The organism is Bradyrhizobium campsiandrae (genome assembly GCF_014529705.1).
GTDB classification, from domain to species: domain Bacteria; phylum Pseudomonadota; class Alphaproteobacteria; order Rhizobiales; family Xanthobacteraceae; genus Bradyrhizobium; species Bradyrhizobium campsiandrae.
Map to the genome: position 1 here is coordinate 1 of NZ_JAANIH010000031.1, position 55,625 is coordinate 55,625.

A 55,625-nucleotide genomic window follows, 5' to 3' on the forward strand; every position below is an offset into this window, starting at 1 on the left:
CGAGTCCGGCCGCTATGACGGCGGCTTTCAGAAGTTCTCGCAGGCGCTGGCTGTCGCCGTCGATCTCGCGGCCAAGGCGTTCCAGCGCGACGGCAAGCTGTCGGGCATCTCGACGGGCATGCGCGACCTCGACACCAAGATGGGTGGTCTCCAGCACTCCGACCTGATCATCGTCGCGGGACGCCCGGGCATGGGCAAGACGTCGCTCGCGACCAACATCGCCTACAATGTCGCGCAGGCCTATGTCGGCGAACTCCAGGCCGACGGCACCATGAAGGCTGCCAATGGCGGCGTGATCGGCTTCTTCTCCTGCGAAATGTCGGCCGACCAGCTCGCCACCCGTATCGTCGCCGAACGCACCGGCATCCCCTCCTCCCACATCCGCCGCGGCGGCATCTCGGAGGCGGATTTCGAGAAGATCCGCCAGGTCTCGATCGAGCTGCAATCGCTGCCTTTCTACGTCGACGCGACCGGCGGTCTGTCGATCGCGCAGCTGATGGCGCGCGCGCGCCGGCTCAAGCGCCAGAAGGGCCTCGATCTGCTCGTGATCGACTACATCCAGCTGCTGTCAGGTTCGAGCAAGCGCGCCAGCGACAGCCGCGTGCAGGAAATCACCGAGATCACCACCAGCCTGAAGGCGCTCGCCAAGGAACTCAACGTTCCCGTCATCGCGCTGTCCCAGCTCTCGCGCCAGGTCGAATCCCGCGACGACAAGCGGCCGCAGCTTTCCGACCTGCGTGAATCCGGCTCGATCGAGCAGGACGCCGACGTCGTGCTGTTCGTGTATCGCGAGGAATATTACCTCGCCATGAAGGAGCCGCGTCCGGGGACGCCTGAACACGAGAAGTGGCAGCTTGACATGAGTCTTGCGCACGGAAAGGCCGAAGTCATCATCGGCAAGCAGCGTCACGGCCCGACAGGCACCGTCGATCTGGCGTTCGAAGCGTCGGTCACGCGGTTCGGAGACCTCGCGCCTGACAGTCAGTTGCCGGCCCGCAGCGGCAACGATTACTGAGTTCCTTGAACCGGCAGAGTTCCTTGAACCAGTCCTGCCTCTTGCGTAAAACGGCGCCATGACAATGGCGTCCGACCCGAACATGATCCCGCAATCCGGCCTTCTTTCCGTGGAGGCCAATCAGGCTGCCGCGCTCGCCGCCTATGGCGGCATCCTCACCGTCGATCTCGACGCCATCATCGCCAACTGGCGCAAGCTCGAGAAGACGGCGGTGCCGGCCGAGTGCTCGGCGGTGATCAAGGCCGACGCCTATGGCTGCGGCATAGCGCAGGTCGCCCAAGCCCTGAACAAGGCCGGCTGCAAGACCTTCTTCGTCGCCACCATCGAGGAGGCGCGCACCGCTCGCGCGGCGGTGCCTGACGCCACGATCTACGTGCTCGGCGGCTATTTCCAGAACACCGGCGAGCACTACGCCAAGATCAACTGCCGTCCCGTGATCGGCGATCTCAACGAGCTCGCCGAATGGGACGTGTTCTGCCGCCGCACCGGCTGGTCCGGCGGCGCCGCCATCCATATCGACACGGGCATGAACCGGCTCGGGCTGACGCTGTCCGAAGCGCAGGCGATCATCCCACGCATCAATGCCGGCGATCACGGCATCACGCTGGTGATGAGCCATCTGGTCGCGGCCGAGCAGCTCAACAGCCAGATCAACGCCAGGCAGCTCGCCGCCTTCCGCGGCATTGCCAGCGAATTCTCCGGCGTGCCTGCGGCGCTCGCCAACTCCTCCGGAATCTTCCTCGGCGCCCCCTTCCAGTTCGACCTGGTGCGCCCGGGCGCGGCGCTTTACGGCGTCAATCCGACGCCGGAAGCCGACAATCCGATGCAGCCGGTGGTCGACCTCAAAGCGCGCATCGTCCAGACCCGCAATGTCGAGCGCGGCGAGACCGTCGGCTATGGCGGCACCTGGACCGCGCGCCGGCCGACCAAACTGGCGATCATCGCGGTTGGCTATGCCGACGGCTATTTCCGCGCCGCCAGCTCCAATGACGGCACCCGCGGCGCCGAGGTCATCGTCGCCGGCAAGCGCTGCCCGGTGGCGGGCCGCATCTCCATGGACCTGATCGCGATCGACATCACCGATCTGCCGCCGAACGCGGCCCGGCGTGGTCACATGGTGACGCTGCTCGGCGAGGGCATCACCGTCGACGAGCTCGCACATCATTTCGGCACCATCGGTTACGAGGTGCTGACCAGCCTCGGCCACCGTTACGCCCGCGTCTACAAGGGCGGCAATGTGGTCGAGCCGCTGGTGAAGCCGGAGCCCGCGAAGGCAGCCGAACAGCCCTCCTCCCCGCCGCCGATCGAGCAGCAGGCGAGCCCGCCGCCGCTGCCGAGCTGAGCGTCTCGCCCGCTTACTTCTTCCGGCTATCCAGCACGGCCTTGCAGGTCGCGCTCAGCTTGTCGTGCTTGGCCTCCAGACAGGCAATGACCTTGCCGCCGACCGGTGCAACGCCGGCGCAGAATTTGTCGTAGTCCGCCTTGCATGCGCCGTGCTGATTGCCCGATTGTGCCGAAGCCACCCCGGAGAACGCGACGACGAATGCGATAGCGGCAAAGCTCAATTTGGACATTGGATCTCCGGGGACGGAAGGCGGAAGCGTTAGCTCTACATGAAGATTGCGACATTCAACATCAACAACATCAACCGCCGCCTGCCCAATCTGCTCGCGTGGATGCGCGCGGCCAAACCCGATGTCGTCGCGCTTCAGGAATTGAAGGCAAGTGATGGCGAATTTCCGGCGGCAGCGATCGAAAAGGCCGGCTACGGCGCGGTCTGGCGGGGACAAAAGACGTGGAACGGCGTCGCCATCCTCGCCCGCGGCGCCGAGCCGGTGCTGACCCGCGACCGGTTGCCCGGACGTCCCGACGACCACGAGGCGCGCTACATCGAGGCCGCCGTGCGCGGCGTCATCGTCACCAGCATCTATCTGCCGAACGGCAATCCGCAGCCGGGGCCGAAATTCGACTACAAGCTCGACTGGTTCGCGCGGCTGAAACGCCACGCGAAGACTTTCCTCAAGCAGGATCTGCCGGTCGTCCTTGCCGGCGACTACAATGTCGCGCCCACCGAGATCGACATCTATCCGACGCGCTCATGGGACAAGGATGCGCTGATCCAGCCGAAGAGCCGCGCGGCGTTCGCCTCGCTCGTCGAACAGGGCTGGTGCGATGCGATCCGCGAACTCCACCGCGAGAAACGCATCTACACATTCTGGGACTACAAGCGGAATCGCTGGCCGCGCGATGCGGGTCTGCGGCTCGATCACCTGCTGCTCAGCCCCGCCCTCGTCTCGCGCCTGGCAAAAGCCGGCGTCGACAAGAAGGTGCGCGGCGAGGACGGTGCGAGCGATCATGCGCCGGCGTGGGTGGTGCTCAAATAACGACGACGTGCATCACCGCCCGTAATAGTCCTGCACCGTGTCCCATGCCGCCTTCTGCAGCAGTTGCACCGTCTGCGGGTCAATTCCCATCGTGTAGGAATTGCCGACCGGCGAGCGTCCCGTCAGCGCGGCGAACGTCACGCAGGATGCGAGGTAGGTACCCGCCGGACTCGGGTGCCGCTTGTCCGGCGCATAAAGGTTGAGCTCCGGCTGAAGCTTGCGGACGCGTGCGAAGGCGAGGCCCGCGGGAATGACCAGCGCATCATTGGCATTGCCGGCGGTCGTATAGCCTCGGCCAGCCCTTCCGTCATCTCCGGCTTGTCGAGATAGGCCCAGGACATGAACAGCACCGGCCGCATGCCGTGGGCGCGGACGATCTCGCTGTCCTTCCTGGCGAAGGTGCTGAAGGCGTCCTTCAATTGCGGATGGATCGGACACTGGCTGCAATCCATCATCACGACCGTATCGAACTGCTTGCCCGGCTTGTTGAAGACGACGACGTTCTGGTCGTCGAAGGAGTAGGCGCCGAGGCCGCCCGGCCGCAGCAGATTGTCCATGTCGTGCCAATCGAGGCCGGAGCCGCCGATGGTCGCCATGGTGTTGCGATAGGCCGCCTTGTTCGCTGCATCCGCAGCCCGCTGCATGTAGGAGAGATGCCCGGGCATGCCATTGTTGTAGTAGAAAAAGCTATTGCCGACGAACAGCGTGGCCTTGGGATAGTCTGGCCCGAGCGAGGTGATCTTCGGCCTGGTCTGCGCTTGTGCATGAGAGCCGGCCGCAACGGCCAGACACATTGCGAGCATCACTCGCGCAAAAAGACGCATCATGGGTTTCCTTCCCTTTTTCTCGGGCCGGAAACAAATCAGCTTTTCAAAATCGCCTCAAGGGGACGGGCGTGCATCAGATATGCAGCCGGCGCCTGCTCACCACAAATTCCTGCCATCGATGACGTTGACGGGAACCGCTTCCAGATCAAAGTCGTCGAACAGGCGCGCATTCACCGCGACCTTCGGATTGTCGAAATCGGGCTTGCCGGTCGACCAGTCCGGCGACTCCGAATAGGTGCCGCAGCCGCAATTCGCGCAATAGTGATGCTTGACGGTACGGCTCCCCCACAAATAGGTCGCGACGTTGTCGGGAGGCGACAACAGCCTGAACTGCGCCGGCGTGTAATAGGCCCATAGCGCGCCGCGCTTGGCGCAGAGCGAGCAGGTGCAGCGGGTCACGTTCGTGGGCGCCTCCGTCACCTCGAATACCGTCTCACCGCAATGGCAGCTTGCCTCGATCGGCATGATCCGCTCCCGTTTTGTCAGGAGGTGGTCATAGCCCGCCCCTGCTGCCAACATGCTGTCAGCAGCGGGATGCCTCGGAAAGACTAGTTCGCCGACAACCGTTTGGCGTTGGCGGCGACGTGCTCACGATAGCGCTGAACCACCGCAGCTGGTGTTGCGCCCGCAAGCAGGCTGGCAAACGCTTCGAAAGCGGCGGCGACCTTCTCGCTGACCATCAGAACGGCCTCCCGTCCGGCGGCCTCGTCGCCATGGCTGAGCTTCTCGCAGCGGAGGCAAACCACCTCGCTCGCTTCGACCGCGAGCATGGCGCCGGCGTACCAGGGAAAACCGTCGTCGGACCCGCTGAGCACCGCGTGGCGGTCGAGAGCGGAGAAGGAATGATGGTCGGGCATCACGGCCTCAAATTCTTTGAGCGAACGCTCCGATCAATACGCTTCAAATTCTAAGGATCCGGCCCGGGAACCGGTCGGATTGGCGCCACCTGCAACACCGGCAGTTAACCAAGCTGCACCACGAGATATTGCGTTCCCTGACAGGCAAAGATGAGCCGCGAGGATGCGAGCATCGTCCGGTAGGATGCGCTCCAGAGCCGGGGCCCATGCTTCAGCGTACCGCGAGGCTTTCTGGATCCCGGTTCTGCGGAGCGTCACGCCTGCCGACGGCGTCCGGGACACGAGAGCGGAGAATCCGGCTACACTGTTTCGATTCCCGGGAGCCCTCCCTTGCCCTTCCTCTTCGTCCTCAGCGTCGGCCTCATCGCAGGCACCCTATCCGGCATCGTCGGCACGGGCTCATCGATCATGCTGATGCCGGTGCTGGTTTACGCCTATGGACCGAAGCAGGCCGTGCCGATCATGGCGATCGCCTCTGTGATGGCGAATTTCTCGCGCATCCTGGCGTGGTGGCGCGAGGTCGACTGGCGGGCTTGCCTCGCCTATTCGGTCACGGGCGTCCCGGCCGCGGTGCTGGGCGCGCGGACGCTGCTCGCCCTGCCCTCGCATGCCGTCGATCTTGCCATCGGCATCTTCCTGATTGCCATGGTGCCGGTGCGGCACTGGCTGGCGCGGCACGATCTCAAGGCCAATCTCTGGCATCTTGCGATCGGTGGCGCGATCATCGGCTATCTCACCGGCATCGTGGTCTCGACCGGACCGCTCAGCGTGCCGCTGTTCCTGTTCTACGGCCTGTCCAGGGGCGCCTTTCTGGCGACCGAGGCGGCCGCCTCGCTGGGGCTTTATTTCGCCAAATCGGTGACGTTCGAACGCTTCGGTGCGCTGACGCAGGAGCTCTTCATCAAGGGCCTGGTCGCGGGCTCATCGCTGATGGTCGGCGCTTTCGTTGCAAAGCGCTTCGTGCTGCACCTGAAGCCGGAGATATTCCGCCTGGTGATGGATGCCATCATGATCGCGGCTGGCTTGTCGATGCTCTGGAACGCGACGCAGCCTTAATCGAGCCACTTCAGAAGGCGAACTCGGGTGCAATCGGCGGGCTGTCGGCCAGCACGCGTTCTCGGTTGCCGCCGGCTGCGGCGAGCTCTCGCAGCACGGCTGCGAGCGGCTGCGGCCTATGGTACAGAAAGCCCTGGCCGAGCCTGACACCCATCTCGCGCATCGCCTGCGCCTGCTCGGCCCGCTCGATCCCTTCCGCGACCAGCGTCAGTCCGAGCGTGCCCGCGAGCGAGGCAATGACGCCGACGATCGCCTTGTCCTCGGCACTTTCAGGGATTTCGCGGATGAACGCCTTGTCGATCTTGACCTTGTCGAGCGGAAAGCGCCTGAGATGAGCGAGCGAGCTGTAGCCCGTGCCGAAATCGTCGAGCGCAATGGTCGCCCCCAAGCGCCGCAACCGGCGCAGCGTATCGGATGCGCTGGCGATGTTGTTGATCAGCGAGCCCTCGGTAATCTCGAGCTCGAGCGATGAGGCCGCAACGCCGAACCGCTCGCAGGTCTCGCGCAGCTCGGATGCGAGCGAATGGTCGGCGAGCTCCGAGGGCGGCAGATTGATCGCGATCCTGATCTGCGGTCTGCCGGCAGCGGCCAGATGCTGCAGCGCCCGGCAGGCGTCGGTCAGCACATAGCGCGTCAGCCGCGCGTTGTTGCCGCTGCGCTCGATCAGCGGCAGGAATTCGACCGGGCTGATCACGCCGTGCTCGGGATGACGCCAGCGAATGAGCGCCTCCAGGCCGGTGACGTCCTGGGTCTCGAGGTCGACCTGGCTCTGATACCAGACCTCGAACTGCCCCTCGGAGAAGGCCGTGGGAATGGTCAGTTCCAGATCCCGCCGGCGGCGATAGTGGCGCTGCAGCGCTTCGTCCAGCACCGCAACGGTGCCCGGCGCCTTGCTCTTGGCGTGGTAGAGCGCGATATCGGCAAGCGCCGGCAGATGGGACAGTTCGGGATCACCGGCGCGGCGCACCGCAAGGCCGATGCTGGCACGCGGCACGACCTGCTTGTCATGCAGCAGGATCGGCGCGGAAATCGCATCGAGCAGTTGCCGCGCGAAGGCCTGCGCGGCCGCTTCATTGCCGACCTCGGGCCTGATAACCACGAACTCGTCGCCGCCGAGCCGCGCGACCCAATCCGCCGGTCCGACCGTGCCGCGAAGCCGCTCGGAGATGTGAACCAGGAATTTGTCGCCGGCATCGTGACCGAAGGTGTCGTTGACGGCCTTGAAATCATCGAGGTCGATGAAGTTGAATGCGATCAGCGCGTCCGGCGAAGCGGCTTCCTTGCTCAAGGTCACCAGCCGCTCGGACAGCGAGCGCCGGTTGGGCAGCCCCGTCAGCGGATCGTGCGAGGCCATGTGACCGAGCCGGTCGAGCGCGCCCGAGGTGGTGTGCTGCATCGCGTTGAAGGCCTGCGCGAGCTGGCCAAATTCGTTCGATGATTTGACGTCGGCCGGATAGGCGCGGCCGTCCTGCTTGCTGCGCTGGATCGCCGACATCATCGCGGCCAGCGGCTTGCCAATGAAATTGTTGGCTGAAATCCGCATCGCGATCACGGTCGCAAGCGTCCCGAGCAGGCCGACGACGAGAAGCAGCCCCAGCCTGCTGCCGGCGTCGACATAGAGCGTCGCGTAGGAATAGGCGATCACGATGCGGCCGGCCTGCACGGCGATGTTGCCGTTGCTGTAGGCGATCGGACGCGAGATTTCGGTGAGAGCCTGCACCGTCGGCCGCGCCACCACCCGGGCGATCACGACGCCCGTATCGTCATAGACGGCGGCGGCCGCGATGGTTTCGTCGTGCATGATCTCGTTGAGCACGCCGGTGACCTGGTCGTAGCGCATCTTCCAGAGCGGCTCGGCGATCAGCTCGGCACGGCTCTCGGCGACGCGGGCGATACGGGCATCGAGCTGCCTGATTTGCGACCAGAAGCTCGAAATCTCGACGCCGGCCGAAGCCAGCAATTGCACCAGCAGCAGCACCGGCACGGTGGCCCAGATCATCGCGCGGACCACCGAACGCGACGCCGCGGGCTTCTTCGAGCCGTTCATCCTGTCCTCGTCCCGCATCATTCGGCGGTGCCGCTTGGTGGCGACAGCGACGAGATCAGCGCGTCGACGGAGAAATCATATTGGCCGCAACGGTCCGGCTTTGCCCTGAACCGCGCAAAGTCGATGCGATCGAAGGCCCGGACCTTGATCAGCCCGGCGACGGAGCCGAGATTGTCGCGCGTGATCGCCGACGTCTTGACCTCGACATGCGGCGAAGCCGACGCAAAGTCGCAACCATCGGCATGGTCGCGCAGCAGCACGACAGACCAGCCGCCGAGCAGGAAATGACCGCCATCGGTCAGCAGCAGGCGCCCGGCCTTGATTTCGCGCAGTGCGTCCTCCGACCAGTTGAGACCGACGACCTGAATAGTCTCGCCCGGCGTGATGCCGGCGGCCTCAACGGCCTTCAGTGCGCCGAGCGCCATCGGGTCGTTTCCAGCCCATATCCCTGCGGGGCGGATGCCCTTGCGCTGCGCCCAGCCGAGATAATTGGCCGCGACCTTCTCCGCTTCCGACTGCGTCCAGTTGGCAAACAGCATCCGGTCCACGACCACGTCGGGCGCGGCCGCGACGGCGAGCTGGAGGCCGGCATTGCGGGCGATCGAAGCCGGGGTGATCTCGTCACCACCGATCCCGAGCAGATGGATCTTGCCGTCTGGGCTTTGCCATTTCTCCTGACGTGCGGCGCCGATCAGCGCATTGGCCATGCGCGCGCCCGCGGTCGTCAGATCGGTCGTGATGTCGCCAAGCCAGCTCTTGAGCTTGGCCCGCGGCGGTCCAAGACGCACGGCGTCTTCGCCAATCAGCGTGTTCGACAGCAGCAGCGTCTTGACGCCTGCCGCCTCTGCCGCTTCCAGGATCGGAACGGCAGCGGACTCCTCGTTCGAGAGAATGAGATAATCGGGCTTGTCGGCACGGGCGACCACGCCGAGGCCAAGCTCCTGCATGGTGCGGTAATTGCGTTCGCTGGTCAGCACCTCGACATGGGCGTTGAGCTTGCGGCCGGCGGCCTGCATGGTCTGCGCGACCATGTCCCAATAGACCTCGCCGGTCTTGCCGGGGTTCACGAAGACGATGTTGAGCGGTTTTGCATCGGCCGCAACGGCGCAGCCGGCCGGAGCGAGAGCGCCCCAGGCGATGCCCATTGCAAGCAATATGCGTAACAGAACCGTCATTCTTTTCGCCCCACCCCGTCTTGGTTCCGAAACTGGACCTGCGTCCGCTAACATTTGGCAAAGCCCGGCGCGGCAGGGCGGCGTAGCGCTAACAAAGGGTGTATCGGCCGCACGGAATTGGGTTAATGGAAGCGCTCACGGACGCCCGCGCAGCCCACCGTTCCGTGCTATCAGCGCATCTGAAACCTCCGACTCACCATACCCATGGCCAAGAACACGCTTTCCTTCGTCTGCCAGAACTGCGGTGCGGCCTATAACCGCTGGCAGGGCAAGTGCGAGTCCTGCGGCGAGTGGAATACGCTGGCCGAGGAAGATACCAGCGGCAGCGTGCCGGTCTCGATCCGCTCCAAGCGCAAGGGGCGAACCTTCGCGCTGGAAAGTCTTGCCGGCAAAAGTCCTGACGCGCCGCGCATGTCGTCAGGCATGACCGAGCTTGACCGCGTCACCGGCGGCGGCTTCGTGCGCGGCTCGGTGCTGCTGGTCGGCGGCGATCCCGGCATCGGCAAGTCGACGCTGCTGACGCAGGCGACCAGCATGATGGCGCGCGCCGGCCACCGCATCGTCTACATCTCCGGCGAAGAGGCCATCGCCCAGGTGCGGCTGCGCGCCGAACGGCTCGGGCTCTCGGATGCGCCTGTGCAGCTCGCGGCCGAAACCTCGGTCGAGGATATCGTCTCGACGCTGTCCGAAGGCACCGTTCCCCGTCTCATCGTGATCGACTCGATCCAGACGATGTGGACCGACACGGTGGAATCGGCGCCCGGCACTGTCACGCAGGTGCGCGCCTCGGCGCAGGCGCTGATTCGTTTTGCCAAGAAAACAGGTGCGGCCATCATCCTGGTCGGCCACGTCACCAAGGACGGCCAGATCGCCGGCCCCCGCGTCGTCGAGCACATGGTCGACGCCGTGATGTCGTTCGAGGGCGAAGGCTCGCAGCAATTCCGCATCCTGCGCGCGGTGAAGAACCGCTTCGGCCCCACCGACGAAATCGGCGTGTTCGAGATGACCGGCCTTGGCCTGCGCGAGGTCACCAACCCGTCGGAGCTGTTCCTGTCCGAGCGCGACCTCGGCACGCCCGGCACTGCCGTCTTCGCGGGGATCGAGGGCACGCGGCCCGTTCTGGTCGAATTGCAGGCGCTGGTCGCGCCGACCTCGCTCGGCACCCCGCGACGGGCCGTGGTCGGCTGGGATCAGAGCCGGCTCTCGATGGTGCTGGCCGTGCTGGAGGCGCATTGCGGGGTCAAGCTGTCTGGCCATGACGTCTACCTGAACGTCGCCGGCGGCCTGCGTATCCATGAACCGGCCGCCGATATTGCTGCAGCGGCCGCGCTGGTGTCCTCCCTGGTTAATGCGCAGTTACCCACCGATGCGGTCTATTTCGGCGAGATTTCGCTTTCCGGCGTCATTCGCCCGGTGGCGCAGACCCCTGCGCGGCTCAAGGAAGCGGCAAAACTCGGTTTCAAGCGTGCCGTGTTGCCCGAATCGGCCCGCGGCGGCGAGGCCAGCGGCGACGCCGGCCTGTCGCTGAACGCGGTCAACAGCCTCACCACCCTGGTCGCCGAAATCGCCGCCAGCGGCTCCCGCCGGGGCGAGTCGAGCGCGCCGGCGGAGAAAAATGCCACACCGGCAAGATTCCGCCGCGGAGAGGGGTAGCCGGAGGTGACGCCACGCGGCCCCGCCGCTATACAGCCGTCACAAAAGCAGCATGGGATTGCGTGGTTACGGCCTTGCCGGAAGCGCCGTCTGCCTCTCTTTTAGGGCGGCGGCCAAGCACCGATTCGGCTACAGCACCTTTGAGAGTACGAGCGGACCAGACCAGCCGATGCCAGTAACACTCCTCGACCTGATCCTGCTCGGTGTGATGCTGATCTCGGGCCTGCTCGCCATGGTTCGCGGCTTCATGCGCGAAATCCTGTCGATCGCGGCCTGGGGCGCGGCGGCAATCGTGACGCTTTACTCCTTCTCGAAGCTGCTGCCGACCGCCAAGACCTATTTCAACAACGACACGGTCGCGAGCGTGGTCGTCGTCGCAGGCGTGTTCGTCGGCACCCTGATCGTGGTCTCCGTGATCACGGTCCGGATCTCCGACATGATCCTGGATTCGCGCATTGGCGCGCTGGACCGCACCCTCGGGTTCCTGTTTGGCCTCGCGCGCGGGCTTTTGATCGTCGTGGTGGCCTTCCTGTTCTTCACCTGGCTGGTGCCGGACAAGCAGCGCCCGGACTGGGTCACGGGGGCCAAATCCCGCGTGGTGCTCCAGGGAACCGGGGATTGGCTGATGGCCCTCTTGCCTGATGACCCCGAGAACACCATCTTGAAGAGATTCAAGAAAAACAAACCAGAAGATGATCAAGCTGACACCGAGCAGCAGCCTCCGGGCAGCGGCGACGGCTACAGCAAACCTGCTCGTGACAGCCTGAAGAAGCTGATCGAGAAACCTGCGGCGCGTTAATTGAGCCAACAGAGAGGCGCGGACGAGATGCGACACCCTGACCAGGACGCCCAACTTGATCTCGATACCGGCCCGGCCGCACTAGAGCTTCAGGACGACCTGGACGGAGACACGGTCCGCGAGGAATGCGGCGTATTCGGCATCTACGGACATCCTGAGGCTGCCGCCATCACGGCGCTCGGCCTTCACGCCCTCCAGCACCGCGGCCAGGAAGCCGCCGGCATCGTCTCTTACGACGGCAGCCGCTTCCACAGTGAACGGCGTCTCGGCCTCGTCGGCGATACTTTTTCCCGCCGCGAGGTGATCGATCGCCTGCCCGGCACCACGGCGGTTGGCCACGTCCGCTACGCCACGACCGGCGCCACCATCCTGCGCAACGTGCAGCCGCTATTCGCTGAGCTCAATGCCGGCGGCCTTGCGGTCGCTCACAACGGCAACCTCTCCAACGGCCTGACGCTGCGCCGGGAGCTCGTCAAGAGCGGCGCTATGATGCAGTCGACCTCCGACACCGAGGTGATCCTGCACCTGGTGGCGCGCTCGAGGCGCAGCCGCTTCATCGAGCGCTACATCGATGCGCTGCGCGAGATCGAAGGCGCCTATGCGCTGGTCTCGCTCACCAACAAGAAGCTGGTCGGCGCGCGCGACCCGCGCGGCATCCGCCCGCTGGTGCTGGGCGAGCTCGACGGCTGCCCGATCCTGACGTCGGAGACCTGCGCGCTCGACATCATCGGCGCACGCTTCGTCCGCGATATCGAGCCCGGCGAGGTCATCGTGTTCGACGAGAACGGCCAGGACATCCACAAGCCGTTCCCGCCGATGGCGCCGCGCCCGTGCATCTTCGAATACATCTACTTCTCGCGGCCGGATTCCATCGTCCACGGCCGCTCGGTCTACGAGGTGCGCAAGGCCTTCGGCGCGCAGCTCGCGCGCGAGAGCCATGTGCCCGTCGACGTCGTGGTGCCGGTGCCTGACTCCGGCGTGCCCGCCGCGGTCGGCTACAGCCAGCATTCGGGCGTGCCGTTCGAGCTCGGCATCATCCGCAACCACTATGTCGGCCGCACCTTCATCCAGCCGACGCAGGCGATACGCGAATCCGGCGTGCGCATGAAGCACTCGGCCAACCGCGCCGCGATCGAAGGCAAGCGCATCATCCTGATCGACGACTCCCTGGTGCGCGGCACCACCTCGAAGAAGATCGTGCGCATGATGCGCGATGCCGGCGCCAAGGAGGTGCACTTCCGCCTCGCCTCGCCGCCGATCCTCTACCCCGATTATTACGGCATCGACCTGCCAGATCGCGGCGGCCTCTTGGCCGCGACGCATTCGCTGGAGGAGATGCGCGAGCTGATCGGCGCGGACTCGCTCGCCTTCCTGTCGATCGACGGCATGTACCGCGCGATGGGCGAGCCCGGCCGCGACCCCGCCAATCCGAAATTTGCGGATCACTGCTTCACCGGCGTCTATCCGACCCACCTCACCGATCAGACCCAGATCGAGCCGCAACCGCGGCAACTGTCGCTGCTGGCGGAGGCGAGCTGACACGAGGACGGGGCCATGCAGACGATCATCGCTATCTTCTGCGGAGTGCTTTTGGTCAGCTTCATTGTCTTCGCCTTCCGACAGGGTATGAAGGTAACACCCACCAAATCGGAAAACGCGTCGAACGACGATCTCAAGCATTTGACCCGCGACGGCTGAAGCTCGAAGGCAAAATTATGTCATGCCGGGCTTGTCCCGGTGACCCATGTCTGTAAAACCCGCCGCGAAGACGTGGATACACGGACATGACAAAGCCCCTCGCCGACCGCATCGCTCTCGTCACCGGCGCCTCGCGCGGCATCGGTTTTGCCACCGCTCTCGCGCTGGCGAAGGCCGGCGCGCATATCGTTGCCACTGCGCGCACGCAAGGCGGGCTGGAAGAGCTCGACGACGAGATCCGGAAGGTCAGCGGCGACGGCGCCACGCTGGTGCCGCTCAACCTCACCGATTCCGACGGCATCGCGCGGCTTGGAGCCGGTTTGCACGAGCGCTACGGCAAGCTCGACATTCTCGTCGGCAATGCCGGCGTGCTCGGCCCCTCCTCGCCGGTCGGCCATATCGAGCTGAAGACCTTCAACGACGTCATGGCCGTCAACGTCTCCGCGAACTTCCAGCTGATCCGCTGCATGGAGCCGCTGCTGAAGCAGTCCGACGCCGGGCGCGCCGTGTTCATCACCTCGGGCGCCGCCAACAAGGCAACCGCCTATGTCAGCCCCTACGCCGCCTCCAAGGCCGCGCTGGAAACACTGGCACGCGCCTGGGCGCAGGAGACCGCGAACTCCGCAATCCGCGTCAATCTGTTCAACCCGGGCCCGATCCGCACCCGCATGCGCGCCACCTTGATGCCGGGCGAGGATCCCGCAACGCTCGATACGCCCGAGCAGGTCGCCGAATTCATCGTGCCACTGTGCGCGCCCGATTGGACCGAGACCGGCAAGTTCTACGACTACAAGACGCGCAGCCTGATGAGCTTCCGCGCGCCGGCCTGATTGACTCACATGCCTCCCCGCGATTGACTGCCCGCGCTCAAGCGGCAGCAAAGCCGCAAGTTAAAAAAGGGAGGTCGCCATGGCGTCATGGCACGGTTGCGCAAGCTTCACACGTGCGCTGGCAAGCGTCTCTCACGTCTTTTCCATCCTGATCGCCGTCACCGCCTTTGTGCTTCCCGGCACGGCGGACGCAGGCAACGTCCCGACCTTCGCGGTCGATCCCGCCTGGCCAAAACCGCTGCCGAACAACTGGATCCTCGGCCAGATCGGCGGCATCACCGTCGACTGGCAAGGACACATCTGGATCATTCATCGTCCGCGCTCGCTCACCGACGACGAGAAAGGTGCAAGCCTCACCCCTCCGCGTTCGAAATGCTGCGTGTCGGCGCCGCCCGTGCTCGAATTCGATGCCGACGGCAATCTGCTGCGATCCTGGGGCGGGCCTGGTCCCGGCTATGAATGGGTCGGCCGCGAGCACGGCATCGAGGTCGACGAGCGCGGCTTCGTCTGGATCGGCGGCAACGCCGACAACGACAACGCGATCCTGAAGTTCACGCTCGACGGCAAGTTCGTGGCCCAGATCGGCAGGATCGCGCCGAGCCTCGGCAGCAACGACACCACGCAGCTCGGCAAGCCCGCGGAGACCGCGATCGACAAGGAGGCGAACGAGATCTACGTCGCCGACGGCTACGGCAACCGCCGCGTCATCGTGTTCGACGCGACCACCCTCGCCTACAAGCGGCACTGGGGCGCCTATGGCAACAAGCCCGAAGACGCCAAGCAGGCGGCCTTTGATCCCAAGGCGCCGGTATCGCAGCAGTTCGGCAATCCCGTCCACTGCGTGAAGATCGCCAATGACGGTCTCGTCTATGTCTGCGACCGCATCAACAATCGCATCCAGGTGTTCCGGAAGGACGGCACCTTCGTGAAGGAGTTCTTCTTCGAGAAGAATACGCTCGGCAACGGCGCCGTCTGGGACATCGCGATCTGGCCCGATCCGAAGCAGACCTATTTGCTCAGCGCCGACGGCGAGAACAACGAGATCAGGGTGATCAGGCGCGAGGACGGCAGCGTGGTCGGCAGCTTCGGCCGCAATGGCCGCAATGCCGGACAATTCCACTGGGTGCATGCCATGGCGGTCGATGCCGCGGGTAACGTCTATACCGCCGAGGTCGACACCGGCAAACGCATCCAGAAATTCAAGCTGACCTCGGACGCGCTGAAATAGCGCCTCAACGCATATTGCCCAAAAGTTAACCGACGGATGACGCAACGACGCGGCGTCTTCAGGCTTTAGGCGCATTGCCGCCGTCCCTCGGACAGGCTACGGAATTTGCCGGACCAAGGCTCCGCAAGAGAGCCGTCCGCCTATTTGACAATGGAGGAGACCTTTTATGACGACGACGTTCGCGCGCCGCTCCGCGGCCCTGCTGGCCTGCGCCGCCGCTTTCGGATTTGCATCATCAGCCTACGCCCAGGACAAGACCGTCACAATCGGCGTGCTCAACGACATGTCCAGCCTCTACGCCGACATCGGCGGCCCGGGCTCCGTGGTGGCGGTCAAGATGGCGGTCGAGGATTCCGGCCTGGCAGCCAAGGGCTGGAAGATCGAGGTCGTCAGCGGCGACCACCAGAACAAGCCTGACGTCGGCGTCAACATCGCGCGGCAGTGGATCGACACCCAGAAGGTCGACATGATCACCGACACGCCGAACTCCGGCGTCGCGCTGGCGGTGAGTAACGTCGCCAAGGAAAAGAACGTCGTCCTACTCAACAATGGCGGCGCCAGCGCCGACCTGACCGGCAAGGCCTGCAACGCCAATACCATCTCCTACACCTATGACACCTACATGCTCGCCACCGGCACCGGCAAGGCGCTGACCAAGGCCGGCGGCGACACCTGGTTCTTCCTGACTGCCGACTACGCCTTCGGTGCGGCGCTCGAGCGCGACACCAGCGCGGTCGTGACCGCGAATGGCGGCAAGGTGCTCGGCGGCGTCAAGCATCCGCTCAACACCTCCGACTTCTCGTCATTCCTGCTCCAGGCGCAGAATTCGAAAGCCAAGATCGTCGGACTTGCCAATGCCGGTGGCGACACCACCAACTCGATCAAGCAGGCCGCCGAGTTCGGCATCGTCGAGGGCGGCCAGAAGCTCGCGGCGCTGCTGCTCTTCATCAACGATGTCCATTCGCTCGGCCTCAAGACCGCGCACGGCCTGACCTTCACCGAATCCTTCTACTGGGACCTCAACGATGCCACGCGCGCCTGGTCGAAGCGCTTCCAGGAGAAGACGGCCAACAAGGCGATGCCGTCGATGACCCAGGCGGGCAACTATGCCGGCGTGATTCATTACCTCAAGGCGCTGGAGGCGCTCGGCGGCAACCCGCATGACGGCGCCAAGGTCGTCGCCAAGATGAAGGAGATCCCGACCGACGATCCGCTGTTCGGCAAAGGCCCGCTCCGCGAGGACGGCCGCCGCATCATCCCGGCCTATCTGTTCGAGGTGAAGAAGCCGGACGAATCGAAGGGACCGTGGGACTATTACAAGCTGATCTCGACCATCTCGGCGGACGATGCGGCCAAGCCGCTCAAGGACAGCGAGTGCCCGCTGGTGAAGAAATAAGGCGGGAGACTCTGCCGTAGGGTGGGCAAAGGCGCAAAAGCGCCGTGCCCACCAATCTCTCCACAAACGTAGAAGTGGTGGGCACGCTTCGCTCTGCCCACCCTACGAAGCTATTTACTCACGACGGCCGCTTGCGCTTGTGGGCGAAGGGGTTGGCCTTCTCGCGTAGGGTAATGCGCACCGGCGTACCCGGCAGCTCGAAGGTCTCGCGCATCGAATTGGTCAGGTAGCGCAGGTATGACTGCGGCACCGCGTCGGCACGCGAGCAGAACAGCACGAAGCTCGGCGGGCGCGCCTTGGTCTGGGTGATGTAGTTCAGCTTGAGCCGGCGGCCTGATACGGCCGGCGGCGGATTGGCCTGGACCGCCTGCTCGAACCAGCGATTGAGCGCTGAGGTGGGCACGCGCCTGTTCCAGACCGCGTAGGAGTCCTGGATCGCCTGCATCAGGCGGTCGATGCCCTCGCCCATCAGGCCGGAGACGGCGACGATGGGCACGCCCTTGAGCTGGGGCAGCCAATGGTCGGCGTCGCGACGCAGACCCGAGATCGCACCGCCCCCCTTGGTCTCCATCAGGTCCCATTTGTTGACCGCGAGCACCACTGCCCGGCCCTCGCGCTCGATCAGATCCGCGATGCGCAGATCCTGCTCCTCGAAGCGGTTCTGCGAATCCATCATCATCACGACGACTTCGGCAAAGCGCACCGCACGCAGCGCATCGGCGACCGAGAGCTTCTCCAGCTTCTCCTCGATGCGCGAGCGCCGGCGCAGGCCTGCGGTGTCGAACACGCGAAACTCGCGGCCCTTCCAGACGATCTCGACCGCGATGGAATCGCGCGTGGTGCCGGCCTCCGGGCTCGTCAGCAGGCGTTCTTCGCCGAGCAGGTGGTTGATCAGCGTCGACTTGCCGGCATTGGGACGGCCGACGATCGCAACCCGGATCGGGCGCGTCGCGGCCTCCTCCTCGGACAACGGCGCGTCGTCCTCGGCCTCATCCTCGCTGGCGGGCTCCGGCATCAGCTTGGCGAGCGCGTCGTAAAGCTCGCCCATGCCCTCGCCATGCTCGGCGGAGATCTGGATGGGATCGCCGAGGCCGAGCGCAAAGGCTTCCATGGCGCCGGCGTCGCCGTGCTTGCCCTCGCTCTTGTTGGCGACCAGCAGCACCGGCTTGTTGGCGCGGCGGGCGAAATCGGCGAAGGCGCGATCGGTCGGCGTGAGCCCGATCCGGGCATCGATCACGAAGAACAGGGCGTCGGCCTGTGCGATCGCGGTCTCGGTCTGCTCCTGCATCCGCGCGGTGAGCGAACCCTTGGCGCCCTCGTCGAGGCCGGCGGTGTCGATGATGGTGAACTGGAGATCGCCGAGCCTCGCCTCGCCCTCGCGGCGGTCGCGGGTGACGCCCGGCAGATCATCGACGAGAGCGAGCTTCTGTCCAACCAGGCGGTTGAACAGCGTCGATTTGCCGACATTGGGCCGGCCGATAATGGCGATCGTAAAGGACATCGGTCATTCGTGCGCCGCGGAGGCTGCGCCTGTCAATTCAGTAAAAAATGTCAGCGTGAGAAGCTGCCGCTCGGCAGCGGCGCCGGGAAAGCTCCCTGCGTCTGCTGTTGCGGGGCGGCCTGCACCGGTTGCGCCGACTGCTGCGCGGGTTGCTGGTCCGGCGGCGGTGCGGTGGTGCGTTTACGGACGATCTTGTGCTTCGGCGGTGGAGCAGCCGATGCTGGGGCCGCCTCGGGCTGGGCCTCGCCATCGACCTCGCCGGCCGGCGCCTCAGCCGGTGCAGCCGCGGTGGAGGCCGGCTGCCTGGCCTTCTTGCCCTTGGCGGACTTGGATGGCTTTGCAGCCTCGGCGGGCGGCGGCTCGGCCGGCAGCGCTGCGACGGCCGGCGCGTTCGGATCCTGTTGCTGCTGGGCGCCCTTGTACATGTCCTTGGGCACGCCCTGCTCAAGTCCCGGCACGCCCTCGGGGAACACGGGCTTGCGGTCGCCCGGCAGCTTCTTCTTGGTGTCGAGGAAGTCGAGCAGATCGCTCGGATCGAATCCGCCGCTGGAACAGCCGCCCAAGAGGCCCGTGAAGGCAATCAGGACGGCGGCTGCGATCAAACGTGGCGTGCGGCGCATGTCGATATCTCGTCTCAGCTCTCAGGACCGTCAGCTGTCGAATTTCAGCTCTTGGCGACGGGCGGCAGCAAGGCCTGGAGCGCTTCGGCGCGCGAGCGCAGGCCCGGCGGCGTCTCGCCGTCCTCGGCGATCGCGTCGAGCCATTTGCGGGCCGCGGTCATGTCGTTGTTGCGCCAGGCCGACAGCGCCAGCACCTCGCGGGCGCTGTGGCGGAAGGTGGATTTGGGTTCGGCGGAGGTCTCCAGCCGCTGCTGGATGTCGGCATAGCTGGCGCTGTCCACCAGCAGGCCGGCGGCGCGGATCTTCGCCAGGTCCTGCCACTCGCCGCCGACGCCGCGATCCGCGGCGATGTCGTCATACAGCTTGGCCGCAGCCTTGGGATCGCGGGCCGACGCCTCGGCCGCGGCACGAACCCGCGCCAGGGTGCGATAGCCGCCGGGGGCCTTGGCGGCGAGATCTGCGAACGCCGTCTCGGCCTCCGCATGCTTGCCCTGCTCCGAGAGCTCGACGGCCTTCTCGAAGGTCGCGCCGGCCTCGGCGGCCTTCTTGGCCTCCAGGTACTGATAGCCGCGCCAGCCGGCCACGGCCGCCACGATCAGCACCATCAGGGCGATGAAGTAGAGCGAATATTTGTCCCACAGCTTCTTGAGCTGTTCGCGACGTACTTCCTCGTCGACTTCGTCAAATAATTCAGACACTTAAGTTAATCCCATGCCCGGCCGGGAGCGCGCGCCAGATCGTGCGCGTCTCAAACCCGTCCCCACGTGGCGGCGGCGATACCCTATCGATATGGCGGTGGCAAGGCAAAGCAAGCTCGATCAAGGCGTTAACGCGACACCCGGGATATCCCGGGGCCTCCCCCGCCCCGTTCAGGCCTCGATCAGCCGCTCCCGCAGCTGCCGCTTCACCACCTTGCCATTGGCGTTGCGGGGCAAAGGCTCGGCGGTCACAGTCATCGTCTCCGGCACCTTGTAGTCGGAGAGCCGCGCGGCGCACCAGGCTCGCAGATCATCGCTGCCGACCGGTCCGCGCGTGACCACGACCGCATGGACGCGCTCTCCCAGCACCGGACATGGCTTTGCGATGATCGCGCTCTCGACCACCGCGGGATGGCCGGCCAGCACCGACTCGACCTCGGCCGAATAAATCTTCAGACCGCCGCGGTTGATCATGTCCTTCTGCCGGTCGAACACGCGAACGAACCCTTCGGCATCGACCGAGCCGAGATCGCCGGAATGCCAGAAGCCGGCGGTGAAGCTCTCGGCCGTCGCCTTCGCATTGTTCCAGTAGCCCTTGATGACGGAGGCGCTTTGGATCCAGAGCTCGCCAATCTCGCCCGGCGGCAGCTCGCGCCCGTCAGGCCCCATCGCGATGATCCGCGCCCCCGGACACGGCAGGCCGACGCTGTCGATATGGCTCGCGGTCAGCTCGCCCGGCATGAGGGTCGACGGCGACGTCGTTTCGGTCGCGCCGTAGCAGTTCGCCAGCTTCAGGCCCGGAATGGTCGCCTTGAGCTTCTCGATGGTTGCGACCGGCATCGGCGCGCCGCCGAAGCCGCCGATGCGCCAGCTCGAAAGATCGTAGCTGTCGAAATCGGGCTGCAGCAGACAGAGATTGTACATCGCCGGCACCATCACGGTGTAGGTGACGCGTTCGCGCGCGGCGAGCTTGAGATAATCGGCGGCCTTGAACTCCGGCATGATGATCAGCGCACCGCCGCAGCGGATCATGGTCGTGATGTTGGCGACGACGCCGGTGACATGCCCGAGCGGGACGGCCGCGATCGAGCGGTCGGCTTGCGTCAATTGCAGGCAGGACACGAACACCATGGAGGAATGCACGATGTTGCAATGGGCCAGCATCGCGCCCTTCGGCTTGCCTGTTGTCCCCGACGTATAGAGGATCATCGCGGTGTCCTCTTCGCCCACGTCGACCGGTGCCGAGGCCGGCGCGTTGTCCGCAAGCACGGCGAAGCGCGACAGGGCCGCATCGCCGTCGACGGCGATGCGATGAACCTCATCAGGGACATCCTGCGCATCGGGCAGCCGCTCGGCGAGCGCCGCTTCGTGGATCAGGATCCTGGCACCGCAATCGCCGAGGACATAGGCAATCTCCGGCTTCTGCTGGCGCGTGCTGAGCAGCACCGTGACGAGCCCCTCATGTGCGGCCGCAAACAGCAACAGGGGAAATTCGATGCGGTTGCCGAGCAGGATCGCGACACGGTCGCCGCGCTGCAGGCCGAGCTTGCGGAAGCCCGATGCAATCCGTGCGGCCTGATCCACCGCCTGCCGCCAGCTCAGCCTAATCTCGCCGCAGACCAGCGCCTCCCCGTCACCGTTGCGCGCAGCAGTCTCGGCGATCATCGCCCAGAGGCTTGCCGGCCGGTCCGCGAAAGCCGGCACCACCCGATCGCCAAAACGCGCCTCGAGGCGCATCGGCGGAATCTGAGATTGCGACCAATCCATGGAAGCGTCCTCGTGTTGTTGCTTTTGTCACCTTCCGCGCATGGGCACGCGGCGAGTGTCTTGCGCCGACTGGCTAGCCACCCATCACGGGAACGCCGATCACGACGGGATGGAATGCAAACGCCAGCGCCAGATAGGCGACGATGCCGACCGCGATTGCGATCAGATCGTTGGTGACGCCGCCCACCGGAATCGGTGGGCCACCGGCATCGGTGCGATGCTTGAGCGAAATGCGGTCATACACGCCCCAGCCCAGGAACGAGCCGAACAGGATGATGGAGCCGAGATCGCCGTTGGCGAGCAGATGCGCCGCCGCCCACAGCTTGACGCCGGCAAGCATCGGATGCTTCAGCGTCGCATAGATGCGCCCGCGCAAATAGGAAGCGACCACCAGGATCACGGCGGGCAGCATCAGCGCGACCGTGATGTGCTTCATCGCCTTCGGCGGATACCAGACGTCGATCCAGCCGGAGCTGCGATAGTGGCCAAAGCCCCAAACGATCAGCGCAAGGCCCGCGAGCGCGACCACGGAATAGAGGATCTTGTAGGTCCCCTCGCCAAGCCGCGCGATCGCCTGCGCGCGCGCATCACGTTTCGTTGTGAAAACATGGGCGGCGAAAAACAGCACCAGCCCCAGGATCATGACCAGCAGACCCACGATATCCTCCCCTTCACCAGCGCCCCCGCCAAACGCCTATCATCGATCGGCCGTCGGTCGCAACTCTCTCACCCTCATGGTGAGGAGCGCGCCCTTGCGCGCGTCTCGAAGGATGAAAGGCCCGGCTATCGCAACAATCGGGCCTTTCATCCTTCGAGACGCGCGTGAAGAACGCGCTCCTCAGGATGAGGGGATAGAGCTACTTTCCGAGTTCGCGATTGTCGACGTAGCGGATCGCGATGGGGCGTCCGGCCAAGGCGCCGCCGAGGCCACTGGTGAATTTCAGCGGCAGGCAGGCCTTCAGCGATGAATTGATGGCGTCGAGATAGGTCGTCCTCGTGTCGGCCGGAACACCCGCCGTCGCATATGTCAGGCGCGGCGGGCCGATCAGGCCGCCGGCCTTGTTGAAGCTGAAGCGCACCGACATCTGCATCCCGGTTCGCGCATTGTCCGATGGCGGCGACCAGCAGGTGCGCAGCGCGGCGAAGAGGTCGCCGATCGTGTCGAGATCGTGATCCGGCTTCTGATACTTGGCCCGATCGGCCTCTGACGGCACGCTCTCGATCGTGAGTTGGAGGTTCTCGCTGTAGGGATAGTCGATCTCGGGAATGCAGGGCCCGTGCTCAAGCGGACTGCAATAGGACGGCGTGCACGGGCGGTTATCAAGCACGCTGCACGGCGAGTGAGAGAACGGGATCGGATTGATCTGGCGCGGTCGCGCGTCGGAGACGACGGTTGATATCGCCAACAGTATGAGAACGAGAATGCCGCGCCACATGCTCTGAGCCCGCGATGTCACGCGAACAAACGTGGCACCGTCCGTGGAAGCGTCAAGCCCGCGGGCGTTCACATGCTCGCGTTCAAGCGGCCCTGCCCTCGCCCTTCTTCTTGACGTCCTTGACGTTGGTGAACTCGATGCCCTCGGCGCGCTCCTTGGTGTAGCCGAGGTAGAATTCGTTCCGGGCGAGATACACGGGGTCGCCATCGACGTCGTCGGCGATGCTCGACGTATTCGCGGCGATGAAGGTGTCGAGCTTCTTGCGGTCCTCCGAGGAAACCCAGCGCGCGAGCTGAAACTCGCTGACCTCGAACTCGACCGGCAGCGAATATTCCGCTTCCAGCCGGGCCTTGAGCACGTCGAGCTGGAGCGCGCCGACCACGCCGACCAGCGCCGGCGCGCCGTCGCGCGGACGGAACACCTGCACCACGCCCTCTTCCGACATCTGCTGCAGCGCTTCCTTCAGCTTCTTCGCCTTCATCGCGTCGGTCAGACGGACGCGGCGGACGATTTCCGGCGCGAAGCTCGGCACGCCGACGAAATTGAAGTCCTCGCCCTCGGTCAGGGTGTCGCCGATGCGCAGCGTACCGTGATTGGGAATGCCGACGACGTCGCCGGCGAAGGCCTCGTCCGCCACCGAGCGGTCCTGGGCGAAGAAGAATTGCGGGCTCGACAGCGGCATGCTCTTGCCGGTGCGCACCAGCTTGGCCTTCATGCCGCGGCTGAGCTTGCCGGAACAAAGCCGCGCAAAGGCGATGCGGTCGCGGTGGTTCGGATCCATGTTGGCCTGGATCTTGAACACGAAGGCGCTCATGCGCGGATCGGTGGCCTCGACCTTGCGCTGGTCGCTGTCCTGCGCGCGCGGCTCCGGTGCGAAATTGCCGAGGCCTTCGAGCAGGTCGCCGACGCCGAAATTACGCAGCGCGCTGCCGAAATAGACCGGCGTCAGATGGCCCTCGCGGAACGCGTCGAGCTCGAACGGCTTTGAGGCCTCGGTGACGAGCTCGAGCTCATCCTTCACGGCTGAGGCGTCGAGATTGGCATTGAGCTTGGCGAGCTCCTCGATCTCGATCTGCTGCGCAGCGCCCGTCTTGGCGCCGCCGCCTTCAAGCAGTCGGACACCGCCGTTGATGACGTCATAGGTGCCGAGGAAGTCGCGGCCGCGGCCGACCGGCCAGGTCATCGGCGTGGTATCGAGCGCCAGCGTCTTTTCGATCTCGTCGAGCAGCTCGAAAACGTCGCGGCTTTCGCGATCCATCTTGTTGATGAAGGTGATGATCGGGATATCCCGAAGACGGCACACTTCAAACAGCTTTCGCGTCCGCGCCTCGATGCCCTTGGCGGCGTCGATCACCATCACGGCGGAATCGACCGCCGTCAGCGTGCGATAGGTATCTTCCGAAAAGTCCTCGTGGCCCGGCGTGTCCAGCAGGTTGAACACGAGCCCTTCGAACTCGAAGGTCATCACCGAGGTCACGACCGAGATGCCGCGCTCGCGCTCGATCTTCATCCAGTCCGAACGGGTGTTGCGCCGTTCGCCCTTGGCCTTGACCTGACCGGCCAGGTTGATGGCGCCGCCGAACAGCAGCAGCTTTTCGGTCAGCGTGGTCTTGCCGGCGTCAGGATGGGAGATGATCGCAAAGGTGCGCCGCCGCGCCACTTCTGCAGCAAGCGGAGAACGGGCCGGCGATTCGGCTGTGGTGGTGGCGATGTCGGACATGGCGGGAGCGTTTGGCAGGGAAAACGGGCCTGATCAAGCCTCATTTGGTGATTGCGGAGCCCTCTGGCCAGCCCCATATCGGCCTGGGGAGGACGGCCTTCCCCACTCATCAGCCTATCAGCCTTGCGGGGACGACCCTGCCTTGAAGGGAGGGTCGTCATGGCCTGGAGCATCCTGTTCGTCGCCGGTCTTCTCGAAATCACCTGGGCGATCGGCCTGAAATATACCGAGGGCTTTACCAGGCTTGTTCCCTCCGTCATCACGCTCGCGGCGATGGCCGGCAGCGTGATCCTGCTCGGGCTGGCTCTGAAGTCCCTGCCCGTCGGAACCGCCTATGCGGTCTGGACCGGGATCGGAGCAGTCGGCACCGCGACACTCGGCATCTACCTGTTCGGCGAGCCCGCCACCGCGCTTCGCCTTGCCAGCATCGGGCTGATCGTAGCCGGCATCGCCGGGCTGAAGCTCGTTACTTGACGAAGATCCGGACCGCCCACCAGGAGAGCGCCGCGACGATGGCCGAGGCCGGGATCGTGATCACCCAGGCATAGACGATCGAGCTCGCCACGTTCCAGCGCACCGCCGAAACGCGGCGGGCCGCACCGACGCCGACGATGGCGCCGGTGATGGTGTGGGTGGTCGAGACGGGAACGCCGAGGAAGGTCGCTATGAACAGGGTCGCAGCGCCACCGGTCTCGGCGCAGAAGCCCTGCATCGGCGTCAGCTTGGTGATACGCAGGCCCATGGTGCGGACGATGCGCCAGCCACCCATCAGCGTGCCCAGCGCCATCGCGGCCTGGCAGGACAGAACCACCCAGAACGGCACTGAGAACTCGCTGCCGAGATGCCCCTGCGAATAGAGCAGCACGGCGATGATGCCCATCGTCTTCTGCGCGTCGTTGCCGCCATGGCCGAGCGAATAGAGCGAAGCGGAGGCGAATTGCAGGACCCGGAAGGCGCGGTCGACCGCGAACGGCGTCGAGCGCACCGAAAGCCACGACACGATCGCGACCAGCATCATCGCGAGCAGGAAGCCGACCAGCGGCGAGAGCACGATCGCCAGCACCGCCTTGGACAATCCGCCCCAGACCGCCGCCGATATTCCGGCCTTGGCCATGCCGCCGCCAACGAGGCCGCCGATCAGCGCGTGCGAGGATGAGGACGGAATTCCGAGCCCCCAGGTCACGAGATTCCAGACGATGGCGCCGACAAGGGCTGCGAAGATCACCTGGGCGTCGACGATCGCGGGATCGATGATGCCGGTGCCGATGGTCTGGGCGACGTGCAGGCCGAACACCATGAAGGCGACGAAATTGAAGAATGCGGCCCAGAACACCGCGAATTGCGGCCGCAGCACCCGGGTCGAAACGATGGTCGCGATCGAATTGGCGGCGTCGTGCAGGCCGTTCAGGAAGTCGAACAGCAGCGCGACGGCGATCAGTCCGACCAGGACGGGAAGACCCAGAGGGCCCAAGACGGCAGCATCCACGGCGCGGCCCTACTCTAAGTTTTGCGCATGATCTCCGCGCAAACGCGTATCGCGTTTGTCGCGAAGGAAAACCGCTGCACACTTTTCCGGATCATGCGCTACACTTGCTCAATGACGATGCTGTTGATCTCGTTCGCGACGTCGTCGAAGCGATCGGCCACTTTTTCAAGGTGATCGTAGATCTCGACGCCGACGATGAAATCCATCGCGTTGCCGTTGCGGTGCTTCAGGAACAGCTCCTTCAGGCCGATGTCGTGAAGATCGTCGACGCGCCCCTCGAGCTTGGTCAATTCCTCCGTGATCGCGGTCAGCATGGCGACGTTCTTGCCGATCTGCTGCATCAAGGGCAGCGCACGCCCGACCAGATTGGCGCAATCGATCAACAGCGCGCCGATTTCGCGCATCGGCGGCTCGAAGGTGCGGACCTCGAACAGCATCACGGCCTTGGCGGTCTGCTGCATCTGGTCGATGGCATCGTCCAGCGAGGTGATGAGGTTCTTGATGTCGCCCCGGTCGAACGGCGTAATGAAGGTTCGCCGCACCGCCGTCAGCACCTCGCGCGTGATGTTATCGGCGTCGTTCTCGAACTGGCTGACGCGCTGGCAATAGACCGGTGTCTCCTCGCCGCCATTGAGCACGCCCTGAAGCGCAATCGCGCCCTGGATCACGGTCTTGGCATGGCGGTCGAACAGGTCGAAGAACCGTTCTTCCTTGGGCAGGAAAGCGCGAAACCAACGCATCATGGGACTGGTCTACCTGAGGGAAATGACCCGGCCCGAACGGGCCGTCACAAAACCGTCATAGACCATTTTCGTTCCGCGCGCGTGTCATCTCACGCCCGCGGAGCCGGATCATCCACCGGATTCGCGCAGAAACTAAATTGCCGCGATATCAATGACTTATAGCGACCGCCGGAAGTAATGCGCGATTTCGCCGATGACGCCGCGGCGGAAGGTGAGCACGCAGATCACGAAGATCGAGCCCTGGATCACCGTCACCCACTGGCCAAAGCCCGCCAGATATTGCTGCATGGCGATAATGACGAAGGCGCCGACCACGGGGCCGAAAATGGTGCCGAGACCGCCGACCAGCGTCATCAGCACGACCTCGCCGGACATCGACCAGTGCACGTCGGTGAGCGAGGCGTTCTGCGCCACGAACACTTTCAGCGCGCCGGCGAAGCCCGCGAGCGTGCCCGACAGGACGAACGCCAGGAACTTGTACTGGTCGGTCCGATAGCCGAGCGAGATGGCGCGAGGCTCGTTCTCGCGGATCGACTTCAGGACCTCGCCGAACGGCGAGTTGATGATGCGATAGATCAGCAGGAAGCCGGCGAGGAAACCGACCAGCACGACGTAATAGAGCACGGTCGGCTTCGACAGATCGAAGACGCCGAACATCCGCCCCTGCGGAATGCCCTGGATGCCGTCCTCGCCATGGGTGAACGGCGCCTGGAGGTAGATGAAATACAGCAGCTGCGACAGCGCCAGCGTGATCATCGAGAAATAGATGCCCTGGCGGCGGATCGAGATGTAGCCGGTGATGAGGGATAGTCCGAACGCGGCCGCGATTCCGACGAGGACGCCCAGCTCCGGCGGCAGCGCCCAGACCTTCAGGGCATGCGCGCTGCAGTAGCCCGCGGTGCCCATGAACATCGCATGGCCGAACGACAACAGGCCGCCATAGCCGATCAGGAGATTGAAGGCACAGGCGAGCAGCGCAAAGCACAGCGCCTGCATCACAAAGAACGGATAGACTCCCGTGAAGGGCACCGCGGCCAGCAACAGCGCCATCACTGCGAAGACGACCATCTCGTCACGCATCGCGCGCGGAGTTACCGGCAGCGTATCGTCCGTCAAGGCTGTCATATCAGGCTGCCCTTCCCGTCAATCCCGTTGGCTTCACCAGGAGCACCAGCACCATCAGCACGAACACGACGGTGTTGGAGGCCTCGGGGTAGAAATACTTGGTCAGGCCCTCGATCACACCGAGCGCGAAGCCGGTGATGATGGAGCCCATGATCGATCCCATGCCGCCGATCACGACCACCGCGAACACGACGATGATGAGATCGGCGCCCATCAGCGGCCGCACCTGGTTGATCGGCGCCGAGAGCACGCCGGCGAGCGCGGCAAGGCCGACGCCCAGGCCATAGGTCAACGTGATCATGCGCGGCACATTGATGCCGAAGGCGCGCACCAGCGTCGGATTTTCAGTAGCGGCGCGCAGGTAGGCGCCGAGCCGCGTCTTCTCGATCAGGAACCAGGTCGCCAGACACACGACCAGCGAGAAGATCACGACCCAGCCACGGTAGACGGGCAGGAACATGAAGCCGAGATTCATGCCGCCCTTGAGCTGGTCCGGAATGGCGTAAGGCAGGCCGGACGAGCCGAAATAGTTCTGGAACACGCCCTGCACGATCAGCGCGATGCCGAAGGTCAGGAGCAGGCCGTAGAGATGGTCGAGCCCGGTCAGCCATTGCAGCATGGTCCGTTCCAGGATCATGCCGAAGATGCCGACGATGATGGGCGCCAGCAGCAGCGCCCACCAGTAATTGATGCCGCCGAGGTTGAGGAGGAAATAGGCGACAAAGGCGCCCATCATGTAGAGCGCGCCATGGGCGAAATTGATGATGTTGAGCATGCCGAAGATCACGGCGAGCCCGAGACTGAGCAGCGCGTAGAACGAGCCGTTGATCAGTCCCACCAGTAGCTGTGCGTAGAGAGCCTGCATCGATCCAGCACCCAGTCCCTTCGGCGTTCCCCTGAAAGTGGCCCGCGGGCTTTGAGGCCTGCGGGCGGCTATTTTACTTCTTCAACAGCGCGCACTTGCTTTCGGAGAGCGGCGTGAAGGCCTGGTCGCCCGGCACCGAGCCGACCAGCTTGTAGAAGTCCCACGGTCCCTTGGACTCGGCGGGTGTCTTCACCTCGAACAGATAGGCGCTGTGGATGGTGCGGCCGTTGGGCTGAATCTCGCCCTTGCCGAACAGTTCGTCTTCCGTCGGCATCGACTTCATCTTCTCGACGACCTTGACGCCGTCATGCGGATTGCCGCCCAGCGCCTCCAGGGCCTTCAGATAGTGGCGCACGCCCGCATAGACGCCCGCCTGCACCATGGTCGGCGGCGCGTTGTTCTTCATCTTCCCGGCAAAGCGCTTGGAAAACGCGCGGGTCTGGTCGTTCATGTCCCAGTAAAACGTCTCGGTGAAGTTGAGGCCCTGCGCGGTCTCGAGGCCGATCGCCTTGACGTCGGTGAGGAACAGCAGCAGCGCGGCGAGCTTCTGGCCGCCCTTGCCGATACCGAACTCGGCCGCCTGCTTGATCGTGTTGGTGGTGTCACCGCCGGCATTGGCAAGGCCGATGATCTTGGCCTTGGAGGCCTGCGCCTGAAGCAGGAACGAGGAGAAGTCCGGCGTGTTGAGCGGATGCTTGACCCCGCCGACCACCTTGCCGCCATTGGCGGTGACGACCGCGGTGGTGTCGCGCTCCAGCGCCGCACCGAAGGCGTAGTCCGCCGTCAGGAAGAACCAGGTGTCGCCACCGGCCTTCACCAGCGCCTGGCCGGTGGTGTGGGCCAGCATGTAGGTGTCGTAGGTCCAGTGCACGGTGTTGGGCGAGCACTGCGCATTGGTGAGATCAGAGGTCGCCGCGCCCGAATTGATGTAGACGCCGTTCTTTTCCTTGACGACGTTGTTGACGGCGAGCGCCACGCCGGAGTTCGGCACGTCGACGATGATGTCGACCTTGTCGACGTCGAACCACTGCCGCGCGATCGCGGTGCCGATATCGGGCTTGTTCTGGTGGTCGCCGGAGATGATGTCGATCTTCCAACCCTTGCCCGCAAGGCCGGAATCCTCAACCGCCATCTGGGCGGCGAGCGTCGAGCCCGGTCCACCGAGATCGGCATAGAGGCCGGACTGATCCGACAATGCACCGATCTTGACGGTCTTGTCCTGCGCGAAGGCGGCGCCAGCGGTGGCCACGGCGAGCGCCGTGCCGAGCAACAAGGATGCAATCGACTTTTTCATGTGACTTCCCTCGTGAATTCGTTCTTCGCCGTTTTCGTTGGCCGTTCTGCCTTGGGCCGGACTAGACGCCGAGATAGGTGTGGAGCTTGTCCATGTTGGCGGCAAGCTCCGCATTGGAAAATCCGTCAATGATCTTGCCGTGCTCGACCACGTAATAACGATCGGCGACGGTGGATGCGAAGCGGAAGTTCTGCTCGACAAGGAGGATCGTGAAGCCTTCCTTCTTCAGCCGCGAAATGGTGTGGCCGATCTGCTGAATAATGACCGGGGCGAGACCTTCGGTCGGCTCGTCCAGCATGAGGAAGCTCGCACCGGTGCGCAGGATGCGCGCGATCGCCAGCATCTGCTGCTCGCCGCCCGACAGCTTGGTGCCCTGGCTGGTCAGCCGTTCCTTCAGATTCGGAAACAGGTCGAAGATCTGATCGAGCGGCAATCCGCCGGGGCGCACCACCGGCGGCAGCAGCAAATTCTCACGCACGTCGAGACTGGAGAAAATTCCGCGTTCCTCGGGGCAGAATGCGATGCCCATGCGCGCAATCTTGTCGGAGGTCGCGCGGATGATCTCCTGATCGTTGAATTTGATCGAGCCGGCACGCTTGCCGATGATGCCCATGATCGACTTCAGCGTGGTCGTCTTGCCGGCGCCGTTGCGCCCCAGCAGCGTGACGACCTCGCCCGCATTCACGTCGAAATTGATCCCGTGCAGGATGTGGGACTCGCCGTACCAGGCCTCGAGGTTGCGGACCTGGAGGATGTTGCCGCCGCTGGTGGCCTTTGCCGGAGCGTCCGCGGTTGCAGTCTCAGCCATGACCCGCTCCCAGATAGGCTTCCTTGACGCGCTCGTCCTTGGTGAGCTCGGAATAATGACCCTGCGCGAGCACCTGCCCGCGCGTCAGCACGGTGATGATGTCGGAGAGATTGGCGACGACGCTTAAGTTATGCTCGACCATCAGAATGGTGTATTTCGCCGAGATGCGCTTGATCAGCGCCGCGATCTTGTCGATGTCCTCGTGCCCCATGCCGGCCATCGGCTCGTCCAGAAGCATCATTTCAGGATCGAGCGCGAGCGTGGTCGCGATTTCCAGCGCGCGCTTGCGCCCATAGGCCATCTCGACCGCAGGCGTATTGGCGAACTCGCTCAGGCCGACATCGTTCAACAACTCACGCGCGCGGTCGTTGAAACGGTTGAGCACGGACTTGGAGCGCCAGAAATCGAAGGAAGAGCCATGCTGGCGCTGGAGCGCGACACGAACGTTCTCCAGCGCGGTGAGATGCGGAAACACCGCCGAGATCTGGAACGAGCGCACCAGCCCCAAGCGCGCCACGTCGGCTGGCGCCATCGCGGTGATGTCCTGTCCCTTGTACAGGATTTTTCCGGCAGACGGTTTGAGGAACTTGGTCAGAAGATTGAAGCACGTCGTCTTGCCGGCACCGTTCGGGCCGATCAACGCGTGGATACTCCCACGGCGAACCTTGAGCGCAACGTCGCGGACGGCGAAGAAGCCCGCAAACTCCTTGGTCAAGCCTTCCGTTTCGAGAATGAACTCATCGGCCAAACAGATTTCCCCCTGCCCGCGCCAATAGCGCGTTGCTCTCGTTGTTGCTTCGGCTTTCCGGAGGTCCTGGAGCCGCCCCGGAACGCCGCCTCCGGGCGCGGAATATGCCGGAGGTGACGGGGGTTAGGCAAGGCGGAAAGCTGAGCAGGTCAGGCCTGTCGACCGGGAGTCTTATGCTCCCTTAGTTGGAGGCTTTGTGATGTCGCCTGCCGGCCTCCCGGTTCGCAAGACACCGGTCATCAAGACGTCGTTAACGGTCTTTGGTCCCGCGCGCCAGCCTTCATCAAAAATTTTCCCGCAACCAACATCATGCGCGCGTTTCACTCGCCGGGAATATTGTCTTGGATTTCGCCAGCGCCGCTCCCTCCGTCGTCAAATCGATCAAGCAGCGTGATCTGCTCAACACGTGGCTGCGGCTTTACGCGCGCCAACAGATCGCGCCGGCGATCTGGGAGTATCAGCCAACGCGACTTGAGGACGAGCTGTCCGATCTCATCTACTACACGGTGGACAATTCCACGCCGACGCCGCGCCTGACGATCCAGAGCGAAGGCACGCGAATCTCGCGCGCCTACGGCCATACCGGCAAGGGCATTCTGCTGGACGACTATGTCGGGCCGCTGCTCGCGCCCTTGGTGATGCCGATCTATCATGAATGCGTCGCGCGCGGCCTTCCGGTCTACAGCGTGGCCGATGTCGACGACATCTACGGCCGCGTCGTCGCCTATGAACGGCTGCTGCTGCCGTTCCTGACCGACGACAAGGTCAGCCACGTCATCGCCTCGCTCAAGACTTTCTGCGAGGACGGCGGCTTCGAGATCAAGAACCTGCTGCGCGGAAATGACGCGCTGCCGCGGCCGAAACTACGCACCGTGATCGACCGCGACCTGTTTCACCGCGCCCCCGGGCGCATCGCGGCCGCCGAAATTGTCGAATTCGGCGATCAGAGCGGCGGTCCAAGCGTCACCGCCGAGATCATCGAGCTGAACTAGGTCTCTGAACTAGTTCTTGCGCGCCTTGGCACCGATTTCCTTGTCGTAGATATCAGGCTTGAAGCCGACCAGGAGCTTGCCGCCGATTTCGAGCACCGGCCGCTTGATCATCGATGGTTGCGCTAGCATCAGCGCCAGCGCCTTCTTTTCGGTCAGACCTTGCTTGTCGCCATCGGGCAGCTTCTTGAAGGTCGTGCCGGCGCGATTGAGCAGCGTCTCCCAGCCGAGCTTGTCGCTCCATTGCTTGAGCTTGTCCTTCTCGACGCCGGCGGCCTTGTAGTCGTGGAACTTGTAGGCGACGCCATGGGTGTCGAGCCAAGCGCGCGCCTTCTTCATGGTGTCGCAGTTCTTGATGCCGTAGATGATGTTGGGCAAGACGGTCCTCGCGCATGTGTCGTGACGTGCTGTGGCGTTGTACGCAACTCCTGATCGCGCGACAATATTGCGAAGGACGCTTTCGACCTCTTCGGAAATGGATACGCCATGCACGTCACCCACGATCCCGCTGCGGCCGCCTCGCCGACCATCGACTTCAACACCTTCCTTGCGGTCGACATCCGCGTCGGCACCATCGTCGATGCCAAGCCGTTTCCCGAGGCGCGCAAGCCGGCGTGGCGATTGTGGATCGACTTCGGCCCGGTCATCGGTGTGCGCAAGAGTTCGGCGCAGATCACCGAAAACCATCCCCTCGAGACGCTGGTCGGACAGCAGGTCGCGGCCGTCGTCAATTTCCCGCCGCGTCAGATCGGACCCGTCGTCTCCGAGGTCCTCACGCTCGGCTTTCCCGATGCCGAGGGCAAGGTCGTGCTGATGCAGCCGAGCAAGCCGGTGCCGAACGGCGGACGGCTGTTCTAGCTCGCGGACCGATCTCCCACCGCGGACCGCCGCTCCGTTGCGTTCGGACTTGACCTCGACCTCGGCGGGAAACGGCCGCTTCGGCATTGTTGCCGGCCTGTGGGTCGGCACCGCTCTACATGAGCTGCAAGGCGCTGAGCTCATGTTCTCAAGGTCGTTTCGGAATATCCAACCCGCGCTGCACCGCAGGCCGGGCCAGCCCGCGCTCGAGCCAGGCACCGACCGACTTGAACTGGTTGAATTCGACGAGGTCGCCGGCACCGTAGAAGCCGATGAGATTGCGTACCCAGCCGAGCATCGAGATGTCGGCGATGGTGTAGTCGTCATCCATGAACCACTGGCGATCAGCGAGATGCGCATCCATGACACCAAGCAGGCGCTTGGCTTCGCCGACGTAGCGGTCGCGCGGCCGCTTGTCCTCAAAATCCTTGCCGGCGAATTTGTGGAAGAAACCGACCTGGCCGAACATCGGCCCGATGCCACCCATCTGGAAATGTACCCACTGGATGGTCTGGTAGCGCCGCGCGGCATCCTGCGGCAACAGCTTGCCGGTCTTCTCAGCGAGGTATTGCAGGATCGCGCCCGACTCGAACAGCGGCAACGGCTTGCCGCCGGGGCCCTTGGGATCGAGGATCGCCGGGATCTTGCCGTTCGGGTTGAGCGAGAGGAATTCAGCCGTCTTCTGATCATCCTTGCCGAAGTCGACGAGATGGACCTCGTAGGGCAGCCCAATCTCCTCCAGCATGATCGAGACCTTGACGCCGTTCGGCGTCGGCAGCGAATAGAGCTGAAGCAGCTCGGGATGCTTGGCCGGCCAACGCCTGGTAATCGGAAAGGCGGAGAGATTGGACATCGGGACCCCGGCGGCTTGCATGAGATTTGGCCTAATCTAGGCGAGCCGGGACATGGCGCAAGGTCGGGTCGGGGTCACACATATGCCCGCCGCAAATTTCGATCACAACGGCCGCAGCAGATGACTGGTGGCGTAGCCCATATCGCGCTGGGCGCGCTGCTCGATGTAAAGTTGCCCGGTAACGAGCAGCGCTCCGATAAAAACGAGCGCGAGCATCGCGGTCGCGAATTGACCGGCATCATTCATGTTGTGAGCTTCTCTCAATTCGGTTCGCACGGGGAACGCGCGCGGACCATCGTCTGTTCCTGCACCGTTCAAATAAATTGCCTATTTTTCCCGATTTCTGATTGCCCCGCCGATCTTCAGTAGTTGATCTCCATCCGCAACTGCCCTGGATCGAGCTCCTCGCCGCCGATGCGCTGGGTACTGTCGCGCGCGGCAGCCGCGCAGGCGCAGGCGTCGATGAGATCGTGGCGGCCGATTCCGGTGCCGTGGCGCTGCGTCAGCCATGTCGGCAGCTTCGTGAAGCCGCGTTGCGCCAGCAGCGCCATGCGCTGCTGACGACCTTCCGCCGATGTCTTCTTCGCAAGCCGGACCCGTCCTGCAAGATTCCAGAAGATCAATTCAGGATGCGCTTCGCGGATCGTCGCCTGACGGGCCGGCGTCATGATCTCGTCGACCTCCCTGATCTTGTCCCTGATATTCCAGAGTTGCGCCGAGACGCCCCTGCCTTGGCCCTCGTGCTTCCAGTAATGCCTGTTGGCCGCGTCCATGTCGGGAAATGTCCAGAGGTCGCGGCGAGCCCCGAGGAACACGGCGGGGCCGATGAGCTCGCGCGCACGCAAGTCGCACATCCGATAACCACTCGGCTTCAGCCCAATCGGCATGTCGATCATCGCGCGCGCATGCGGCATTGCCAGGAGTCGCGCGAGCCCCGGCGAATAGTCAAAACCGTGATCGCCGCGATTGTCGATCCAGGCGGCGACCCAGCCGAAGCGAAATCCATCGAGGCCGAGATAGTTTGTCACGTCACACGTCCGTCATTTGCAAATTTCACACGCGAGCCGCTTGACACCCGCAAGTTGCAGGCGTATCTCCCGCGCCCTCACGAACACTTCCGTTCGTGACAGACACCATGAACCGAGCGATGTCCCACCGCTACGAAAGAATTACCCGCATGCCGAATAGCGCCAAGCTAATCGATTGCGTGTGCCCGGCTCATGGGAGCGATCTTGCCTGACCGCGAGATCGACAGTCCGCTTCTTACGGACCCTCCCGAGCCTGCCGCTCCGGAGGGTTTTTTGTTGCCCGCCGCGCGGCCCGTTCGAACATCCCGGCGTCAGCCGGAACGAGAGACCCGGATCTCGGGGCTCGCGCAATCGATGCGCGTGCCCAAGCGCGCGGGGCCTGCCGGAGGGAACGAGGCGACGAGCCGGATACCGATGGCAGAGCGAACCCTAAGGGTTCGCAATTGGCGGCGCGTCGACAGCGCCGGGATAGAATTTTCCTGAATTCGGTTTGCCGCGACGATCGCGGCTCAACCGACGCTGGTGGTGAAGATGTCGGATACTTCTCGCCAAGGACAGCGGGTATTCCTCCCGCCTTTGACACACGCACCGGGATGCGGCCTCGAGAAAGGCTTGCGTGCGGCCCGGCGCAGGGTCCCTCCGCAAGGAGAGCTCTGCGTTGTCGTCACTGAAAGCCGATGTCGCCCGTTCCCCAGCGTACCCATCAAGGGCCGATGCCAAGACATCGGCCTGGCGGTGGTGAAGATGTCTGTTACTTCGTCTGTCAAACGACCGCCCCTTGGGGCGGCAACAGCATCGCCCGTTCCCCGCCAACTCCCTCACGATCCGTGGTGAAGATTTCTGTTACTTCGCCTATCACGCGAGAGGTCGCGGGTTCGAATCCCGCCCGGTATATCATGCACCGGTAGCTCAGTGGCCAGAGCGCTTTCCGGCGAGCTTCGGTTCGTCGGGTCACAGCAATCGCCTGTTCCCGGATCGTGTCTTTCTCTCGTCCCCACCGCCGGTGGTGAAGAGCGCTGTTACTTCGGATCGCAAGGTCGAAGGTTCGACTCCTTCCGGACGAAAGTCCGTAGCTCAGCGATAGAGCATGCGACTTGCCCGCAAGGGCAGTGCAGCCTCGCTTGTTCCCCGGCACCCATTTCCAAGCAAAATCAACCCAGAGGAGGCCGTCATGGTCAGGCTCAACAAGATCGTTCGCGCCTTCACGCGTGAGGGCGCGCGCGCCGTCCGCTTCACGCCCGAGATGGAGCTGAAGCGGACGCTGATGAACTGCCTCCTGTGGGAGGACCAGTTCTACGAGGACGGCGTGGCCATTGCCGATCGCATCAAGGCGCTCGTGCCGAAGGTCGCACCTGCCCGCGTGGCGCAGTTCGCGATCGAGGCGCGCGAGGTGATGAAGTTGCGGCACGCGCCGCTGCTGGTCATTCGCGAGATGGCCCGCAGCGAGAAGCACCGTGCTCTCGTAGCCGACACGCTTGCCCAGGTGATCCAGCGGCCCGACGAGATGACGGAGCTCCTCGCGATCTATTGGGCCGATGCGCTTGGGCCGATGCAACAGCGCAAGCGTCAGCCGGTCTCGGCGCAGGTGAAGAAGGGTCTCGCCCGCGCGCTGACCAAGTTCGACGCCTACCAGCTCGCCAAATGGGACCGCGACGGCGCGGTGCGTATCCGGGACGTGCTGTTCCTGGTGCACGCCAAGCCGAAGGATGCCGAGCAGGAAAAGGTGTGGAAACGGCTCGTCGACGGCGAGCTTGCCTCCCCCGATACCTGGGAGGTCTCGCTCTCTTCAGGCAAGAGCAAGCGCGAGACCTTCGAGCGGCTGATCGCCGAGAAGAAGCTCGGCGGCCTGGCACTGCTGCGCAATCTGCGGCTGATGCAGAACGCGGAAGTGCCGCGCGAGACCATCGCAGGCGCGATCGAGGCGATGCGGACGGATCGTATCCTTCCTTATCGCTTCATCACAGCGGCACGCTATGCGCCTGATTTCGAGCCCGAGCTCGAGATGGCGATGCTCAAATCGGTCAAGGACCATGTGCGGCTTCCCGGCCGCACCCGGCTCCTGATCGACGTGTCGGGCTCGATGTTCACGCCGCTCTCTGCGCAGTCGGAAATGACGCGTGCGGAGGCGGCCTGTGGTCTTGCCATCCTGGCACGCGAGATCTGCGACGAGGTCGAGATCTTCACCTTCTCCGACAAGGTGGTGAAGGTCCCTCCCCGCCGCGGCTTCGCGCTGCGGGATGCGATCATCAACTCGCAGGCTCATAGCGGGACCTGGCTCGGCAAGGCGGTGACGGAGATCGACCGCAAGGGCGATCGCCTCATCGTCTTCACCGACGAGCAAAGCCACGACCGGGTGCCCGAGCCGAAGGCGCGTGGCACCATCGTGAACGTGGCCTCCTATCAGCACGGTGTCGGCCACGGCGCCTGGACCCGCGTCAACGGCTTCTCTGAGGCCGTGGTCGCGTGGATCGCGGCGTCGGAGACGACGCTGAACTGATGCGAAACGACAACGGTCCCGGACGTGTAACGCGCCCGGGGCCAGCGAAATATCTGAAATGATCCGACCGCCCCGGCTATGGTGATCGGCCGCACCTGCATTCGTTATGTTACTCTCCTACTCCCATGGCCTTCGAACAGCCGTTGCGCCAACAACGCATGACCGAGCGTGCCGCCAGCGCGCACCGCCGCTGCGATCAACGCGGCTTCGGCCACCTCCTCCCGCGTCGCGCCTGATTTCGCCGCCTGCGCCGTATGCACGTCGAGGCAATAGGCGCATTGTGTGGTGAGCGCGACCGCGAGCGAGATCAGCTCGCGATATTTCGGCGGGATCAATCCATCCTTGCGCTCGACCGCATGGTTGAACGCCAGGAATGCGTTGGCCTCGACCGGCGCCAGCGCGACGAAGGCCGGGATCGATTTCAAATCTTCGGGCGTTTGATAATGAGTCATGCTCACCTCGTCAGATATTCACGCATCAAGGCGCGGGCGCGATGCAGGCGCGCTTTTACGGTTTGCCGCGTCACGTCGAGCGCTTCGGCGATTTCATCGATGGTCATTTCCTTGACGTCGCGCATCAGCGCCACATCGCGGTAGTGCGACGGCAGCGCCTCGAAGGCCGCGGCAACATCGATCCGCAGATCAGCCTCGCGACGCGCGAGCAATACGGCCTCCGCCTCGCTTTCGTCGATCGCCGGCGCAAGGCCTGCCTTGCGCGCGAGCCGCAGGCATTCGCGGCGGACGACGCTGAACAGCCAGGCCGACAAGGCCAACAGCGAGCGGATCGTGCCGACATGGCGAAACAGGATCCACAACGTCTCCTGCGCGGCGTCTTCGGCATCCGCGGAACTGCGGCAGGTCGCGCGCGCATAGCGCCTGATGTCCGGCTGCGCTGTCTGGAGCAGGCGCGCGATCGCCTTGGGATCGCCGAGCCGCGCGGCCTCGAACAGGTCTGGCGATATGGCCGCCGCACTCACGACATGCCCCCTCTTCCGAGCCCGGCCATCGCGCACATCGGGCAATAGCCGACGAGGCCGGTCAACGCGAAGCCGGCGCCACCGAGCGCGACCAGCCATGCCGGCGCACCGGTGAGATAGACTGATGCCGCGACCACCACGGCGAGCCCTGCGGCGACCCGCACCGCCTGGTGCAGGCCGCCGATATTCTTCCTGTAGAATGCCATCACATCCTCCTGACAGCGCCGAGGCGAAATGCCTCGACAATCAAGAGGGCGCGATGGCGCAAAAGGATTCGCGGGCGCTCCAAATTTTTTCGTCGTCAGCCCGCAACGGCCTGGTAGGCGAGGCGCTTGAACTCGAAGAAGAACGGGTTCCAGAAGCCCATGTGGCGCTGGGCCATCAGGACGCCCGAGGTGTTGGCCTGCGGGCAGATCCACCAATGGGTGCCGGCGAGGCCGCCCCACTGGAATTCGCCGATGGAATTTGGCGGATCGAACGGCGTCGGTGCAAAGGTCACGGCGCCGCCGAGCCCAAACCCCTTTCCGGGTATGGGACCGAGATTGGCGAAGCGGATGGTCTGGCCGTCAGGCAACTGGTTCTTCATCATCTGCCGCAGCGTCTCCGGCTTCAGCAGCGCATCCGGCCCCGGCACCAGTGCACGAACCAAGGCGAGCATGTCAGGCAGGGTCGAGACCAGACCGCCGCCGCCCGACAGCCGCGGGAACGGCCGCCGATAGGCCTGCGGATAAGGCAGATTGTCGGCGCGGGTGAGGCCCGGCTTCATCGGATCGAGCACGTCGGCGCCGGTATAGTGCGCAACCAGCCTGCCCTGCTGCGCTTCGGGCACGGAGAACCCGGTATCGGTCATGCCGAGCGGATCGAAGATGCGCGCCTTGAGGAAGGCATCGAGCGGCTGGCCCGACACCACCTCCACCACGCGGCCGAGCACGTCGGTCGCCACCGAATACTCCCAGGACATGCCGGGATGATAGGACAGCGGCAGATCGGCGAGCTTGTCGATCATGTCGGTCAGCGGCGTCAGCGGATTGAGCACCTGCGCATCGTTGTAGCCTTTGAACAGCACCGAGCCGGGATCGAAGATGCCGTAGCTGAGGCCGGAGGTGTGGGTCAGAAGGTGGCGGATCGTGATGGAGCTTTTCGCCGGCTCGACATCGGCAAGGCTCGAGGCGCCCTGCTTCAACACCTTGCGATTGCCGAGTTGCGGCAGGACTTTTTCGATGGGGTCATCGAGGCCGATGCGGCTCTCCTCGACCAGCAACATGATCGCGGAGGTGACGAAGATCTTGGTGTTGGAGAACGCGCGGAAAATATGGTCCGGCCGGAGCGCCGTCTTCGCCTCGCGGTCGGCAAAGCCGACGCATTGCTGATCGACCACTTCGCGTCCGCGCAGCACCGCCCAGGACACGCCAGGGATGATCTCCTGATCGACATAGCGCTGCATCGCCGTCCGCGCGGCGGAAAAATCTGACGTTCTGGTGTCCATAAATGCGCTCCACCCTGAATTGGTTCGCGATGGATATAGCAACGAATCGGCCGCGGGGAAGCCCATTCGCATGAGGCGTGGACGACGCTGGTCACGCCCGCCTTTTTGTTTCGCCGCATGTTCGTACCCGCCCGAGCAACACAACGAAAACGCCAGAAATCCCTGCAGCAAGACCTCGTTAAGCGCGCGACCTTTAGCCTCATGGCCAAGTTCAGCGTATTTTCATGCTCACCAGGAGTGACCGGCAATGACCTCGATCTCTGCAACGACCGCCAATTCCTACTCTCCCCTTGACCGCCTCAAGAGCGAGCTCACCAAGGAAGTCTCGGCAGGGACCATCTCGTCGAGCGATGAATCCGCGCTATCGTCGGCGCTCGACGACATCGATTCGGCGATGAAGAGCGGCGCATCCAGCGCAAGCTCCTCGACGCCGCCCTCGGCTGACGAGATGCAGTCCAAGATCGACGATATCATCCAGAACGAGGTCTCGAACGGCAAGCTGACCAGCGATCAGGCAAGCGAGCTGAAGAACGTGTTTGCCAACACTTTCTCCGGCAGCGCCAATGGCACCGGCGGTCCGCCCCCGCCGTCGGACGGCAGCAGCGGTTCGTCGGGTACGACCAGCACGGACTCGACTTCGTCGTCCGATTCCTCGGCGAGCTCGTCGTCGGCCAGCACTGCGGAGCTGATGAAGGAGCTGATCTCGCTGCTTCAGAACGCGACCAGTCAGTCGACCTCCTACAGCTCCAGCGGCAACTCGGCGTCGTCCAACGCATCCAGTGCGCTGCTCGTCGACTACAAGACCTGAGACCGACAGCCCGGCGCACCCCGCCGGCTGTCACTCCTGCTTCATCAACACCGTGACGTGCAGGCGACGACGGATGCGCATGCCCTGGCGCTGGTAGAGCGCAATGGCGGATGTGTTGTGCGAAAACACGTGCAGAAACGAAATTTCGCCGCGCGCCTCGATGTTGCGCGCGACGGCTGCGAGCAACGCTTGCGCGTAGCCGCGTCCGCGATAGTCAGGATGGACGCAGACCGCCGTCATCTCGACGAACTTGCCCGGCTTCATCCGCTCGCCCGTCATCGCGACCAGCTCACCGCCGGCGCGGATACCGAGGAACGTGCCGAGCTCATGCGTCCGCGCAGCGAACGGCCCGGGCTTGGTCAGCGTCGTCAGCGCCATCATCGCTGATACGTCGGCCTTGCCGAGCGTGACGATCTCGGCATCGCGCAACGGGCTGTCCGCGGGGGAGCCGATCATCTGCTCGCCGGTCTCCGACAGCACGACCTTGAAGCCGGCGGGGACGTCCACCGGTTCCGGCGTGAACAGCGCCGCGACCTGCGAGGGCCCCAGCAAATCACCGAGCGCCGCAAAGCTTGCCGCGGACATGTCGACCATGTCGGCAAACGGCGTCATGTCCGCGGGATAGCGCAGTGCCCGCGGGCCGCCTTCGGCCAGATGCTTGTGGCTCGTCGTCAGCGCGCTCCAGATCGGGCGATCCAGCAGCCGCTCATCGCTGTCCGACACCGGCTCAATCCTTGTCGAAGCTGACAATGACGGCCGCGTTGGCGATGAGGATGGGGTCGTTGGCTACTTCCGTGGCCGAGGGAATCTCCAGCCCGCCCTTGACCGCGGTGACGGTCACGGTGCCGTAAGGCAGCTCCCTGGCAACCGCCTCCTTGTCGACGGCCTCCGGGTTGGGCACGCCGATGGTGACATCGACAAACATGTCGTTCGCGGTCTTGTCGATCATCCTGAAGAAGCCGAGGCTCGAATGCCTGATCGCATCCGACACCGCGCGCTTCGCCGCCTTGGTGGCGTCCCGGCCATGAACGTCGACGCCCATGCCCATCTCGGTCACACAACGAACGCGAGTCATTTCATATTCCCGTGGTTGATTGGATGCTGAATGTCGGCGATCGCGGCTCGCGAAACAAGTGCGATCACGCCTTCGCCTTCTCATGCGCGCGCAGCTCGTCGACCAGCACCCGCACGTTCTCCGAATAGTCGATCGGGATCGAGACCAGATGCACCCCGCCCTCCCTGAAGGCGGCGTCCAGTGTCGGGCCGAAGCTGTCGATGTTCTCGATGCGGTGCCCCTTGGCGCCGTAAGCCTTGGCATAGAGCGCGAAGTCGGGATTGCCGAAGGTCATGCCGTAATCGGCGAACTGATCGACCGCCTGCTTCCAGCGGATCATGCCATAGGCATGATCCTCCAGCACCAGTACGACGAGATTGAGCTTGAGGCGAACGGCAGTCTCCATCTCCTGGCTGTTCATCATGAAGCCGCCGTCGCCGGCGACCGCGAGCACGCGGCGATCGGGATAGAGCATCGCGGCCATCATCGCCGATGGCAGGCCGGCGCCCATCGTCGCCAGCGCATTGTCGAGCAGCAGCGTATTGGCGACGCGGGTGCGGTAGTTGCGTGCGAACCAGATCTTGTACATGCCGTTGTCGAGCGCGACGATGCCGTTCTCGGGGATGACCTGGCGGATGTCGTGCACGATGCGCTGCGGTGTCGGCGGCCAACGCGTCTCCGTGGCGCGGTCGGCGATGTGGCTGAGTATTCCTTCCCGCAAGGGCAACAGCGCCGCCGCCTGCGGCAGCTTGCCTTCGAGCCGATCGGCCAGGAGCTCCAGGCTCGGGCCGACGTCGCCGACGACCTCGGCGTCCGGAAAATAAACCAGCTCGACGCTCGCCGAGGTGTAGCTGACGTGAATTACCTTCGGCCCCGACGGCCCCATGATGAAGGGCGGCTTCTCGATCGGGTCGTGTCCGATCGCGACGATCAGGTCGGCAGCGTCGATGGCATCGTGGACGTAGTCGCGCTCGGACAGCGCCGCGGTGCCCATATAGAGATTGGTGCCGCCGGGCACGGTGCCCTTGCCCATTTGCGTCGTGAAGAACGGGATGCCGGTGCGCCGCACGAAGCTCGCGATGCCGTGGGTCGAGCGCGGCCGGCTGGTTGCCGCGCCCATCATCACCAGCGGACGCTTTGCCGCCGAAATCATCTCGGCGGCACGATCGAGCGCGGCGCGGTGAGCAACGGGGATTTCGATCGGATGAATGGGGATCACGGGGACGACAGACACCTCGTCGCCCGCAATGTCCTCGGGCAGTTCCAGATGCACCGGACCGGGTCGCTCCTCCGTCGCCACGCGGAATGCATCGCGCACCACGGTCGGAATCGAGGAGGCGCTGACGATCTGCCGCGACAGCTTCGTCAGCGGCTTCATGGTCGCGACTACGTCCACGATCTGGAAGCGCGCCTGCCGGCTGCTCATGATCGGTTTCTGCCCGGTGATGAGGATCATCGGCATCGCGCCGAGATGCGCATAGGCCGCACCGGTGGAGAGATTGAGCGCGCCGGGGCCAAGGGTGGAAAGGCAGACGCCAGGCTTGCCGGTCAAGCGGCCATGGGTCGCCGCCATGAACGCGGCAGCCTGCTCGTGGCGGGTCAGCACCAGCTGGATCTTGGAGGTACGCAGCGATTCGACGAGATCGAGATTCTCTTCGCCCGGCACGCCAAAGATGCGGTCGACGCCCTCGTTCTCGAGCGCCGCGACGAACAGGTCCGATCCCTTGACTTTCCGTTCCTGCGCACTCATGTCGCCTCCCGCTTGCTGCTGGTTCCCGGTGCTTCGGGAGCGTGGGCATGGTAGCCACCTGAGCGGGATGCACAACTCACAAAGAGGCGCACCGCTACACCCTCGACGTCATTGCGAGCGCAGCGAAGCGATCCAGACTGTTTCCGCGGAAACATTCTGGATTGCTTCGCTGCGCTCGCAATGACGGAGTATGCAGTGGCAGCGTCGCTGCATTCGTTCGCATCTCTATCGCAGACACGTCTTAGCATCCTCGCGGCTTGTTCGCCCGAGTCTTGCTTCAACGTCTCACCCTCATCTTCCTTGGGCCGGTCGCGCAATCCATACGATATTTCCGAATTTCGGCAACGCGGAATATTTTGGCGGCTGGTCTGGACCAACGAATGGCGTGTTTCGCCGACGGGCCACGCAAGGATCGTGGCCCGCCGTTCCGATATCATTTGCCGAGGATTTCCGCAGCGGCGCGATCCAGAATCGCGGCGATGCGACGCGCCTCGGCGGAGTCGCTGCCGTGCTTGCTGCGCAGCGCGCGCTTGAGATTGTGGCGGGCGCGGTGCAGGTCGTCGGAGGCATCGGCATCGAGATCGCTGACGCCGGCGAAAGCCTCGCGGACCTCGTCCATGCGGCGGCCGATCCGAGACAGCGCCTGTAGAATTGCGTCTGCGGTGCCGCGCTGCTCGGCAAGGTAAGCTTCGCCTTGCGGCGTGATGCTGTAGAGCTTGCGGCCGCCATCCTGCGCGACGCTCGCATGGCCGACCTCTTCGAGATAGGTCAGCGCCGGATAGATCACGCCAGGGCTCGGCGTATAGAATCCTTCCGAACGCTCCTCGATGATCTTGATCAGCTCGTAGCCATGCGCGGGCTTGTCGGCGAGCAGCGCCAGGATCACGAGCTGGAGGTCCTGCGAGGACAGCCGCCGCGCGCCGGGAAACTCGTCGCCGCCGCGCCCGAAGAAGCCGTGGCCGCCGCGGCCGAAGCGATGCCGGCCGCCGTGCCGGCCCGTGGCGAAATGAGCGAAATGCCCGAAATGGAAGTCCCTGTGGTCTCGGTGTTTGCCGAACATCTCGTACGTCTCCTTCTCAAAATATATCTTACGATATAATTTCCGATAATGCCGACGCAAATCACGGATCCGTGATCCATCGCGGCTGGGGAGCGGCGAGCGGCGCGCTACTCGGCGGCCTCGCTATGGGAGACGCCCGGCTCGACCTCGAGCTGGAGGATGTCGTTGAACCGGTTGAAGGCGCCGCACAACGCAATGCGCCAGGTCAGCTCGACGATCTGGGCTTCGGAGAAATGGGCGCGCAGGCGTGTGAAGATCTCGTCGCGTGTCCTGTTCCAGTTGTTGGTGACAGCGATCGAGTATTCGACGACGAGCTTGTCGAGCTCATCGAGTTCGGGATGATCCTTGTAATCGAGAAGCTGCGCGGCCCCCTCCTCGGACACGCCCTGCACCGCGAGTTTTGGGGCGTGGTGGGAAACGCAGTAGTCGCATTTGTTGAGCAGCGAGACGGTGACCAGCGCCAGCTCCAGATGGCGCTTCGAGATCATGCCGTCGCTGGCGAGATCGACCAGCAGCGACCACATGTGCTTGAAGATCGGCGCGCGATGCGCCATCACACCGGCCTGGTTCTCGAACGCACCATAGGTCGTCATCTTGACCCACAGCGGGCGCAGTGCTTCCGGAAGATCGTCCCTGGTCTTGATCGACACGCGCGACATGGCATTCCATCCTCGGTTGGAGCGTCCATGCTGCCACAAAGGCGCGCCGATGTCCGCTGTCGCAATCGCATGACTCCCGGGACCTTCGAGACACGCTGCCTGGGCCTGCCCGCCGCCACCAAGGTGGTGCAGTGGGAGGGCACCTCCGTGTTCAAGGTCGGCGGCAAGATGTTCGCGCTGAGCGGCGGATTCACGTCGAGCTACATGTTCAAGACCGCCGACATGGCCTATGCGATGCTGATCGAGCACGGCCTCGCGCGGCCGGCGCCTTATCTGGCGCGGGCCAAATGGGTGCAGCTCGTGAACAACAACGCGCTGCCGGATGCGGAGCTTGCGGCCTATCTCGTCCAAGCCCATGCCTTGATCGTGGCAAAGCTGACGCGCAAGGTCCGCAAGGAGCTCGGGCTTGCCGAGGGCGCGCCGCGATAGCGATCACCGCGTGCAGCCGGCCACCCCTTCGCGGTGACATTGAGCTTTCATCCTCGCTCGATATACTGTGTCTTCCGGATTCGGCTTAGGGCATCGGCGTGGCGATTGATCTGAAAGCGGTTGAGCAACTCGCTACCGATCAATCCTCGCTCAAGGCGGCCGCCGGTCTCGCCAAGCCGGCGAAATGGTCCGGCGTCGGCGGCAGTCCGGACGGCGCGCTGATCTGGGGCGAATGCGCGGGCTCCGGCGCCAATCCGTACCGGGTGATGGCTGACCTCCGCGACCTCGGCAACAAGTGCACCTGCCCGTCGCGCAAATTCCCGTGCAAGCACGTGCTCGGCCTGTTGTGGCTGAACGCAGAGGCGATCGTGCCGTTCGCGCCCGCCGACACGCCGGACTGGGTCAGCGACTGGCTGGGGCGCAGGCGCGGCACTTCAGCCGCAAAGCCGGCAAACACCGTCACCCCGGCCGGTGAGAAGGATCTGCGCACCGCACGCACCCTCGAGCCCGAAGCCACCCAGGATCCGAAGGACGTCGCGCGCCGCGAAGCGCAGGCGGCGAAACGAAACGAAGAGACCGAGCGCGCCATCCTTGATGCACTGGATGCGCTCGAGCAATGGATCGGCGACCAGCTCCGCCTGGGATTGTCAGGCTTCATCGACGATGCGACGGCGCGATGCCGGCGCATTGCGGCGCGACTGGTCGATGGCAAGGCCGCGGTGCTGGCCGGCCGGATCGATGAGCTGCCATCCCGCCTGCTCGCGCTCGCCGCCGGCGACCGTCCGCGCGGCGCGGTCGTCGAACTCGGCAAGCTCGTGCTGCTTGCGCGCGCTTTTCGCGCTACGCCGCGTGGCGCCGAGATCAGGCGCGCCGTCGTGGCCGCGGAGACCCGCGAGACGGTGCTGGCCAATTCACAAGCGCCGCGCGTGAGCGGGCACTGGGAGGTGCTCGCCGAGCGGGTTGAGACGCGCCGCGATGGTCTGGTCTCGCAAACCACTTGGCTGCTCAATCTCGCCGCGAGCGGCCCGCGCTTCGCCATGCTGCTCGACTTCTTTCCGGCGAGCGCCGGACGGCGCGGCTCGGTGTTCACGCCCGGCGAACGCTTCCACGGCGAACTGGTCTTCTATCCGTCGCAGCAGCCGCTCCGCGCCCTGCTGGTCCGGCGCGAGGCCGCGGACGACACGCTGACGCCCGAATGGCCTGCACCCGATGCGACGCTCAACGACGCGTTGACACGTCCTCTGCTCACAGAACCGTGGATGATCGAGATTCCCCTGCTGCTCCCGCAAGGGCGGATCGCGCGCGACGATTCCGGAGGCGCCTGGTGGCGAGCTGCCGACGGCACGACGACGCTGCCCGTTGCAGGCAACGCCGATGGATTACTGGCCGGCACCGAGCTGACGCGCACGGCCGCGATCTGGTCAGGCAGCCGGCTCACGATCCTCGCTGCACAATCCTCCTGGGGACGGATCGGCGGCCATGACTGAAGCCGTAAAGGCCGCAGAGATCTTCGGATCCATCGGCGCGGTCGTGACGCGATGGACCGTGGGCTCGAGCGCGGCCTCCGCCGCCTCGTTTTGGCGCACCGAGCTTGGCGACGATCCCGTCGAGGCCGAATTGCGAATGCTCGCTCTCTCCGGGCAATTTCTCGGCGCAACCGTGACGGCCGAGGCGCCGTCCGCGCTACGCGTGCTGCCCGATATTCCCATGCTCGCGCTGCCGACCGTATCGGAGCCGTTGCGACCGTTGCTGCGTCGGATCCTGGCCGCGAGCAAGGACGCAGCGCCCAGAAAGGAGCTCGTCCACTTCCTCGCAGCACGCGGCTGGACAACACATCCGGCCGACTGGATGCCCGATGCGAATGACGAAGACGCCCCCGATGTCTACGCCGCGTGGCGCGACTGGAGTGCATTCGCCGTCGCCGGCGCGGTGACCCGGCGACGGACGGGCGACCAGCTCACAGCGGAAAATTGGGAAGACTTCTGGCCGGCAGCGCGCAAGGCCGCATTGATCGGCCTGCGGCGGCGCGATCCGTCAGCGGCGCGCGCGCTGCTCGAAGCAAAACTCGGCAACGAAAATGCCGAGGCGCGGCTGCGCCTCGTGTCTCTGCTGTCGGAGCGCTTGTCCGGCGACGACGTTGCATTTCTCGAAGGCCTCGTGGCGAACGATCGCGCGCCGAAGATCAAGGCGCTCGCAACATCCATGCTCGCCCGTCTCGGCCATGGCCCCGCCGCGGGGGAGGATATCGCGGAGCTCGCCGGCTTCTTCGCGGTGAAGACAAAGGGGCTGCTGCGTCGCTCGCGCGTGATCGACTTTCAAACTCCCAAGACGCCGGCCCAGTGGCAACGACGGAAGACTCTGCTGGATGGTACGGACCTGACGTCGTTCGCAGGCGCGCTCGGCCTCGCCCCGCAGGATCTGATCGCCGCCTGGGACTGGAACGTGGATCCGGCGGCCGACGCGGGGTTGGTCGGGCTGATCGTGGAGACCGGCACCGACGCGCAGCTTGCGCAGGCCGCCAACATCGTCAGCGAGCACGATGCGACCGGCCTCATCGTGGCGCTCGCGCCGCGCCTTGCAAACGCCGAGCGGGCCCGTTTCGCCGCGGCGGCCTTGCGTGCGCGCGGCATTGGCTTCGAGATGGCTCAGATGATCGCCGGCGTTGCGGGACGCCTGGACGATCCGCTCTCGACGCCGGCCGGTGTAAAGCTGCTGGCCGAGATCCGGCGCGACGACGCCAAGCCATCCGATCATATCGCGGAATTTCGTGCGCTGGGTCTGCTCGCCTCGCGAACTGCAGCCCAACAGACCTTACAGCGCCTGACCGCGGCGGGCCTGCTGCTAGGCGACCCGCGCCTCGACATGCTGCGGCTCAACGCCGCGTTGGACGATCAAGGAGAGACGCCATGAGCGAGAAACTGCGGTTGCCGGCCGAGGACAGCTTTGCGGCCGAGCTGAAGGCGCTCGCCGCGGGCGAAGGGCGTCGCCCGCCGGGCTGGGCGCTCTCGCCGCGCCAGGTCGTGACCTATCTGATGGGCGGCAAGGCGGCCGACGGCACCTCGATCACGCCTAAATATGTCGGCGACATCAGGTTGATCGAGACCGCCGTCGCGACGCTTGCGACCGATCGCGCGCTCCTGCTGCTCGGCGTGCCCGGCACCGCCAAATCGTGGGTCTCCGAGCACCTTGCCGCCGGCATTACCGGCGATTCCACCCTGGTGATCCAGTGCACTGCCGGGACCGATGAGAACCAGATCCGCTACGGCTGGAATTATGCCCAGCTGCTCGCCCACGGGCCCAGCCGCGAAGCGCTGGTGCCGACCCCGCTGATGCGCGCGATGGAAGACGGCAAGCTCTGCCGCTTCGAGGAGCTGACACGCATGGGCAGTGACGTGCAGGATACGCTGATCACGGTGCTGTCCGAGAAGATGATGCCGATCCCTGAGCTGAACACCGCCGTCTATGCGCAGCGCGGCTTCAACATCATCGCGACCGCCAACAATCGCGACAAGGGCGTCAACGAGCTGTCCTCCGCGCTCAAGCGCCGCTTCAATGTCGTCGTGCTGCCGTTGCCCGACAGCGCCGAGGAAGAAGTCTCGATCGTCGTCAAGCGCGTCAGCGAGATGGCGCAGAACCTCGATCTGCCGGCACCGAAGAACGTCGCCGACGAAGTGGCGCGCGTCGTCGCGATCTTCCGCGAATTGCGCTCGGGCGCGACCGAGGACGGCAAAGTCGCACTGAAATCGCCGTCGGGCGGACTCTCGACCGCCGAGGCGATCGCGGTGATGGTCGGCGGCATCAGCCAGGCAACCTTCTTCAATGACGGCAAGTTGACGCCAGAGACGCTCGCCAGCAACATGATCGGCGCGGTGGTCAAGGATCCGGTGCAGGACACCGCCGTGCTCGGCGAATATCTCGAGACCGTGTTGAAGAAGAAGCGCGGCTTCGAAGGCTACTACGCCTCGCTGACCGATCTGATCTGACGCCATGGCCGGCGAGGTTCACCTGTTCGGCATCCGGCATCACGGGCCGGGATCGGCGCGGCGGCTGGTGGAGGCGCTCGATGCGCTCCGGCCGGTCGCGGTGCTGATCGAAGGCCCCGCTGATGCCTCCGACCTGCTGCCGATGCTCGCCGATCCCGATATGGTGACGCCGGTGGCGCTGCTCACTTATGCCGAGGACAATCCGGCCAACGCCAGCTTCTTTCCCTTTGCCGACTATTCGCCCGAATACCAAGCTGCCTGCTGGGCCGTGCGTCACGGTGCAGCATTGCGCTTCATCGACCTGCCCGCTTCGGACCGGCTGGGCAGCTCGGCCGGCGACATCGCCGAGGAAATTGCCGCGAGATCGCAGGAGGATCCGGTCAGCCGTGATCCGATCGGCGCGCTCGCGACGGCAGCCGGATATGACGACGGCGAATCCTGGTGGTCCGATGTCATCGAGGAAAATCCTGCGACTGGTCCTGTGTTCGCGGCCGTCACAGATGCGATGACGGCGCTGCGCGCGGACGAAAAGCCGCTGTCGGCTCGCGAGGCCGCGCGCGAGGCGCATATGCGGATCGAGATCGCAAAGGCGGCAAAGGAGTGCGACGGTGCCGTCGCGGTCGTCTGCGGTGCCTGGCATGCGCCCGCGCTGATCGAGCGTCGCAGCCTCGCGGCCGACCGTGAATTGCTCCAGGGCCGGCCGAAGACGAAGATCAAGGCCACCTGGGCGCCATGGACCGCACCGCGCCTGTCGCGCGCAAGCGGCTATGGCGCGGGCGTGGTCGCGCCCGGCTGGTGCGCGCATCTCTGGGAGACGCGCGACGGCGACCGCGCCTCGCTCTGGCTCGCCAAGGTGACCCGTGTCCTGCGCGATCGCGGCCATTTCGTCTCGACCGCCTCGGTCATCGAAGCGCAGCGACTTGGCATTGCGCTCGCAGCCCTGCGCGAGCGGCCCTCGCCCGGCTTCGAGGAACTGCGCGAGGCGGCGATCGCCTGCTTGTGCAATGGCGAGCGCGCGATGTGGAACGACATCGCTGCCGAGCTTCTGGTCGGCGCCGGTGTCGGCTCGATTCCATCGGCGACACCGCTGGCGCCGCTGCTGGAGGATCTCCAGCGCCAGCAGAAGCAAGCGCGGCTGAAGCCCGAGGCGCTCGAACGACCGCTGACGCTCGACTTGCGCAGTGAAAGCGGGCTGATGCGTTCGACGCTGCTGCACCGGCTCAACGCGCTCGACGTGCCCTGGGGACAGCTGACCAACGCGGGCCGCAGCCGCGGCACGTTCCGCGAGAACTGGCAATTGCGCTGGGAGCCGGAATTCGCGGTGCGGCTGGTCGAGAATCTGCTCTATGGCTCGACCATCGCGGAAGCCGCTGCCGGCCGCCTGATCGAAGCGATGGGCAAAGAGGCGGAACTCGGCGCGCTCGCGAGCCTCGTGCGCAGCGCCATGATCGCCGATCTGCCGCGCGCCACCGAATCCGGCATCGCGGCGCTCGAAGCCAAGGCAGCCCTCACCAGCGACGGCCAATCGCTGCTCGACGCGCTGCCGCCGATGGCCGACATCCTGCGCTATGGCGAGGCACGCGCCGGCACCGTCGAGCATCTCGCGGCCCTGATGCCGCGGATCGTGGTGCAGGCGGCGCTTGCCCTGCCCTACGCCGCGCGCAATCTGGACGTCCCGGCAGCAGCTAGGCTGCGCGGCACGATCCTCGCGGCCGATGGCGCGATCCAGCTGGCGCAGCTCAACGCCGACATCGTCGCCAGATGGCGCGAAGCACTGACGGCGCTGCTACACGATGCGCAAGCCACCCGGCTGATCTCCGGCACCGCGGCGCGATTATTGTACGAGGCGGAGCTGCTGGCGGCCGATCACACCGCCGATCTGCTGGCGCGGATGCTGTCACCGGGCACGCCTATTGCCGAAGCGGCTGGCTTCTTCGAAGGCTTCTTCGAGGGCGCGGGCCAGCGGCTGATCCACGACGCGGCCTTGCGCGGCGCGGTGGATGGCTGGCTGCTGTCCCTCGACGACGAGGCCTTTACCGCCAGCCTGCCGCTGTTCCGCCGGGTTTTCTCGGCGCTGGATCGCAACGAGCGCAGACGGCTGATGGACGCGTTGTTTGCGCGGAACGCCGGTGGCGCAAAGGGATATCGGCTGATCGCAGGGGCCGATGCAATCTGGCCACAGCACGAGGCGCGCGTGATCGCGCTGCTCAAGGCCGGAGCCCCCCGATGAGCGAGATCGACGAGCGCAACCGCCGCTGGACGCTGGCCCTCGGCATTGACACAGAGGATCCCGGAAGCGCAACCACGCTCTCCGACGGCGACCGCCGCATGTCCGAGGCCCTGACGGCGCTCTACGGCAACGGGGACGACGCGCCGAAGAAGGGCCGCGGCGGTCTCGGCGGCTCGGCACCCCGGGTCGCGAAATGGCTTGGCGATATCAGGGAGTTCTTTCCCGCGCCCGTCGTGCAGGTGATCCAGAAGGACGCGTTCGAACGCAAGGGGCTGCGCCAGATGCTGCTCGAGCCGGAATTCCTCGCAACCGTCGAAGCCGACGTGAACCTGATCGCCGACCTCGTCGCGCTGCGCGGTGTGATGCCGGAGAAGACCAAGGACACCGCGCGGATCGTGATCGCCAAGGTGGTGGCCGAGCTGATGGAGCGGCTGGAGCGGCGCACGGCGGACGCGGTTCGCGGAGCGCTGAATCGCTCGCTGCGGACCAATCGCCCGCGCTTTGCCGACATCGACTGGCCGCGCACCATCAAGGCCAATCTGCGCCATTATCAGGCAGAACACCGCACGGTGGTGCCGGAACGGCTGATCGGCTTCCTGCGCCGGCAGCGACGGATCGTCGATCTCGATGAGGTCATTTTGTGCGTCGACCAGTCGGGGTCGATGGCGACCTCCGTCGTCTACGCCTCGATCTTCGCGGCGGTGATGGCCTCGCTGCCTGTTGTCGCGACCAAGCTCGTCTGCTTCGACACCGCGATTGTCGATCTGACCGAGGAACTCGCCGATCCCGTCGAGGTGCTGTTCGGCGTCCAGCTTGGCGGTGGCACCGACATCAACAGCGCGGTCGCCTATTGCGAGGAGCGTATCGAGCGCCCCTCCAAGGCGCATCTGATCCTGATCACCGATCTCTATGAGGGCGGCAATGCGGATGTGCTGGTCGACCGGCTGGCCCGGCTTGCGACGCGCGGGATTAACGTCATCGTGCTGCTGGCGCTGACCGACACCGGCCGCCCGTCCTACGATCCGGTGCTATCCGGGCGGGTTGCCAGCCTCGGCATCCCGGTCTTTGCCTGCACGCCGGATCAGTTTCCCGATCTGATGGCAACCGCGCTGAAGCGCGAAGATGTCGCCGATTGGGCGGCCGACCAGGACATCAAGCTGATCCGGCCCGAAGGGTGAATGCTTCGAAGCCCGGCTAAACCTTCGCCTCTGCGAAGATGCGCCCGATCCAGTCGAGGAAGACGCGCAGGCGGAGCGTGAGCTGGCGGTTTTGCGGATAGAGCGCCGACAGCGGCGTCGGCGACGGCGGATAGTCCGGCAGCACCTCGACCAACGCGCCGCTGGCGAGGTCATCGGCAAAACGATAGCGCGGCGCCTGGACGAGGCCAAAACCGAGCCGCGCCAGATCCGCCATCGTGTCGGAATTGTTGACCCTGATGCGGCTCGGCAGCACGACGTTGCGCAACGCGCCGTTGACCGAGAACTCCAGCGGCAGCACGTCGCCGGTCCGCGACGAGATGAAGCCGATCATCTGGTGGCCGTCGAGCGCATCGGGTGAGGCGGGCGTGCCGTGAGCGGCGAGATAGGCCGGACTCGCCGCCGTGATCTCCGCCACCATACCAAGGCGACGCTGGATCATGCCGCTGTCCTCGGGCTGGCCGGCGCGGATGACACAGTCAACGCCCTCGCGCACGAGATCGACGAGGCGGTCGCCCTGCCCGATCTGCAACTCCATCAGCGGATGGCGCGCTAGAAATTCCGGCAGCTTTGGCAAGATGAAGGTGCGCGTCAGCAGCGGATGCGCATCGAACCGCAACAGCCCGCGCGGCTGGGCGTCGCGCATCGCGCTCTCCGCTTCCTCCACTTCCGCCAGGATCGCGACGCAGCGGCGATAATATTCCTCGCCGTCGAGCGTCGCCGTGACATGCCGCGTGGTGCGCTCGAGCAGGCGCACGCCAAGATGCGCCTCGAGGCCGCGCAAGACCTCGCTCGCGGTCGAGCGCGGCAGGCCAAGATCGGCCGCCGCCGCGGTGAAGCTGCGCCTTTCCACGAGGCGGACGAACAGGCGCATGGTCTCGAAACGGTCCATGGCCCGATTGTTCAACATAGCCGACAGGTGATGGCAAGAGCCGGTGGATTATCCGCGGCGGTCGCTCGGCTATCTCCCGCGCAGCCGACACCGGACGAGCCGGTCGTCGCATTCATGGAGATCGATCATGCCCTTTGCCAACATCAAGGTGCCACAGGCCGCGCTCTCGACCGCACAGAAAGAGGAGATCGTGCATCGTGTGACTGCGATGTTCGTCGACTATTTCAGCGAAGCGGCGCGGCCGCACACGATGGTGCTGATCGAGGAGGTTCCGGATGGCGGCTACGGCCGCGCCGATGAAGTGTTCGTGATCCCCACCGCATATCGCGCCAAGAGCTAAGGCGATTGACGGCAGATCGATCTCTGACTAAAGTCAGATAATGCTCGATCCCGTCTCTCGTGTTCGCCGCTTCAACCGTGCCGTGACCTCCGCGGTCGGTGCGCTCGATACGTCCTTCCTCGGGCGCGGCCGGCCGCTCGGGGCGGCGCGGGTGCTCAATGCGATCGGGCATGGACGTTCCGACGTCGGCGAGATCCGCGATTACCTCGGCCTCGATTCCGGGCTGATGAGCCGATTGTTGCGCAGCCTCGAGGACGAAGATCTGATCGAGACGCACGCGCATGAGGACGATGCGCGGCGTCGCGTCGCCAGCCTGACGCGCGCGGGCAAGCGCGAGTTCGCGGCCTATGAAACGCTGTCGAACACGCAAGCCGAGGGCTTTCTTGCCCGCAGCACGCAACGCGAGGCGCTGCTGGCGGCGATGGACCTGATCGCCTCCGCGCTGACGCGCGAGCGTACCGCTCTGACCGAGATGGATCCGCGCAGCGACGAGGCACGCCATTGCCTCGCCGAGTATTACGCCGAGCTTGGCCGCCGCTTCAAACAGGGGTTTGACGTTTCGCTGTCGCGCGACCCCGACGCCAAGGACATGCGCCGGCCGCGAGGCAGCTTCATCGTCGCGATGTCGGACACACTCCCGATCGGCTGCGTCGGTCTCAAAGGCACCGATCACGGCTATGCCGAGATCAAGCGCCTCTGGGTCGCGCCTTCCGCGCGCGGCCTCGGCCTCGGGCGGCGCCTGATGGACGCGACTGAGGATA

57 protein-coding genes, 1 tRNA gene and 1 pseudogene (1 of these 59 running past the window's edge) are annotated in these 55,625 nt (G+C 64.8%); 25 read left to right on the forward strand and 34 right to left on the reverse strand.

Annotation, left to right across the window (positions count from 1 at the left end):
- Together G8O24_RS22545 and alr are read left to right on the forward strand one after the other, a co-directional pair.
- A partial coding sequence (locus tag G8O24_RS22545) for a replicative DNA helicase (protein ID WP_188103139.1) occupies window positions 1-1,015 on the forward strand: 1,015 nt, incomplete at its 5' end.
- 64 nt (window positions 1,016-1,079) lie between these two features.
- Window positions 1,080-2,357 carry an alanine racemase gene (gene alr / locus G8O24_RS22550; RefSeq protein WP_188103293.1) on the forward strand — a complete coding sequence of 426 codons (1,278 nt, stop codon included), beginning with the start codon at window positions 1,080-1,082 and terminating at the stop codon, window positions 2,355-2,357.
- 13 nt (window positions 2,358-2,370) lie between these two features.
- Here alr and G8O24_RS22555 read toward each other — a convergent pair whose 3' ends face one another.
- Window positions 2,371-2,589, reverse strand: coding sequence for a cysteine rich repeat-containing protein (locus tag G8O24_RS22555; RefSeq protein WP_188103141.1), 219 nt, complete (start codon window positions 2,587-2,589; stop codon window positions 2,371-2,373).
- A 39-nt stretch (window positions 2,590-2,628) separates the two neighbouring features.
- Between G8O24_RS22555 and G8O24_RS22560 the strand changes: the two genes are divergently transcribed.
- Window positions 2,629-3,399, forward strand: a complete 771-nt coding sequence (locus G8O24_RS22560; RefSeq protein ID WP_188103143.1) for an exodeoxyribonuclease III — start codon at window positions 2,629-2,631, stop codon at window positions 3,397-3,399.
- A 12-nt stretch (window positions 3,400-3,411) separates the two neighbouring features.
- Here G8O24_RS22560 and G8O24_RS22565 read toward each other — a convergent pair.
- The 3 genes and pseudogenes from G8O24_RS22565 to G8O24_RS22575 form a co-directional block, all read right to left on the reverse strand.
- Window positions 3,412-4,226, reverse strand: a pseudogene (locus tag G8O24_RS22565) (hypothetical protein).
- Between the two features lie 96 nt (window positions 4,227-4,322).
- The gene (locus G8O24_RS22570; RefSeq protein ID WP_188103145.1) at window positions 4,323-4,691 is read right to left on the reverse strand and encodes a GFA family protein; all 369 of its coding nucleotides are present in this window, start codon (window positions 4,689-4,691) and stop codon (window positions 4,323-4,325) included.
- Window positions 4,692-4,774: 83 nt separating this feature from the next.
- On the reverse strand, window positions 4,775-5,083 hold the full coding sequence (locus G8O24_RS22575) for a hypothetical protein (RefSeq protein WP_188103147.1): 309 nt from the start codon (window positions 5,081-5,083) through the stop codon (window positions 4,775-4,777).
- A gap of 330 nt (window positions 5,084-5,413) precedes the next feature.
- On the opposite strand from G8O24_RS22575, the gene G8O24_RS22580 reads away from it, so the two are divergent.
- Window positions 5,414-6,139, forward strand: coding sequence for a sulfite exporter TauE/SafE family protein (locus G8O24_RS22580; RefSeq protein WP_188103149.1), 726 nt, complete (start codon window positions 5,414-5,416; stop codon window positions 6,137-6,139).
- Window positions 6,140-6,149: 10 nt separating this feature from the next.
- On the opposite strand, the gene G8O24_RS22585 is transcribed toward G8O24_RS22580, so the two are convergent.
- Both G8O24_RS22585 and G8O24_RS22590 read right to left on the reverse strand, forming a co-directional pair.
- Window positions 6,150-8,186: a putative bifunctional diguanylate cyclase/phosphodiesterase gene (locus G8O24_RS22585; protein WP_244645957.1), complete on the reverse strand. Its 2,037-nt coding sequence runs from the start codon at window positions 8,184-8,186 to the stop codon at window positions 6,150-6,152.
- 17 nt (window positions 8,187-8,203) lie between these two features.
- On the reverse strand, window positions 8,204-9,361 hold the full coding sequence (locus G8O24_RS22590) for an ABC transporter substrate-binding protein (protein ID WP_188103151.1): 1,158 nt from the start codon (window positions 9,359-9,361) through the stop codon (window positions 8,204-8,206).
- A gap of 204 nt (window positions 9,362-9,565) precedes the next feature.
- Between G8O24_RS22590 and radA the strand changes: the two genes are divergently transcribed.
- From radA to G8O24_RS22625, 7 genes are all read left to right on the forward strand, one after another.
- Window positions 9,566-11,014 carry a DNA repair protein RadA gene (gene radA, locus G8O24_RS22595; protein ID WP_188103153.1) on the forward strand — a complete coding sequence of 483 codons (1,449 nt, stop codon included), beginning with the start codon at window positions 9,566-9,568 and terminating at the stop codon, window positions 11,012-11,014.
- Window positions 11,015-11,183: 169 nt separating this feature from the next.
- Entirely contained in the window at window positions 11,184-11,813 is a 630-nt protein-coding gene (locus tag G8O24_RS22600; protein WP_188103297.1) for a CvpA family protein, read from the forward strand.
- Window positions 11,814-11,840: 27 nt separating this feature from the next.
- Entirely contained in the window at window positions 11,841-13,352 is a 1,512-nt protein-coding gene (purF, locus tag G8O24_RS22605) for an amidophosphoribosyltransferase (protein ID WP_188103155.1), read from the forward strand.
- Window positions 13,353-13,367: 15 nt separating this feature from the next.
- Window positions 13,368-13,511, forward strand: coding sequence for a hypothetical protein (locus tag G8O24_RS22610; RefSeq protein WP_188103157.1), 144 nt, complete (start codon window positions 13,368-13,370; stop codon window positions 13,509-13,511).
- A gap of 86 nt (window positions 13,512-13,597) precedes the next feature.
- Window positions 13,598-14,341, forward strand: coding sequence for an SDR family NAD(P)-dependent oxidoreductase (locus G8O24_RS22615; protein ID WP_188103159.1), 744 nt, complete (start codon window positions 13,598-13,600; stop codon window positions 14,339-14,341).
- Window positions 14,342-14,420: 79 nt separating this feature from the next.
- On the forward strand, window positions 14,421-15,569 hold the full coding sequence (locus G8O24_RS22620) for an NHL repeat-containing protein (protein ID WP_188103161.1): 1,149 nt from the start codon (window positions 14,421-14,423) through the stop codon (window positions 15,567-15,569).
- Between the two features lie 166 nt (window positions 15,570-15,735).
- Window positions 15,736-16,965 (forward strand): ABC transporter substrate-binding protein, encoded by a 1,230-nt coding sequence (locus tag G8O24_RS22625; protein WP_188103163.1) that lies wholly within the window; start codon window positions 15,736-15,738, stop codon window positions 16,963-16,965.
- Between the two features lie 118 nt (window positions 16,966-17,083).
- On the opposite strand, the gene der is transcribed toward G8O24_RS22625, so the two are convergent.
- The 7 genes from der to G8O24_RS22660 all read right to left on the reverse strand — a co-directional run bounded on the left by der (window position 17,084) and on the right by G8O24_RS22660 (window position 24,707).
- Window positions 17,084-18,466 carry a ribosome biogenesis GTPase Der gene (gene der, locus G8O24_RS22630; protein ID WP_188103165.1) on the reverse strand — a complete coding sequence of 461 codons (1,383 nt, stop codon included), beginning with the start codon at window positions 18,464-18,466 and terminating at the stop codon, window positions 17,084-17,086.
- A 50-nt stretch (window positions 18,467-18,516) separates the two neighbouring features.
- Entirely contained in the window at window positions 18,517-19,086 is a 570-nt protein-coding gene (locus tag G8O24_RS22635) for a hypothetical protein (protein ID WP_188103167.1), read from the reverse strand.
- A 44-nt stretch (window positions 19,087-19,130) separates the two neighbouring features.
- Entirely contained in the window at window positions 19,131-19,784 is a 654-nt protein-coding gene (locus G8O24_RS22640) for a tetratricopeptide repeat protein (protein ID WP_188103169.1), read from the reverse strand.
- A 171-nt stretch (window positions 19,785-19,955) separates the two neighbouring features.
- On the reverse strand, window positions 19,956-21,551 hold the full coding sequence (locus tag G8O24_RS22645) for a class I adenylate-forming enzyme family protein (RefSeq protein WP_188103171.1): 1,596 nt from the start codon (window positions 21,549-21,551) through the stop codon (window positions 19,956-19,958).
- 73 nt (window positions 21,552-21,624) lie between these two features.
- Entirely contained in the window at window positions 21,625-22,209 is a 585-nt protein-coding gene (locus G8O24_RS22650; protein WP_188103173.1) for an NnrU family protein, read from the reverse strand.
- A gap of 199 nt (window positions 22,210-22,408) precedes the next feature.
- Window positions 22,409-22,987 (reverse strand): UCP034077 family protein, encoded by a 579-nt coding sequence (locus tag G8O24_RS22655; RefSeq protein ID WP_188103175.1) that lies wholly within the window; start codon window positions 22,985-22,987, stop codon window positions 22,409-22,411.
- Window positions 22,988-23,069: 82 nt separating this feature from the next.
- Complete coding sequence (locus G8O24_RS22660; protein WP_188103177.1) at window positions 23,070-24,707, reverse strand: peptide chain release factor 3; 1,638 nt, start codon at window positions 24,705-24,707, stop codon at window positions 23,070-23,072.
- Window positions 24,708-24,866: 159 nt separating this feature from the next.
- On the opposite strand from G8O24_RS22660, the gene sugE reads away from it, so the two are divergent.
- Window positions 24,867-25,181, forward strand: a complete 315-nt coding sequence (sugE, locus tag G8O24_RS22665) for a quaternary ammonium compound efflux SMR transporter SugE (protein WP_188103179.1) — start codon at window positions 24,867-24,869, stop codon at window positions 25,179-25,181.
- On the opposite strand, the gene G8O24_RS22670 is transcribed toward sugE, so the two are convergent.
- From G8O24_RS22670 to G8O24_RS22700, 7 genes are all read right to left on the reverse strand, one after another.
- Complete coding sequence (locus G8O24_RS22670) at window positions 25,174-26,193, reverse strand: inorganic phosphate transporter (RefSeq protein WP_188103181.1); 1,020 nt, start codon at window positions 26,191-26,193, stop codon at window positions 25,174-25,176. The two genes, sugE and G8O24_RS22670, sit on opposite strands and share 8 nt — an antisense overlap.
- A gap of 98 nt (window positions 26,194-26,291) precedes the next feature.
- Window positions 26,292-26,936: a DUF47 domain-containing protein gene (locus tag G8O24_RS22675; protein ID WP_188103183.1), complete on the reverse strand. Its 645-nt coding sequence runs from the start codon at window positions 26,934-26,936 to the stop codon at window positions 26,292-26,294.
- Between the two features lie 156 nt (window positions 26,937-27,092).
- Complete coding sequence (locus G8O24_RS22680) at window positions 27,093-28,061, reverse strand: branched-chain amino acid ABC transporter permease (RefSeq protein WP_188103185.1); 969 nt, start codon at window positions 28,059-28,061, stop codon at window positions 27,093-27,095.
- 1 nt (window position 28,062) lies between these two features.
- Window positions 28,063-28,926: a branched-chain amino acid ABC transporter permease gene (locus G8O24_RS22685; protein ID WP_027557529.1), complete on the reverse strand. Its 864-nt coding sequence runs from the start codon at window positions 28,924-28,926 to the stop codon at window positions 28,063-28,065.
- Between the two features lie 73 nt (window positions 28,927-28,999).
- The gene (locus G8O24_RS22690; RefSeq protein WP_188103186.1) at window positions 29,000-30,220 is read right to left on the reverse strand and encodes an ABC transporter substrate-binding protein; all 1,221 of its coding nucleotides are present in this window, start codon (window positions 30,218-30,220) and stop codon (window positions 29,000-29,002) included.
- Between the two features lie 61 nt (window positions 30,221-30,281).
- Entirely contained in the window at window positions 30,282-31,028 is a 747-nt protein-coding gene (locus G8O24_RS22695) for an ABC transporter ATP-binding protein (protein WP_188103188.1), read from the reverse strand.
- Window positions 31,021-31,776 carry an ABC transporter ATP-binding protein gene (locus G8O24_RS22700; protein WP_188103190.1) on the reverse strand — a complete coding sequence of 252 codons (756 nt, stop codon included), beginning with the start codon at window positions 31,774-31,776 and terminating at the stop codon, window positions 31,021-31,023. The genes G8O24_RS22695 and G8O24_RS22700 overlap by 8 nt, the downstream gene beginning before the upstream one ends.
- A 341-nt stretch (window positions 31,777-32,117) precedes the next feature.
- Here G8O24_RS22700 and G8O24_RS22705 point away from each other — a divergent pair, with 341 nt between their 5' ends.
- Window positions 32,118-32,768, forward strand: a complete 651-nt coding sequence (locus G8O24_RS22705; protein ID WP_188103192.1) for a hypothetical protein — start codon at window positions 32,118-32,120, stop codon at window positions 32,766-32,768.
- A gap of 9 nt (window positions 32,769-32,777) precedes the next feature.
- Here G8O24_RS22705 and G8O24_RS22710 read toward each other — a convergent pair whose 3' ends face one another.
- Window positions 32,778-33,143, reverse strand: coding sequence for an ArsC family reductase (locus G8O24_RS22710; protein WP_188103194.1), 366 nt, complete (start codon window positions 33,141-33,143; stop codon window positions 32,778-32,780).
- A 108-nt stretch (window positions 33,144-33,251) separates the two neighbouring features.
- Between G8O24_RS22710 and G8O24_RS22715 the strand changes: the two genes are divergently transcribed.
- Window positions 33,252-33,623: a tRNA-binding protein gene (locus G8O24_RS22715; RefSeq protein WP_188103196.1), complete on the forward strand. Its 372-nt coding sequence runs from the start codon at window positions 33,252-33,254 to the stop codon at window positions 33,621-33,623.
- Between the two features lie 148 nt (window positions 33,624-33,771).
- On the opposite strand, the gene G8O24_RS22720 is transcribed toward G8O24_RS22715, so the two are convergent.
- The 3 genes from G8O24_RS22720 to G8O24_RS22730 form a co-directional block, all read right to left on the reverse strand.
- Complete coding sequence (locus G8O24_RS22720) at window positions 33,772-34,476, reverse strand: glutathione S-transferase N-terminal domain-containing protein (protein ID WP_188103197.1); 705 nt, start codon at window positions 34,474-34,476, stop codon at window positions 33,772-33,774.
- 102 nt (window positions 34,477-34,578) lie between these two features.
- Window positions 34,579-34,722, reverse strand: coding sequence for a hypothetical protein (locus G8O24_RS22725; protein ID WP_188103199.1), 144 nt, complete (start codon window positions 34,720-34,722; stop codon window positions 34,579-34,581).
- Window positions 34,723-34,838: 116 nt separating this feature from the next.
- Window positions 34,839-35,504: a DUF429 domain-containing protein gene (locus G8O24_RS22730; RefSeq protein WP_188103202.1), complete on the reverse strand. Its 666-nt coding sequence runs from the start codon at window positions 35,502-35,504 to the stop codon at window positions 34,839-34,841.
- A 901-nt stretch (window positions 35,505-36,405) separates the two neighbouring features.
- Here G8O24_RS22730 and G8O24_RS22735 point away from each other — a divergent pair.
- Both G8O24_RS22735 and G8O24_RS22740 read left to right on the forward strand, forming a co-directional pair.
- A tRNA-Arg gene (locus G8O24_RS22735) sits at window positions 36,406-36,568 on the forward strand.
- Window positions 36,569-36,675: 107 nt separating this feature from the next.
- Complete coding sequence (locus G8O24_RS22740) at window positions 36,676-38,001, forward strand: TROVE domain-containing protein (RefSeq protein ID WP_188103204.1); 1,326 nt, start codon at window positions 36,676-36,678, stop codon at window positions 37,999-38,001.
- Between the two features lie 104 nt (window positions 38,002-38,105).
- Here the strand turns inward: G8O24_RS22740 and G8O24_RS22745 are convergent, their stop codons facing one another.
- The 4 genes from G8O24_RS22745 to G8O24_RS22760 form a co-directional block, all read right to left on the reverse strand.
- Window positions 38,106-38,453 carry a carboxymuconolactone decarboxylase family protein gene (locus G8O24_RS22745; protein WP_188103205.1) on the reverse strand — a complete coding sequence of 116 codons (348 nt, stop codon included), beginning with the start codon at window positions 38,451-38,453 and terminating at the stop codon, window positions 38,106-38,108.
- A gap of 2 nt (window positions 38,454-38,455) precedes the next feature.
- Window positions 38,456-38,977, reverse strand: coding sequence for an RNA polymerase sigma factor (locus G8O24_RS22750; RefSeq protein ID WP_188103207.1), 522 nt, complete (start codon window positions 38,975-38,977; stop codon window positions 38,456-38,458).
- Entirely contained in the window at window positions 38,974-39,183 is a 210-nt protein-coding gene (locus tag G8O24_RS22755) for a YgaP family membrane protein (RefSeq protein ID WP_188103209.1), read from the reverse strand. The genes G8O24_RS22750 and G8O24_RS22755 overlap by 4 nt, the downstream gene beginning before the upstream one ends.
- Before the next feature lie 95 nt (window positions 39,184-39,278).
- A complete protein-coding gene (locus tag G8O24_RS22760) occupies window positions 39,279-40,463 on the reverse strand; it encodes a serine hydrolase domain-containing protein (protein ID WP_188103211.1) in 1,185 nt (394 codons plus the stop codon).
- A gap of 247 nt (window positions 40,464-40,710) precedes the next feature.
- On the opposite strand from G8O24_RS22760, the gene G8O24_RS22765 reads away from it, so the two are divergent.
- A complete protein-coding gene (locus tag G8O24_RS22765) occupies window positions 40,711-41,271 on the forward strand; it encodes a hypothetical protein (protein ID WP_188103212.1) in 561 nt (186 codons plus the stop codon).
- Window positions 41,272-41,301: 30 nt separating this feature from the next.
- Here the strand turns inward: G8O24_RS22765 and G8O24_RS22770 are convergent, their stop codons facing one another.
- From G8O24_RS22770 to G8O24_RS22790, 5 genes are all read right to left on the reverse strand, one after another.
- Window positions 41,302-41,994 carry a GNAT family N-acetyltransferase gene (locus G8O24_RS22770; RefSeq protein ID WP_188103214.1) on the reverse strand — a complete coding sequence of 231 codons (693 nt, stop codon included), beginning with the start codon at window positions 41,992-41,994 and terminating at the stop codon, window positions 41,302-41,304.
- Between the two features lie 4 nt (window positions 41,995-41,998).
- Window positions 41,999-42,346: a Lin0512 family protein gene (locus tag G8O24_RS22775; RefSeq protein WP_188103216.1), complete on the reverse strand. Its 348-nt coding sequence runs from the start codon at window positions 42,344-42,346 to the stop codon at window positions 41,999-42,001.
- A gap of 64 nt (window positions 42,347-42,410) precedes the next feature.
- Complete coding sequence (locus G8O24_RS22780; protein ID WP_188103217.1) at window positions 42,411-44,075, reverse strand: acetolactate synthase large subunit; 1,665 nt, start codon at window positions 44,073-44,075, stop codon at window positions 42,411-42,413.
- Between the two features lie 433 nt (window positions 44,076-44,508).
- Window positions 44,509-45,135: a PadR family transcriptional regulator gene (locus G8O24_RS22785; protein WP_188103219.1), complete on the reverse strand. Its 627-nt coding sequence runs from the start codon at window positions 45,133-45,135 to the stop codon at window positions 44,509-44,511.
- Window positions 45,136-45,242: 107 nt separating this feature from the next.
- Window positions 45,243-45,794: a carboxymuconolactone decarboxylase family protein gene (locus G8O24_RS22790; protein ID WP_188103220.1), complete on the reverse strand. Its 552-nt coding sequence runs from the start codon at window positions 45,792-45,794 to the stop codon at window positions 45,243-45,245.
- 69 nt (window positions 45,795-45,863) lie between these two features.
- Between G8O24_RS22790 and G8O24_RS22795 the strand changes: the two genes are divergently transcribed.
- From G8O24_RS22795 to G8O24_RS22820, 6 genes are all read left to right on the forward strand, one after another.
- Window positions 45,864-46,223, forward strand: coding sequence for an MmcQ/YjbR family DNA-binding protein (locus G8O24_RS22795; RefSeq protein ID WP_188103299.1), 360 nt, complete (start codon window positions 45,864-45,866; stop codon window positions 46,221-46,223).
- A gap of 98 nt (window positions 46,224-46,321) precedes the next feature.
- Window positions 46,322-47,710 carry an SWIM zinc finger family protein gene (locus G8O24_RS22800; protein ID WP_188103221.1) on the forward strand — a complete coding sequence of 463 codons (1,389 nt, stop codon included), beginning with the start codon at window positions 46,322-46,324 and terminating at the stop codon, window positions 47,708-47,710.
- 172 nt (window positions 47,711-47,882) lie between these two features.
- Window positions 47,883-49,133: a DUF5691 domain-containing protein gene (locus tag G8O24_RS22805; protein WP_311972230.1), complete on the forward strand. Its 1,251-nt coding sequence runs from the start codon at window positions 47,883-47,885 to the stop codon at window positions 49,131-49,133.
- Window positions 49,130-50,206: an ATP-binding protein gene (locus G8O24_RS22810; RefSeq protein ID WP_188103224.1), complete on the forward strand. Its 1,077-nt coding sequence runs from the start codon at window positions 49,130-49,132 to the stop codon at window positions 50,204-50,206. The genes G8O24_RS22805 and G8O24_RS22810 overlap by 4 nt, the downstream gene beginning before the upstream one ends.
- Before the next feature lie 4 nt (window positions 50,207-50,210).
- On the forward strand, window positions 50,211-52,436 hold the full coding sequence (locus tag G8O24_RS22815; RefSeq protein ID WP_188103226.1) for a DUF5682 family protein: 2,226 nt from the start codon (window positions 50,211-50,213) through the stop codon (window positions 52,434-52,436).
- On the forward strand, window positions 52,433-53,614 hold the full coding sequence (locus G8O24_RS22820) for a VWA domain-containing protein (protein WP_188103227.1): 1,182 nt from the start codon (window positions 52,433-52,435) through the stop codon (window positions 53,612-53,614). The genes G8O24_RS22815 and G8O24_RS22820 overlap by 4 nt, the downstream gene beginning before the upstream one ends.
- 16 nt (window positions 53,615-53,630) lie before the next feature.
- Here the strand turns inward: G8O24_RS22820 and G8O24_RS22825 are convergent, their stop codons facing one another.
- On the reverse strand, window positions 53,631-54,524 hold the full coding sequence (locus tag G8O24_RS22825; RefSeq protein WP_188103228.1) for a LysR family transcriptional regulator: 894 nt from the start codon (window positions 54,522-54,524) through the stop codon (window positions 53,631-53,633).
- Window positions 54,525-54,651: 127 nt separating this feature from the next.
- Between G8O24_RS22825 and G8O24_RS22830 the strand changes: the two genes are divergently transcribed.
- Window positions 54,652-54,864 (forward strand): tautomerase family protein, encoded by a 213-nt coding sequence (locus tag G8O24_RS22830; RefSeq protein ID WP_188103229.1) that lies wholly within the window; start codon window positions 54,652-54,654, stop codon window positions 54,862-54,864.
- Window positions 54,865-54,904: 40 nt separating this feature from the next.
- A protein-coding gene (locus G8O24_RS22835; RefSeq protein WP_188103230.1) for a helix-turn-helix domain-containing GNAT family N-acetyltransferase crosses the window boundary here: on the forward strand, window positions 54,905-55,625 show its 5' portion. Its footprint extends 152 nt past the window's final position; 721 of the gene's 873 nt are visible here — the first part of the coding sequence; its start codon is at window positions 54,905-54,907; the stop codon falls past the right edge of the window.

What these genes read in the sequence shown, in the direction of transcription:
- alr (WP_188103293.1), top strand. Translation starts at nt 1,080, where the DNA reads ATGGCGTCCGACCCGAACATGATCCCGCAATCCGGCCTTCTTTCCGTG.
- G8O24_RS22555 (WP_188103141.1), bottom strand. Translation starts at nt 2,589, where the DNA reads ATGTCCAAATTGAGCTTTGCCGCTATCGCATTCGTCGTCGCGTTCTCC.
- G8O24_RS22560 (WP_188103143.1), top strand. Translation starts at nt 2,629, where the DNA reads ATGAAGATTGCGACATTCAACATCAACAACATCAACCGCCGCCTGCCC.
- G8O24_RS22570 (WP_188103145.1), bottom strand. Translation starts at nt 4,691, where the DNA reads ATGCCGATCGAGGCAAGCTGCCATTGCGGTGAGACGGTATTCGAGGTG.
- G8O24_RS22575 (WP_188103147.1), bottom strand. Translation starts at nt 5,083, where the DNA reads ATGCCCGACCATCATTCCTTCTCCGCTCTCGACCGCCACGCGGTGCTC.
- G8O24_RS22585 (WP_244645957.1), bottom strand. Translation starts at nt 8,186, where the DNA reads ATGAACGGCTCGAAGAAGCCCGCGGCGTCGCGTTCGGTGGTCCGCGCG.
- G8O24_RS22590 (WP_188103151.1), bottom strand. Translation starts at nt 9,361, where the DNA reads ATGACGGTTCTGTTACGCATATTGCTTGCAATGGGCATCGCCTGGGGC.
- radA (WP_188103153.1), top strand. Translation starts at nt 9,566, where the DNA reads ATGGCCAAGAACACGCTTTCCTTCGTCTGCCAGAACTGCGGTGCGGCC.
- G8O24_RS22600 (WP_188103297.1), top strand. Translation starts at nt 11,184, where the DNA reads ATGCCAGTAACACTCCTCGACCTGATCCTGCTCGGTGTGATGCTGATC.
- purF (WP_188103155.1), top strand. Translation starts at nt 11,841, where the DNA reads ATGCGACACCCTGACCAGGACGCCCAACTTGATCTCGATACCGGCCCG.
- G8O24_RS22610 (WP_188103157.1), top strand. Translation starts at nt 13,368, where the DNA reads ATGCAGACGATCATCGCTATCTTCTGCGGAGTGCTTTTGGTCAGCTTC.
- G8O24_RS22615 (WP_188103159.1), top strand. Translation starts at nt 13,598, where the DNA reads ATGACAAAGCCCCTCGCCGACCGCATCGCTCTCGTCACCGGCGCCTCG.
- G8O24_RS22620 (WP_188103161.1), top strand. Translation starts at nt 14,421, where the DNA reads ATGGCGTCATGGCACGGTTGCGCAAGCTTCACACGTGCGCTGGCAAGC.
- G8O24_RS22625 (WP_188103163.1), top strand. Translation starts at nt 15,736, where the DNA reads ATGACGACGACGTTCGCGCGCCGCTCCGCGGCCCTGCTGGCCTGCGCC.
- der (WP_188103165.1), bottom strand. Translation starts at nt 18,466, where the DNA reads ATGTCCTTTACGATCGCCATTATCGGCCGGCCCAATGTCGGCAAATCG.
- G8O24_RS22635 (WP_188103167.1), bottom strand. Translation starts at nt 19,086, where the DNA reads ATGCGCCGCACGCCACGTTTGATCGCAGCCGCCGTCCTGATTGCCTTC.
- G8O24_RS22645 (WP_188103171.1), bottom strand. Translation starts at nt 21,551, where the DNA reads ATGGATTGGTCGCAATCTCAGATTCCGCCGATGCGCCTCGAGGCGCGT.
- G8O24_RS22655 (WP_188103175.1), bottom strand. Translation starts at nt 22,987, where the DNA reads ATGTGGCGCGGCATTCTCGTTCTCATACTGTTGGCGATATCAACCGTC.
- G8O24_RS22660 (WP_188103177.1), bottom strand. Translation starts at nt 24,707, where the DNA reads ATGTCCGACATCGCCACCACCACAGCCGAATCGCCGGCCCGTTCTCCG.
- sugE (WP_188103179.1), top strand. Translation starts at nt 24,867, where the DNA reads ATGGCCTGGAGCATCCTGTTCGTCGCCGGTCTTCTCGAAATCACCTGG.
- G8O24_RS22675 (WP_188103183.1), bottom strand. Translation starts at nt 26,936, where the DNA reads ATGATGCGTTGGTTTCGCGCTTTCCTGCCCAAGGAAGAACGGTTCTTC.
- G8O24_RS22680 (WP_188103185.1), bottom strand. Translation starts at nt 28,061, where the DNA reads ATGACAGCCTTGACGGACGATACGCTGCCGGTAACTCCGCGCGCGATG.
- G8O24_RS22685 (WP_027557529.1), bottom strand. Translation starts at nt 28,926, where the DNA reads ATGCAGGCTCTCTACGCACAGCTACTGGTGGGACTGATCAACGGCTCG.
- G8O24_RS22690 (WP_188103186.1), bottom strand. Translation starts at nt 30,220, where the DNA reads ATGAAAAAGTCGATTGCATCCTTGTTGCTCGGCACGGCGCTCGCCGTG.
- G8O24_RS22695 (WP_188103188.1), bottom strand. Translation starts at nt 31,028, where the DNA reads ATGGCTGAGACTGCAACCGCGGACGCTCCGGCAAAGGCCACCAGCGGC.
- G8O24_RS22715 (WP_188103196.1), top strand. Translation starts at nt 33,252, where the DNA reads ATGCACGTCACCCACGATCCCGCTGCGGCCGCCTCGCCGACCATCGAC.
- G8O24_RS22720 (WP_188103197.1), bottom strand. Translation starts at nt 34,476, where the DNA reads ATGTCCAATCTCTCCGCCTTTCCGATTACCAGGCGTTGGCCGGCCAAG.
- G8O24_RS22725 (WP_188103199.1), bottom strand. Translation starts at nt 34,722, where the DNA reads ATGAATGATGCCGGTCAATTCGCGACCGCGATGCTCGCGCTCGTTTTT.
- G8O24_RS22740 (WP_188103204.1), top strand. Translation starts at nt 36,676, where the DNA reads ATGGTCAGGCTCAACAAGATCGTTCGCGCCTTCACGCGTGAGGGCGCG.
- G8O24_RS22745 (WP_188103205.1), bottom strand. Translation starts at nt 38,453, where the DNA reads ATGACTCATTATCAAACGCCCGAAGATTTGAAATCGATCCCGGCCTTC.
- G8O24_RS22755 (WP_188103209.1), bottom strand. Translation starts at nt 39,183, where the DNA reads ATGGCATTCTACAGGAAGAATATCGGCGGCCTGCACCAGGCGGTGCGG.
- G8O24_RS22760 (WP_188103211.1), bottom strand. Translation starts at nt 40,463, where the DNA reads ATGGACACCAGAACGTCAGATTTTTCCGCCGCGCGGACGGCGATGCAG.
- G8O24_RS22765 (WP_188103212.1), top strand. Translation starts at nt 40,711, where the DNA reads ATGACCTCGATCTCTGCAACGACCGCCAATTCCTACTCTCCCCTTGAC.
- G8O24_RS22775 (WP_188103216.1), bottom strand. Translation starts at nt 42,346, where the DNA reads ATGACTCGCGTTCGTTGTGTGACCGAGATGGGCATGGGCGTCGACGTT.
- G8O24_RS22780 (WP_188103217.1), bottom strand. Translation starts at nt 44,075, where the DNA reads ATGAGTGCGCAGGAACGGAAAGTCAAGGGATCGGACCTGTTCGTCGCG.
- G8O24_RS22785 (WP_188103219.1), bottom strand. Translation starts at nt 45,135, where the DNA reads ATGTTCGGCAAACACCGAGACCACAGGGACTTCCATTTCGGGCATTTC.
- G8O24_RS22790 (WP_188103220.1), bottom strand. Translation starts at nt 45,794, where the DNA reads ATGTCGCGCGTGTCGATCAAGACCAGGGACGATCTTCCGGAAGCACTG.
- G8O24_RS22795 (WP_188103299.1), top strand. Translation starts at nt 45,864, where the DNA reads ATGACTCCCGGGACCTTCGAGACACGCTGCCTGGGCCTGCCCGCCGCC.
- G8O24_RS22810 (WP_188103224.1), top strand. Translation starts at nt 49,130, where the DNA reads ATGAGCGAGAAACTGCGGTTGCCGGCCGAGGACAGCTTTGCGGCCGAG.
- G8O24_RS22815 (WP_188103226.1), top strand. Translation starts at nt 50,211, where the DNA reads ATGGCCGGCGAGGTTCACCTGTTCGGCATCCGGCATCACGGGCCGGGA.
- G8O24_RS22820 (WP_188103227.1), top strand. Translation starts at nt 52,433, where the DNA reads ATGAGCGAGATCGACGAGCGCAACCGCCGCTGGACGCTGGCCCTCGGC.
- G8O24_RS22825 (WP_188103228.1), bottom strand. Translation starts at nt 54,524, where the DNA reads ATGGACCGTTTCGAGACCATGCGCCTGTTCGTCCGCCTCGTGGAAAGG.
- G8O24_RS22830 (WP_188103229.1), top strand. Translation starts at nt 54,652, where the DNA reads ATGCCCTTTGCCAACATCAAGGTGCCACAGGCCGCGCTCTCGACCGCA.